At 62.5% G+C, this 55534-nt stretch carries 56 protein-coding genes, 1 tRNA gene and 1 pseudogene (1 of these 58 cut by a window edge); 29 read left to right on the top strand and 29 right to left on the bottom strand.

The window, feature by feature from the left end; genetic code table 11:
- The 4 genes from NKJ64_RS16240 to NKJ64_RS16225 form a co-directional block, all read right to left on the bottom strand.
- A protein-coding gene (locus NKJ64_RS16240) for a universal stress protein (RefSeq protein WP_352462925.1) crosses the window boundary here: on the bottom strand, window positions 1-357 show its 5' portion. 108 nt of this gene lie to the left of the window's left edge; only the first 357 of its 465 coding nucleotides appear in the window; its start codon is at window positions 355-357; its stop codon lies off the left edge, out of view.
- Between the two features lie 779 nt (window positions 358-1136).
- Window positions 1137-2066 carry a ribokinase gene (gene rbsK, locus NKJ64_RS16235; RefSeq protein ID WP_352462924.1) on the bottom strand — a complete coding sequence of 310 codons (930 nt, stop codon included), beginning with the start codon at window positions 2064-2066 and terminating at the stop codon, window positions 1137-1139.
- A gap of 4 nt (window positions 2067-2070) precedes the next feature.
- Window positions 2071-2523: an RbsD/FucU family protein gene (locus NKJ64_RS16230; RefSeq protein WP_023693301.1), complete on the bottom strand. Its 453-nt coding sequence runs from the start codon at window positions 2521-2523 to the stop codon at window positions 2071-2073.
- Between the two features lie 41 nt (window positions 2524-2564).
- The gene (locus tag NKJ64_RS16225; protein ID WP_023689461.1) at window positions 2565-3620 is read right to left on the bottom strand and encodes an ABC transporter ATP-binding protein; all 1056 of its coding nucleotides are present in this window, start codon (window positions 3618-3620) and stop codon (window positions 2565-2567) included.
- 272 nt (window positions 3621-3892) lie between these two features.
- On the opposite strand from NKJ64_RS16225, the gene NKJ64_RS16220 reads away from it, so the two are divergent.
- The 3 genes from NKJ64_RS16220 (at window position 3893) to NKJ64_RS16210 (ending at window position 7698) form a co-directional block, all read left to right on the top strand.
- Window positions 3893-5557, top strand: a complete 1665-nt coding sequence (locus NKJ64_RS16220; protein WP_023669429.1) for an ABC transporter substrate-binding protein — start codon at window positions 3893-3895, stop codon at window positions 5555-5557.
- A gap of 98 nt (window positions 5558-5655) precedes the next feature.
- Window positions 5656-6771 carry a carbohydrate ABC transporter permease gene (locus NKJ64_RS16215; RefSeq protein WP_023689462.1) on the top strand — a complete coding sequence of 372 codons (1116 nt, stop codon included), beginning with the start codon at window positions 5656-5658 and terminating at the stop codon, window positions 6769-6771.
- 9 nt (window positions 6772-6780) lie between these two features.
- Window positions 6781-7698, top strand: a complete 918-nt coding sequence (locus tag NKJ64_RS16210; protein WP_023669427.1) for a carbohydrate ABC transporter permease — start codon at window positions 6781-6783, stop codon at window positions 7696-7698.
- A 232-nt stretch (window positions 7699-7930) separates the two neighbouring features.
- Here the strand turns inward: NKJ64_RS16210 and NKJ64_RS16205 are convergent, their stop codons facing one another.
- Window positions 7931-8674, bottom strand: a complete 744-nt coding sequence (locus NKJ64_RS16205; RefSeq protein ID WP_023821098.1) for a creatininase family protein — start codon at window positions 8672-8674, stop codon at window positions 7931-7933.
- Window positions 8675-8677: 3 nt separating this feature from the next.
- Window positions 8678-9244: an SIS domain-containing protein gene (locus tag NKJ64_RS16200; RefSeq protein WP_023821099.1), complete on the bottom strand. Its 567-nt coding sequence runs from the start codon at window positions 9242-9244 to the stop codon at window positions 8678-8680.
- Between the two features lie 183 nt (window positions 9245-9427).
- On the opposite strand from NKJ64_RS16200, the gene NKJ64_RS16195 reads away from it, so the two are divergent.
- The gene (locus NKJ64_RS16195) at window positions 9428-10450 is read left to right on the top strand and encodes an aldo/keto reductase (protein WP_023669424.1); all 1023 of its coding nucleotides are present in this window, start codon (window positions 9428-9430) and stop codon (window positions 10448-10450) included.
- Window positions 10451-10541: 91 nt separating this feature from the next.
- On the opposite strand, the gene NKJ64_RS16190 is transcribed toward NKJ64_RS16195, so the two are convergent.
- From NKJ64_RS16190 to clpP, 4 genes are all read right to left on the bottom strand, one after another.
- A complete protein-coding gene (locus NKJ64_RS16190) occupies window positions 10542-10814 on the bottom strand; it encodes an HU family DNA-binding protein (RefSeq protein ID WP_023669423.1) in 273 nt (90 codons plus the stop codon).
- 196 nt (window positions 10815-11010) lie between these two features.
- Entirely contained in the window at window positions 11011-13422 is a 2412-nt protein-coding gene (gene lon, locus NKJ64_RS16185; RefSeq protein ID WP_023682304.1) for an endopeptidase La, read from the bottom strand.
- Window positions 13423-13695: 273 nt separating this feature from the next.
- Window positions 13696-14970 carry an ATP-dependent Clp protease ATP-binding subunit ClpX gene (gene clpX / locus NKJ64_RS16180; protein ID WP_023682305.1) on the bottom strand — a complete coding sequence of 425 codons (1275 nt, stop codon included), beginning with the start codon at window positions 14968-14970 and terminating at the stop codon, window positions 13696-13698.
- A 295-nt stretch (window positions 14971-15265) separates the two neighbouring features.
- Window positions 15266-15895: an ATP-dependent Clp endopeptidase proteolytic subunit ClpP gene (gene clpP, locus NKJ64_RS16175; protein ID WP_023682306.1), complete on the bottom strand. Its 630-nt coding sequence runs from the start codon at window positions 15893-15895 to the stop codon at window positions 15266-15268.
- Between the two features lie 310 nt (window positions 15896-16205).
- On the opposite strand from clpP, the gene NKJ64_RS16170 reads away from it, so the two are divergent.
- From NKJ64_RS16170 to NKJ64_RS16160, 3 genes are all read left to right on the top strand, one after another.
- Window positions 16206-16796: a hypothetical protein gene (locus NKJ64_RS16170; RefSeq protein ID WP_352462923.1), complete on the top strand. Its 591-nt coding sequence runs from the start codon at window positions 16206-16208 to the stop codon at window positions 16794-16796.
- A gap of 107 nt (window positions 16797-16903) precedes the next feature.
- Entirely contained in the window at window positions 16904-18151 is a 1248-nt protein-coding gene (locus NKJ64_RS16165) for a cytochrome P450 (RefSeq protein ID WP_352462922.1), read from the top strand.
- Complete coding sequence (locus tag NKJ64_RS16160; RefSeq protein ID WP_352462921.1) at window positions 18148-18885, top strand: transporter substrate-binding domain-containing protein; 738 nt, start codon at window positions 18148-18150, stop codon at window positions 18883-18885. The genes NKJ64_RS16165 and NKJ64_RS16160 overlap by 4 nt, the downstream gene beginning before the upstream one ends.
- 21 nt (window positions 18886-18906) lie before the next feature.
- On the opposite strand, the gene NKJ64_RS16155 is transcribed toward NKJ64_RS16160, so the two are convergent.
- The 6 genes from NKJ64_RS16155 to NKJ64_RS16130 form a co-directional block, all read right to left on the bottom strand.
- On the bottom strand, window positions 18907-19239 hold the full coding sequence (locus NKJ64_RS16155) for a cupin domain-containing protein (RefSeq protein ID WP_488505273.1): 333 nt from the start codon (window positions 19237-19239) through the stop codon (window positions 18907-18909).
- 193 nt (window positions 19240-19432) lie between these two features.
- Entirely contained in the window at window positions 19433-20713 is a 1281-nt protein-coding gene (locus tag NKJ64_RS16150; protein WP_352462920.1) for an O-acetylhomoserine aminocarboxypropyltransferase, read from the bottom strand.
- Between the two features lie 167 nt (window positions 20714-20880).
- Window positions 20881-21402 (bottom strand): CoA-binding protein, encoded by a 522-nt coding sequence (locus tag NKJ64_RS16145; RefSeq protein WP_023711525.1) that lies wholly within the window; start codon window positions 21400-21402, stop codon window positions 20881-20883.
- Window positions 21399-22181, bottom strand: a complete 783-nt coding sequence (locus NKJ64_RS16140) for an AAA family ATPase (protein ID WP_352462919.1) — start codon at window positions 22179-22181, stop codon at window positions 21399-21401. The genes NKJ64_RS16145 and NKJ64_RS16140 overlap by 4 nt, the downstream gene beginning before the upstream one ends.
- An 8-nt stretch (window positions 22182-22189) precedes the next feature.
- On the bottom strand, window positions 22190-22612 hold the full coding sequence (locus NKJ64_RS16135; protein ID WP_352462918.1) for a VOC family protein: 423 nt from the start codon (window positions 22610-22612) through the stop codon (window positions 22190-22192).
- 11 nt (window positions 22613-22623) lie between these two features.
- Window positions 22624-23445, bottom strand: a complete 822-nt coding sequence (locus tag NKJ64_RS16130; protein ID WP_023821102.1) for an enoyl-CoA hydratase — start codon at window positions 23443-23445, stop codon at window positions 22624-22626.
- A gap of 145 nt (window positions 23446-23590) precedes the next feature.
- On the opposite strand from NKJ64_RS16130, the gene NKJ64_RS16125 reads away from it, so the two are divergent.
- From NKJ64_RS16125 to rpsI, 3 genes are all read left to right on the top strand, one after another.
- Window positions 23591-24055 (top strand): PaaI family thioesterase, encoded by a 465-nt coding sequence (locus NKJ64_RS16125; RefSeq protein WP_023669410.1) that lies wholly within the window; start codon window positions 23591-23593, stop codon window positions 24053-24055.
- Window positions 24056-24270: 215 nt separating this feature from the next.
- The gene (gene rplM / locus NKJ64_RS16120; protein WP_023669409.1) at window positions 24271-24735 is read left to right on the top strand and encodes a 50S ribosomal protein L13; all 465 of its coding nucleotides are present in this window, start codon (window positions 24271-24273) and stop codon (window positions 24733-24735) included.
- A 1-nt stretch (window position 24736) separates the two neighbouring features.
- Window positions 24737-25219, top strand: a complete 483-nt coding sequence (rpsI, locus tag NKJ64_RS16115; protein ID WP_023669408.1) for a 30S ribosomal protein S9 — start codon at window positions 24737-24739, stop codon at window positions 25217-25219.
- Window positions 25220-25486: 267 nt separating this feature from the next.
- Here rpsI and NKJ64_RS16110 read toward each other — a convergent pair whose 3' ends face one another.
- Window positions 25487-26386: a LysR family transcriptional regulator gene (locus NKJ64_RS16110; protein ID WP_023693291.1), complete on the bottom strand. Its 900-nt coding sequence runs from the start codon at window positions 26384-26386 to the stop codon at window positions 25487-25489.
- 91 nt (window positions 26387-26477) lie between these two features.
- On the opposite strand from NKJ64_RS16110, the gene NKJ64_RS16105 reads away from it, so the two are divergent.
- Window positions 26478-27350 (top strand): aldo/keto reductase family oxidoreductase, encoded by an 873-nt coding sequence (locus NKJ64_RS16105; protein ID WP_352462917.1) that lies wholly within the window; start codon window positions 26478-26480, stop codon window positions 27348-27350.
- A 201-nt stretch (window positions 27351-27551) separates the two neighbouring features.
- Here the strand turns inward: NKJ64_RS16105 and NKJ64_RS16100 are convergent.
- Window positions 27552-27771: pseudogene (locus NKJ64_RS16100) on the bottom strand (glycerophosphodiester phosphodiesterase family protein); the annotation flags it as partial.
- A gap of 98 nt (window positions 27772-27869) precedes the next feature.
- Here NKJ64_RS16100 and speB point away from each other — a divergent pair.
- The 3 genes from speB to NKJ64_RS16085 all read left to right on the top strand — a co-directional run bounded on the left by speB (window position 27870) and on the right by NKJ64_RS16085 (window position 30728).
- The gene (speB, locus tag NKJ64_RS16095) at window positions 27870-28871 is read left to right on the top strand and encodes an agmatinase (protein WP_023669405.1); all 1002 of its coding nucleotides are present in this window, start codon (window positions 27870-27872) and stop codon (window positions 28869-28871) included.
- Between the two features lie 29 nt (window positions 28872-28900).
- Entirely contained in the window at window positions 28901-29827 is a 927-nt protein-coding gene (gene argC, locus NKJ64_RS16090) for an N-acetyl-gamma-glutamyl-phosphate reductase (RefSeq protein ID WP_023682318.1), read from the top strand.
- 61 nt (window positions 29828-29888) lie between these two features.
- Window positions 29889-30728: an aminoglycoside phosphotransferase family protein gene (locus tag NKJ64_RS16085; protein WP_023669403.1), complete on the top strand. Its 840-nt coding sequence runs from the start codon at window positions 29889-29891 to the stop codon at window positions 30726-30728.
- A gap of 53 nt (window positions 30729-30781) precedes the next feature.
- Here the strand turns inward: NKJ64_RS16085 and NKJ64_RS16080 are convergent, their stop codons facing one another.
- The gene (locus NKJ64_RS16080; RefSeq protein ID WP_023669402.1) at window positions 30782-31906 is read right to left on the bottom strand and encodes a COX15/CtaA family protein; all 1125 of its coding nucleotides are present in this window, start codon (window positions 31904-31906) and stop codon (window positions 30782-30784) included.
- A gap of 150 nt (window positions 31907-32056) precedes the next feature.
- Between NKJ64_RS16080 and NKJ64_RS16075 the strand changes: the two genes are divergently transcribed.
- Window positions 32057-32272, top strand: coding sequence for a DUF2842 domain-containing protein (locus NKJ64_RS16075; protein WP_023669401.1), 216 nt, complete (start codon window positions 32057-32059; stop codon window positions 32270-32272).
- 15 nt (window positions 32273-32287) lie between these two features.
- Here the strand turns inward: NKJ64_RS16075 and NKJ64_RS16070 are convergent, their stop codons facing one another.
- Window positions 32288-33346 carry a polysaccharide deacetylase family protein gene (locus NKJ64_RS16070; protein ID WP_352462916.1) on the bottom strand — a complete coding sequence of 353 codons (1059 nt, stop codon included), beginning with the start codon at window positions 33344-33346 and terminating at the stop codon, window positions 32288-32290.
- Window positions 33347-33437: 91 nt separating this feature from the next.
- Between NKJ64_RS16070 and NKJ64_RS16065 the strand changes: the two genes are divergently transcribed.
- The gene (locus tag NKJ64_RS16065; protein WP_352462915.1) at window positions 33438-34667 is read left to right on the top strand and encodes a GNAT family N-acetyltransferase; all 1230 of its coding nucleotides are present in this window, start codon (window positions 33438-33440) and stop codon (window positions 34665-34667) included.
- A 3-nt stretch (window positions 34668-34670) separates the two neighbouring features.
- Here NKJ64_RS16065 and NKJ64_RS16060 read toward each other — a convergent pair whose 3' ends face one another.
- On the bottom strand, window positions 34671-35381 hold the full coding sequence (locus NKJ64_RS16060) for a GntR family transcriptional regulator (RefSeq protein ID WP_023669398.1): 711 nt from the start codon (window positions 35379-35381) through the stop codon (window positions 34671-34673).
- Between the two features lie 263 nt (window positions 35382-35644).
- Here NKJ64_RS16060 and NKJ64_RS16055 point away from each other — a divergent pair, with 263 nt between their 5' ends.
- The 6 genes from NKJ64_RS16055 (at window position 35645) to NKJ64_RS16030 (ending at window position 41623) form a co-directional block, all read left to right on the top strand.
- Window positions 35645-36745 (top strand): ABC transporter ATP-binding protein, encoded by a 1101-nt coding sequence (locus NKJ64_RS16055; RefSeq protein WP_352462914.1) that lies wholly within the window; start codon window positions 35645-35647, stop codon window positions 36743-36745.
- Between the two features lie 28 nt (window positions 36746-36773).
- Window positions 36774-38063: an ABC transporter substrate-binding protein gene (locus NKJ64_RS16050; RefSeq protein ID WP_023682324.1), complete on the top strand. Its 1290-nt coding sequence runs from the start codon at window positions 36774-36776 to the stop codon at window positions 38061-38063.
- 237 nt (window positions 38064-38300) lie between these two features.
- A complete protein-coding gene (locus NKJ64_RS16045; protein WP_352462913.1) occupies window positions 38301-39212 on the top strand; it encodes an ABC transporter permease in 912 nt (303 codons plus the stop codon).
- A gap of 1 nt (window position 39213) precedes the next feature.
- The gene (locus tag NKJ64_RS16040) at window positions 39214-40032 is read left to right on the top strand and encodes an ABC transporter permease (RefSeq protein ID WP_352462912.1); all 819 of its coding nucleotides are present in this window, start codon (window positions 39214-39216) and stop codon (window positions 40030-40032) included.
- Window positions 40033-40034: 2 nt separating this feature from the next.
- The gene (locus NKJ64_RS16035; protein ID WP_352462911.1) at window positions 40035-40781 is read left to right on the top strand and encodes an aspartate/glutamate racemase family protein; all 747 of its coding nucleotides are present in this window, start codon (window positions 40035-40037) and stop codon (window positions 40779-40781) included.
- Window positions 40782-40786: 5 nt separating this feature from the next.
- Entirely contained in the window at window positions 40787-41623 is an 837-nt protein-coding gene (locus NKJ64_RS16030; protein WP_023669392.1) for a GNAT family N-acetyltransferase, read from the top strand.
- A gap of 98 nt (window positions 41624-41721) precedes the next feature.
- Here NKJ64_RS16030 and NKJ64_RS16025 read toward each other — a convergent pair whose 3' ends face one another.
- The gene (locus NKJ64_RS16025; RefSeq protein ID WP_352462910.1) at window positions 41722-43932 is read right to left on the bottom strand and encodes a GumC family protein; all 2211 of its coding nucleotides are present in this window, start codon (window positions 43930-43932) and stop codon (window positions 41722-41724) included.
- A 264-nt stretch (window positions 43933-44196) separates the two neighbouring features.
- On the opposite strand from NKJ64_RS16025, the gene NKJ64_RS16020 reads away from it, so the two are divergent.
- From NKJ64_RS16020 to NKJ64_RS16005, 4 genes are all read left to right on the top strand, one after another.
- Window positions 44197-44760 (top strand): polysaccharide biosynthesis/export family protein, encoded by a 564-nt coding sequence (locus NKJ64_RS16020; protein WP_023682330.1) that lies wholly within the window; start codon window positions 44197-44199, stop codon window positions 44758-44760.
- A 7-nt stretch (window positions 44761-44767) separates the two neighbouring features.
- Complete coding sequence (locus tag NKJ64_RS16015) at window positions 44768-45898, top strand: glycosyltransferase (protein WP_352462909.1); 1131 nt, start codon at window positions 44768-44770, stop codon at window positions 45896-45898.
- An 85-nt stretch (window positions 45899-45983) separates the two neighbouring features.
- Window positions 45984-47519, top strand: coding sequence for an undecaprenyl-phosphate glucose phosphotransferase (locus NKJ64_RS16010; protein ID WP_352462908.1), 1536 nt, complete (start codon window positions 45984-45986; stop codon window positions 47517-47519).
- Window positions 47516-48757, top strand: coding sequence for an O-antigen ligase family protein (locus NKJ64_RS16005; RefSeq protein WP_352462907.1), 1242 nt, complete (start codon window positions 47516-47518; stop codon window positions 48755-48757). The genes NKJ64_RS16010 and NKJ64_RS16005 overlap by 4 nt, the downstream gene beginning before the upstream one ends.
- A gap of 67 nt (window positions 48758-48824) precedes the next feature.
- Here NKJ64_RS16005 and NKJ64_RS16000 read toward each other — a convergent pair whose 3' ends face one another.
- Together NKJ64_RS16000 and NKJ64_RS15995 are read right to left on the bottom strand one after the other, a co-directional pair.
- The gene (locus tag NKJ64_RS16000) at window positions 48825-49853 is read right to left on the bottom strand and encodes a glycosyltransferase family 8 protein (protein WP_155923836.1); all 1029 of its coding nucleotides are present in this window, start codon (window positions 49851-49853) and stop codon (window positions 48825-48827) included.
- Window positions 49850-50815: a glycosyltransferase family 8 protein gene (locus NKJ64_RS15995; RefSeq protein ID WP_245270329.1), complete on the bottom strand. Its 966-nt coding sequence runs from the start codon at window positions 50813-50815 to the stop codon at window positions 49850-49852. The genes NKJ64_RS16000 and NKJ64_RS15995 overlap by 4 nt, the downstream gene beginning before the upstream one ends.
- Window positions 50816-51063: 248 nt before the next feature.
- Here NKJ64_RS15995 and NKJ64_RS15990 point away from each other — a divergent pair.
- A tRNA-Pro gene (locus tag NKJ64_RS15990) sits at window positions 51064-51140 on the top strand.
- A gap of 81 nt (window positions 51141-51221) precedes the next feature.
- Here the strand turns inward: NKJ64_RS15990 and NKJ64_RS15985 are convergent.
- The 3 genes from NKJ64_RS15985 to NKJ64_RS15975 all read right to left on the bottom strand — a co-directional run bounded on the left by NKJ64_RS15985 (window position 51222) and on the right by NKJ64_RS15975 (window position 53136).
- Entirely contained in the window at window positions 51222-51650 is a 429-nt protein-coding gene (locus NKJ64_RS15985) for a CatB-related O-acetyltransferase (protein ID WP_280799930.1), read from the bottom strand.
- 143 nt (window positions 51651-51793) lie between these two features.
- A complete protein-coding gene (locus NKJ64_RS15980; protein WP_352462906.1) occupies window positions 51794-52582 on the bottom strand; it encodes a hypothetical protein in 789 nt (262 codons plus the stop codon).
- A gap of 95 nt (window positions 52583-52677) precedes the next feature.
- Window positions 52678-53136, bottom strand: coding sequence for a YbaK/EbsC family protein (locus tag NKJ64_RS15975; RefSeq protein WP_023669382.1), 459 nt, complete (start codon window positions 53134-53136; stop codon window positions 52678-52680).
- Between the two features lie 244 nt (window positions 53137-53380).
- On the opposite strand from NKJ64_RS15975, the gene NKJ64_RS15970 reads away from it, so the two are divergent.
- Window positions 53381-53728, top strand: a complete 348-nt coding sequence (locus NKJ64_RS15970) for a cupin domain-containing protein (RefSeq protein ID WP_245270328.1) — start codon at window positions 53381-53383, stop codon at window positions 53726-53728.
- A gap of 181 nt (window positions 53729-53909) precedes the next feature.
- Here the strand turns inward: NKJ64_RS15970 and NKJ64_RS15965 are convergent, their stop codons facing one another.
- Window positions 53910-54191, bottom strand: coding sequence for a helix-turn-helix domain-containing protein (locus tag NKJ64_RS15965; protein ID WP_023715403.1), 282 nt, complete (start codon window positions 54189-54191; stop codon window positions 53910-53912).
- A gap of 296 nt (window positions 54192-54487) precedes the next feature.
- Between NKJ64_RS15965 and NKJ64_RS15960 the strand changes: the two genes are divergently transcribed.
- A complete protein-coding gene (locus NKJ64_RS15960; RefSeq protein WP_023829437.1) occupies window positions 54488-55102 on the top strand; it encodes a hypothetical protein in 615 nt (204 codons plus the stop codon).
- A gap of 41 nt (window positions 55103-55143) precedes the next feature.
- Here the strand turns inward: NKJ64_RS15960 and NKJ64_RS15955 are convergent.
- On the bottom strand, window positions 55144-55534 hold a 391-nt coding region (locus NKJ64_RS15955; RefSeq protein ID WP_352462905.1), incomplete at its 5' end, for a hypothetical protein.

Raw genomic sequence — 55534 nt, 5'->3', positions numbered from 1 at the left:
GCCCGCCTGGCGGGGAATGGCATCGGCGGCGGCGCGGCTGCGGATGGCGGTCTCGATTTCGACGCCATAGCGGTCGGCAAGTGCTACGATATCCTTCAGCACCGCCTCCCTGCGGCGATGCGATACGATATCGCGCCGTTCGTCGCGGCCAACGCGCGCGACATAGAGCATCTTGACCGGCGCACCGGTCACGGCGGCAATCGCCAGCGCCAGTTCGGCGCCCCGACGCGCGATTGCGGTGCCGTTGACCGGAACCAGGATCTTGCCGGTTCCTGGCCCCAGCCTTGGCATCTGCCGGCCGGCGCCGGCCAGCTTCAGCACCAGGCAGAGCGGACCCTCGAACGCCGGCGATCTCAAGAAGGCGACCTGCGCCCGCCCCGGCTACTGCCGCGCATTACAAACTCCAAGAGGTCCGCCCCTACGGCCTGATCCAACGCTAGCGACAAATTCCCAATAATCGGAGGCAGTTCGACGCCCGGCGGTTGTGTAGCTTCAGCCTGTCCAAAACTGAGGCGGCTTGCCACAAATAGGTGCGCGCAGTGCCTGCCCTCATCAAAAGGATCGTGCACGACCAGCGGCGTCGCCGATAAGCTGAAGATCGGAAGCCATCGGGAAGCCGGTCGTCCAGTCCCTCGACTTTACACTATTCAGCCCCGCTCGATGGCCAGACGCGACTTGGAAGAACCGGCGTCACCGATCAGGGCCTAAATCGAAATGTCGACGTCCGCCTTCTAGCCTGGACGTCAGTCGTCAAGCAGATCTTGCGTGAATAAGAGCAGTTTTCAAATTTTTATACTGTGTCTCTTGCCGGGAGCAGTCTGTCCCGGTCCAGCCGCTAGGGGCAGCAGCGGAGGCGCCGATCAAAGTGAATACCTCGCAAGTTTACGAGGAGTTCTGATAAGCAAGTTTCAATTTCGCGCTTTTTCCCGCAAATTCGAGAGCGTGAGGAATTGGAACCATTCGTTGATTAATCAGGCGTTTTCGCCGGCCTGTCACGCCGGAGGTCGCGGGTTCGAGCCCCGTCACTCGCGCCATTTCTCCTCAGGAGAAATGTGACATAATCGTCTAGAATCATGGTCTTGCATGAGGCAATTCAGATCCGGTCGGATCTGAACTCGATCTCTCCCGCAACGACCTCACCCCTCGGCCAGCAGCGCCTCGACCTCATGCAGCGTCGGCATGGATGGCGCCGTACCCGGCCGCGTCACCGAAATGCCGGCGACGGCGCAGGCGAAGCGGACGGCTTGCAGCGGCTCCACGCCTTTGGCGAGTGCGGCGGCCAGGCCGCCATTGAAGGCATCGCCCGCGCCGGTGGTTTCGACCACCGGACCGGCACTGACCACGGGAACATGGTCGGACCGAGCGGCCGTGTGCAGCAGCGCGCCTTTTTCGCCGAGCGTGATGATGACCGAGCCGACGCCCTTTTTGAGCAGGCTGTCGGCGGCGCGGCGAGCCTCGTCGATCGAAGAAACCTTGATGCCGGTCAGCTCTTCGGCCTCGGTTTCGTTGGGGGTCACATAGTCGCACAGCGTGTAGATGCGGTCCGGCAGCTTGGCCGCGGGCGCCGGATTGAGAATGGTGGTCACCCCTGCCCCGCGCGCGATCTCGAGTGCGCGCAGTGCCGCGTCGATCGGCTGTTCGAGCTGGGTGACGAAGACGCCGGCTCCACGGATCAGGCCGGCATTGGCCTCGATGTCTTCAGACGAGATCAGCATCGCCGCACCCGGGCTGACGATGATGGCGTTGTTGCCGGTCGTCTCCTCGATGAAGATGTAGGCCGCGCCGGTATAGCTTTGCGGCGTGTCGATGACGGCGGATTTCACGCCCGCCTCTGCCCAGGTCGCCTTGGCCATGTCGGCGAAAGCATCGACGCCAAGCCGGGTCAGGAAAGTGATGTCGGCGCCGAGCTTGCCTGCCGCCACTGCCTGGTTCGAGCCCTTGCCGCCAGGTCCCAGCTTGAAGGAATTACCAAGAATGGTCTCGCCCATGCGCGGCTGTCGATCGGCCCGGTAAGCGGTGTCGGCGACGAAAACGCCCAGAATGACGACAGGCTTGCCCGACGCCATGGCCCTACTCGGCGTCCGGCGGCACGACGCCCTTGCGAAAGGCGAAGCAGCCATAGAAGCGGCGCTCCCCGGTCTGGATGACGCAATAGGCTTTCTTGGCGCGCTCGTAGAAGGCATAGCGCTCGACCGAGATCATCGGCCAGGCCTTGCCCTCGGCCTTGTCGATCTCCTTTTGCACCTCTTTTTGCACCGGCGGAATCTCGTCCGGCTTGCCGACGATCTCCATGCGCGCGGCCGCGTCGTCGACGAAAGTGTCGAGCGGATAGAGCGACAGCACCGCCTTGGCGACATCGGCCGCCGGCGCATCGATGCGCAGCAGCTTGCCGAGCACGGTCTGCTTTGCCACCGAATCGGCGGGGAAATTGGTGTCGGCGATGATCAGATCGTCGCCGTGTCCCATTGCCCTGAGCGCTTGGAGCACATCGGCATTGAGCAATGGGTTGATCCCTTTGAGCATGGCAGTCCTCGTCAAACAGTTTGGTCAAAGTCGATTGGAAATCAGAGCCGGTTGCCGGTCTCGGCGTCGAAGAGATGGACCTGGTCGAGGCGCGGCTTGAGATTGAGCGTGTCGCCGGGCTTGAAGTCGTGGCGCTCGCGAAACAGCGCCACCATCTCGCCGCTGTCGCCGAAGCGCACGAAGACCAGCGTTTCGGAACCCGTGGGTTCGACCACCGAGATCTTTGCCGGCACGCCGTCGGGATGGATTTCGAGATGCTCGGGCCGCACGCCATAGACCACGGCCTGGCCCTCCTTGGCGGCGCTGCCGGCCGCGACCGGGAACAGCGTGCCTGCTATCTCGACCTTGTCGCCCTTGCGCACCACGCCTTTGAGCAGGTTCATCGACGGCGAGCCGATGAAGCCGGCGACAAACAGATTGGCCGGCCGGTCGAACAATTCCAATGGCGCGCCGACCTGCTCGATACGGCCATCGCGCATGACGACGATCTTGTCGGCCATGGTCATGGCCTCGATTTGGTCGTGGGTGACGTAGATGGTGGTGGTCTTCAGCCGCTGGTGCAGTTCCTTGATCTCGGTGCGCATTTGCACGCGCAGCTTGGCGTCGAGATTGGAGAGCGGCTCGTCGAACAGGAAGACTTGCGGATTGCGCACGATGGCGCGGCCCATGGCGACGCGCTGGCGCTGGCCGCCGGATAGCTGGCGCGGATAACGTTTCAGGTACGGATTGAGGTCGAGAATGTCGGCGGCGCGCTTGACCCGCTCGGCGACCACGGCTGGATCGGTCTTGCGCAGCTTCAGCGCAAACGCCATGTTCTGCTCCACCGTCTTGTGCGGATAGAGCGCGTAGTTCTGGAACACCATGGCGATGTCGCGCTTGGCCGGCGGCAGATTGTTGACGATGCGCTCGCCAATGGCGATCGTGCCGCCGGACACGGTCTCCAGCCCGGCCACCATCCTGAGCAGCGTGGACTTGCCGCAGCCCGACGGGCCGACCAGCACCACGAACTGGCCATCGGCGATATCGACGCTGACCTCGTGCAGGACCTTGACGGTTCCGAACGCCTTGGCCACATTGCTGATCGCGACTTGAGCCATCGTCCCCCCTTTTCTCGCGGTGAAGCTAGCCATTGCCAACGGCAAGGGCAAGTCGGTATGTTATCGATAAAAAGCCATCGTGTTGACAAGGTAATCGATTACGCAAATATTGGCTGTTGCCACTCCGGCAGTCGGATTTTTATCCGAAAATCGGAGCTCCAGGCGACGCAGGGTGGGGTCCCACGTCCCCGTATGATAAAGGAGAACCGCCGACGTTTCGGCGTCGGAGGGATTGGCATTTTAATTCACGACTGTTGTTCTGGGAGGAATAGATGAGAGTCGGTCTGTACGAAAAACTCGTCCGCGCGGGTGCCACCCGGCGTGACATACTCAAAGGCGCGGCCTCGATGGCCGCGATCGCCGCCGCATCGGGTGCTGGGCTCGGCGCTTTCACCCGCCCGGCTGAAGCCGCCAGCGAGCTACGCTCCAAAATTCTGCAGATCCCCGGCGTCGGCAAGGGTCAGCCGACGGATGCCGATTTCCAGAAGGTCGGCGAACTCTGCCTGGAAGCCACCAAGGCCAACGTCAAGGAAGGCGAATTCGCCGGCGTCGAGCTCACCTTCATGGGCCTCAACAACCAGAACCTGCACAATGTGCTGTTCCGCGGCTTCCTGAAGCCGTGGGAGGCCTATACCGGCGCCAAGATCAGCTGGATCGACCTGGCGCAGGCCGACTACAATGCCCGCCTGCAGCAGTCGATCGCCACCGGCACCGTCGACTTCGACATCATCGAGATGGGCGCGCCCTTCGAAGGCGATGTCTGCGGCAAGGGCCTGACGTCCGAGATGCCCGACTGGGTCAAAGAGCAGATCGACATGAAGGATGTCGTGGCCTATCTGCAGCCGCCGGTCGGCACCTGGGACGGCAAGCAGTACCGGATCACCGTCGATGGCGATGCGCACAACTTCAATTACCGCACCGACGTTTTTGCCGATGCCGACCTCGCCAAGGCGTGGAAGGACGGCGGCGCGGCCACCGAATGGGGTGTGCCGAAGACCTGGCAGGAAGTCCAGGCCGTCACAAAATTCCTCAAGGGCAAGAAGTTCAAGGACCAGGACGTCTTCGGCTATCTCGATGCGCCCAAGGCCTGGGGCGGTTTCGGCTTCTACTTCCTCGGCAGCCGCGCCACCGCCTATGCCAAGCATCCCGACGACAAGGCCTGGCTGTTCGATGCCGACACGATGAAGCCGCGCATCAACAATCCGGCCTGGGTGCGCGCCATCCAGGACGTCATCGACGCGCTGCCGTCGGAGCCCGCCGACCAGATCAACGCCGACCCGAACACGACAGCCTTCCAGCAGTTCCTGGCCGGCACCGGTTCGATGGTCACCTGGTGGGGCGACGTCGGCTCCAACGTCAAGACCAACGATAGCTCGGTCATCGGCGACGTCACCGGCTTCTCGATCCTGCCGGGGTCCGACGACGTCTACAATGCCAAGACCGGCGCCTGGGACAAACTCGCCAGCGGCCCGAACTATGCGCCGAACTGCGCCTATCTCGGCTGGGGCGTCTACGTCATGGCCCGCGTCGATACGGACGAAAAGAAGAAAAAAGCGGCATGGTCGGCCGCCGCTCATCTCGGCGGCAAGGACCTGTCAATCTGGACGGCGATGTATCCGTCCGGCTTCCAGCCCTACCGCAACTCGCATTTCGACATTCCCGAATGGGTGGCGGCAGGCTACGACGAGGCGTTCATCACCTCGTATCTGAAGTCGGAAGCCGACAGCTACAACCATCCGAACGCGGCGATCGAGCCGCGCATCCCCGGCATCTTCCAGTACTATTCGGCTGCCGAGGACATTCTGGCCAACACATTCGCCGGCAAGATGAAGGCGCAGGAAGGCGCCGACGCCATTGCCGCGGCCTGGGAGAAGCTGACCGACCAGATCGGCCGCGAAAACCAGATCAAGCTCTACAAGGCCTCGCTCGGCGTGTAGGCTGATCCTATCGTGACAACAGGTCCGGCGGTGCAAGCCGCCGGACCTGACCGGCTCGGGCCGGTCGCAGGCTTGATTTTTTAAACGGACGGGGACGCGTGGCTGACCAGACCACCAATGCATGGCCGGCCAACGCCGGCCCAGCCGATCTGATCTCGCCGGCCCGCAAGCGGGCGGGTTTTGCCCTGATGGCGGCCGCCACGCTTGGCCTGCTGGCGGTGATCGCGTTTGAGATCCTCTACAAGAACGAGATCACCACGCTCGGCTTCGAGACCTGGCGTCCCATCGTCTATGCCTATGTTCTGTGGGGGGTGGCGCTCGGCATCGGCCAGGTGCTGACGCGCGGCGAGGACGGCCAGCGCGCGCTGTTCCTGCTGCCGGCGCTGCTGTTCACCATCGCCATGGTGATCTTCCCGACGCTGTTCGGCTTCTATATCGCGCTGACCGACTGGAACCTGTCGTCCTTTTCCGGCCGCAAGTTCAACGGGCTCGACAATTTCTGGCAGATGCTGGCCGATCCCTACTACCGCAACGCGCTGTTCAACATGGTGCTTTATGTGCTCGCCGTGCTGGTTGAGTATGTGATTGCCTTCGGCCTGGCGCTGCTGCTCAACGCGCAGATCCGGGCGCGCAAATTCTTCCGAGTCGTCTTCCTGATGCCGCTGATGCTGTCGCCGGTCGCGGTATCCTGGATGATCGGCAAATCGCTGATGGAATACCGTTTCGGGCCGGCGGCGACGCTGGCGCGCCATCTCGGCTGGGAGAACCCCGCCTTCTTCTCCAACCCGATCACCGCCCGCATCTCGATCATGGTGCTCGACGCCTGGACCTTCATCCCGTTCATGATGATCATGCTGCTTGCCGGCCTGCAGGCGATGTCGCGCGACGTGCTGGAAGCGGCGCGCGTCGATGGCGCCACGCCCTGGCAGACTTTCTGGCAGGTCACCTTCCCGCTGATGCTGCCGGTGTCGGTCACCGCGGTGATCCTGCGCATCATCTTCAAGTTGAAGCTCGCCGACATCATCATCACCGTGACCTCCGGCGGGCCTGGCGGCGCCACCGATTCGGTGTCGAGCTTCATCTACCGCGAATACCGCGACCGCTCGAATGTCGGCTACGGCACCATGCTGGCGATGGCCTATCTCGTCATCATCGTCGTGTTCGTGACCTGGCTGTTGAAATTCGCCAATCGCTTCGTGCGCAACGTGAACTGACGAGGCACAATGAGCGTCCAGACCACCGACTATGCTGCCTCGGAAATCCGCTCACCGCTGGGTTTTCTGGCCAATCGCATCTTCATCTATGGCGCGCTGGCGTTCTGGGCCTTCATCTGCCTGTTCCCGATCTACTGGACCATCACCACCTCGTTCAAGACCGCGGTCGACGTCACGCAGGGCCACCTCATCCCGTTCGTCGACTTCCAGCCGGACTGGAAGGGCTGGCGCTCGCTCGGCCTGTCGCCGGATTCGATCTTCCAGACCTCGACGGTGCGCGAGGAGTTTTTCAAGCGCTTCATGAATTCGGTCATCACCTCGGTCGGCGCATCGAGCCTCGCCATCGTCATCGGCAGCCTCGCCGCCTATGGGCTGACCCGGTACCGCTATCAGTTCGCCTGGTTCAAGAACGAGGACATCTCCTTTTTCTTCCTGTCGCAGCTGATCCTGCCGCCGGTGGTGCTCGCCCTGCCCTTCCTGGTGCTTTACCGGGAAGTCGGCCTGCTCGACACACGCATCGGCCTGATCCTGCTCTACACGCTGATGGTGCTGCCGATCGTCATCTGGATCATGCGCGACCAGTTCAATTCGATCCCTGTCGAACTGGAGGAGGCAGCGCTGGTCGACGGCCTGTCGATCTGGGGCGCCTTTTTCCGCATCGTCATGCCGATTGCGCTGCCGGGCATGGTCGCCGCCTTCATCCTGGCGATGGTGCTGTGCTGGAACGAGTACTTTTTTGCGGCACTCCTGACGTCGACCGACGCCAAGACCATTCCGGTGATGGTGGCGAGCCAGACCGGCTCGCAAGGCATCAACTGGTGGTCGATGGCGGCGCTTGCCACCGCCGCGATCGCACCGCTGGCGGTCATCGGGATTGCGCTTGAACGCTATCTGATCATGGGCATGACGGCGGGGGCGGTGAAGTAGGCGAGAGGCGGCGTGCCCCTCTACTGTTGACCTCGGCGGGACAGCACCCCCCTCTGGCCTGCCGGCCATCTCCCCCGCAAGGAGGGAGATCGGCAGCTTTGGCTGCATCGCTTTTCTTGCGACGTAGGTGATTGGCGAAAGCGGAAATGACATCTGATCTCCCCCCTTGCGGGGGAGATGTCCGGCAGGACAGAGGGGGGTGTGAAGGATCGCTACAGAGCGACTTTGTCTGCTAGCGCCCCAATATCGCCCTCAGGTGATCCATGATCATCGCCACACCCTTTCGCCCCAGCTCCGCCGAGGCCTCCGGCGCACTGGCCGTATACCACGCGGTATTCTCGCCAAAACGCCCGGCATCGACCGCTTCCGGACACAGTGCCAGCATCAATGATGTCTCGCCAACACCGGCGTGATCGAACGGATACTTCCCGTTCATGGCAGCCGACATTAGCGGGTGCACCTGCACCCAGTTGAAGAAATTCTCGCCGGCGGCGTGCCCGGAATAATAATCGGCCATCTCGTCTGAGCCCCACCAGCCCTCGCCGCGCTGCTTCTCGAGGAAGCGGAAGATCGCCTGGCGGCCGGCGGCCTTGAAGGCGAGATCGGTCGGCATGCCGGCGGCAAAGTTCTCGGTCTGGTGGTGGATGATGGCGTTGATGTTACGAAAGCCGATGCGCAGCAGGCTGTAGAACAATTCTTCGGCGAACGGCGCCAGCTGGTTGCCGCCGACCTGCACCGAGCCGTTGCCTTCGGGTGCTGCCACCACATAGCTCGCCGCACCGTAGTAGAAAGCCGGCAGGATGACGACGTCGGCCTCCTTCTCGTAGAGCTCCAGCGTCTTGACGACGGCCAGCGTGTCCATGCCGACGGCCATGTGCTCGCCGTGATATTCGAGCACGCCGAGCGGGAGAGCGACCGGCCAGTTCTCGGCGATCGCCTTGCGGATCTGGTGCGGCAGCATCAGTTCGTAGCGCATGATCTATTCCATGTTGGTGTGGCGGGCGCGCATGGCCTCGGACGACTGGCCGGTCAGCGCCTTGAGCTTCAGCACCATGACCTCGAACAGCAGGAACAGCGCCCCTTCGAAGACTGAGCCCATCGGCAGCAGCGATGTCTTTTGCGGCCCTTGGTCACGCGCCATGGTCTGCGCCGGGATCAGCAAGGTGAAGTCGGCAAGCGCGACCGCACTGCTGCCTGCCTCGGCGGTGAGCAAAAGCACGGTGGCGCCGGCCTGGCGGGCGACTTGCATCAAGGTGAGCACCGTCGTCGTCTCGCCCGGGCCGGAACTGACCAGGAAGACATCGGCTGCGCCAAGCGGTGGCGTGTTCATGTCGCCGACCACCGACACCTCAAGCCCAAGGTGATAGAGGCGCATGGCGAAACCCTTGAGCTGCAACGCTTCGCGGCCGCAGCCATAGACGCCGATCTTTTGCGCGCGGGCCAGGGTTTCGCAGGCGATGTCGATGCCGGCTTCGTCGACGCGCGCCAGTACGGCGCCCAGCTCTTGCAGGGCGGTCGAAAACATATCCGAGCCGGCATTCGCCATGAGAGTCCCATCTGTCGGGCCGGGTTTGTGGCCGGTGATTTCCGGTTGCGCGCTTTCGGAAAAGGCTTGTTTTTGTTCATGCTATCATCGGGAAAATGCCTGTCCAACGGCCATGGCGGCTTTTGCTGAGCCAGCGGCGTGATAGTGTCATGTCAGACAATCAATCCAGGAAATCAGCACGACATGAAGACACGGCATTTCGACCGCATCGGCAATGGCGGCCTCGACTTCACCGAGCTTGGCTTCGGCAGCGCGCCGCTCGGCAACCTTTACCGCGCCGTCCCCGACGCGGATGCCAACGCGACGCTGGAGGCGGCGTGGGCGACCGGCTGCCGTTACTACGACACCGCGCCGCTCTATGGCCTGGGCCTTGCCGAAACACGGCTCAATGCCTTCCTGCGCGGCAGGAAGCGCGACGATTATGTGCTGTCGAGCAAGGTCGGTCGCCTGTTGCGCGCCTGCCCGCCGGAGGAACGAACCGGCATCGGCAAGTTCTTCGACACACCGACGCGCAAGGAGGTCTACGACTACAGCTATGACGGCGTCATGCGCTCGTTCGAGGCGTCGCTGGAACGGCTTGGCGTCGACCGCATCGACATCCTTTTCGTCCATGACCTCGACATCTTCACCCATGGCAGCAAGGAGGCGTCAGACCAGCGCATCGAGGAATTCATGGCCTCGGGCTACAACGGACTGGTTGCGCTGCGCGACCAGGGCGTGATCAAGGCCTTCGGCGGCGGCATCAACGAATGGGAGGTTTGCCAGACGCTGGCGGAGCGTGGCGACTTCGACCTGTTCCTGCTGGCCGGGCGCTACACGCTGCTGGAACAGGAAGCGCTTGCCACCTTCCTGCCGCTCTGCGAGCAACGCGGCATCGGCATCGTTCTCGGCGGTCCTTACAATTCCGGCATCCTGGCGACCGGGCCGAAGCCAGGCGCCTATTACAATTACTCCGAGGCGCCAAGGGACATCATGGATCGCGTCGGGCGCATCGAGGCCGTCTGCCAGCGCCATGGCGTCAGGCTGATCGAGGCGGCGCTGCAGTTTCCGCTGCTGCACCCCTCCGTGGTGTCGGTCATCCCCGGCGGCCAACGGCCGAGCGAAGTCGAAAGCAACCGCGCCCTGCTCGATGCCAAGCTGCCCGCGGCGCTGTGGGCGGACCTCAAGCAGGAAGGCCTGATGCGCGCGGATGCGCCGGTGGGCTGAAGGCTCGCCTCAGCGGGCTGACGGCTTGCCGCGATCGAGGCAAAAGAAAAGCCGGGCGAACCCGGCTTTCCAACATTCTCTGAAAAAATTTTTAGTTGACCGCGTCCTTGAGGCCTTTGCCGGCCGAGAACTTCGGCACGGTACGCGCCGGAATCTTCACTTCCGCGCCAGTCTGCGGGTTGCGGCCAGTCGATGCCGCACGCTTGGAGACGGTGAAATTTCCGAAGCCGACGAGCCGTACATCGCCGCCCTTCTTCAGTTCGCCAGTGATGACGGAGAACACCGCCTCAACCGCCGACTGTGCGTCACCCTTCGAAATGCTCGCGGATTCAGCGACAGCGGAAACCAGTTCGTTCTTGTTCATAAAAATTCCCTTCCATGAGAAAACCGGAACTTTCGACTCATCCGGCAGGAGAGGGACTTTAGAAAGAAGCGCTCGCAAACCCAAGTCAAAAAGCCGGAAATAAGTTGAAAAAAGCCCGGAAAAGGTGGGTTTTTCACATGAAAAAGCCGGGCTCAAGGCCCGGCTCTCTCTTTGTGCACTGCAACTTTAGTAGTTTCTAATGTGCAAGCGACTTTCCAGCATCGTCAACGGTATCGGTGGAAGCCGGCGGATTGACCGGCTCGACCCACTCGATCGGCTCCGGCATGCGCACCAGCGCGTGCCTCAGAACCTCGCCGACACGTGAGACCGGAATGATCTCCATACCGTTCTTCACATTGTCCGGTATCTCCGCCAGATCCTTGGCGTTGTCTTCCGGGATCAGCACCTTCTTGATGCCGCCGCGCAATGCGGCGAGCAGCTTCTCCTTGAGGCCGCCGATCGGCAAGATGCGGCCGCGAAGCGTTATCTCGCCAGTCATCGCCACATCGGCCCGGACCGGAATACCAGTCATGACAGACACGATGGCTGTCGCCATGGCAGCACCTGCAGACGGACCGTCCTTCGGCGTGGCGCCTTCGGGCAAGTGGACGTGGATGTCACGCTTGTCGAACAGCGGCGGCTCGATGCCGAAATCGATGGCCCGCGAGCGGACATAAGAGGCCGCCGCCGAGATCGATTCCTTCATCACGTCGCGCAGATTGCCGGTCACCGTCATGCGGCCCTTGCCGGGCATCATGACGCCTTCGACCGTCAGCAGCTCGCCGCCGACTTCCGTCCAGGCAAGACCGGTGACGACACCGACCTGATCGTCAGCCTCGACCTGGCCGAAGCGGAAGCGCGGAACACCGAGGTAATCGGCGAGGTTCGCCGCCGTGATGCTCACCGTCTTCTTCTTCGTCTTCAGGATCTCGGTCACCGCCTTGCGCCCGAGTTTCATCAGCTCGCGCTCCAGGCTTCTGACGCCCGCTTCACGGGTGTAGGTCTGGATGATGCCGCGGATCGCGTCCTCGCCGACGGAGAATTCCTTCGGCTGCAGGGCATGGTCGCGGATCACCTTGGGCATCAGGTGACGCTTGGCGATCTCGATCTTCTCGTCCTCGGTGTAGCCGGCGATACGGATGATCTCCATGCGGTCCATCAGGGGCGCAGGGATGTTCAGCGTGTTCGCCGTCGTCACGAACATCACGCTCGACAGGTCGTATTCGACCTCGAGGTAATGGTCCATGAACGTCGAGTTCTGCTCGGGATCGAGCACCTCGAGCAAGGCCGATGACGGATCGCCACGGAAGTCCTGGCCCATCTTGTCGATCTCGTCGAGCAGGAAGAGCGGGTTGGACTTCTTGGCCTTCTTCATCGACTGGATGACCTTGCCGGGCATCGAACCGATATAGGTGCGGCGGTGGCCACGGATCTCGGCCTCGTCACGCACGCCGCCAAGCGCCATGCGGATAAATTCGCGGCCGGTCGCCTTGGCGATCGATTTGCCGAGCGAGGTCTTGCCGACGCCGGGAGGGCCGACGAGGCACAGGATCGGCCCCTTCAGCTTCTTCTGGCGGCTTTGCACGGCGAGATACTCGACGATGCGGTCCTTGACCTTGTCGAGGCCGAAATGATCGGTGTCGAGCACGTTCTGCGCAAACGCCAGGTCCTGCTTGACCTTGGAGTTCTTGCCCCACGGGATCGACAGGATCCAGTCGAGGTAGTTGCGCACGACGGTCGATTCCGCCGACATCGGCGACATCGTCCGCAGCTTCTTCAACTCGGCTTCCGCCTTTTCGCGGGCCTCCTTGGAGAGCTTGGTCTTCTTGATGCGCGCCTCGATCTCGGCGGCCTCGTCGCGGCCGTCCTCGCCTTCGCCGAGCTCCTTCTGGATCGCCTTCATCTGCTCGTTGAGGTAATATTCGCGCTGCGTCTTCTCCATCTGGCGCTTGACGCGCGAGCGGATGCGCTTCTCCACCTGCAGGACGGAGATTTCGGCTTCCATGAAACCCATCGCCTTTTCCAGCCGTTCCTTGACGGACAGCGTGGCCAGCATCTCCTGCTTCTCGGGGATCTTGATGGCGAGGTGCGAGGCAACCGTATCGGCGAGCTTGGAATAGTCGTCGATCTGGCTGGCGGCGCCCACCACTTCAGGCGAGATCTTCTTGTTCAGCTTGACGTAGTTTTCGAAGTCGGTGACGACCGAACGGGCGAGCGCCTCGACCTCGACCTCTTCCTCCTCCGGCTCGACCAGCGCCGTGGCGGTAGCTTCGTGGAAGTCCGGACGGTCGGTGAACGAGACGATCTTGGCACGCGAAGCGCCTTCGACCAGCACCTTGACGGTGCCGTCGGGCAGCTTCAGCAATTGCAGCACATTGGCGAGCGTGCCGATGTCGAAGATCGCATCGGGCTCGGGATCGTCATCGGCGGCATTCATCTGGGTGGCAAGCAGGATCTGCTTTTCCTGACCCATAACCTCTTCCAGCGCCTTGATCGACTTTTCACGCCCGACAAAGAGCGGAACGATCATGTGCGGGAACACCACGATGTCGCGCAGTGGGAGGACTGCGAAGACGCCGTCGCTGGGAGCCTTGGATATTTTGGCCATTGTCCAACCTTTCATGTCGCGGCCGCTAATTGAGCCAACCGCGAATCTCATATTAACGACCGGGGATCGTTCCGCCTACCACCGTTTGTGACGGGAGTTTTACAGCACAGAATTCGGCACCTCGGCCTTCCAGTGTTAGTTGGATGCACAGTGGGCAAAGATCAAGGGTCGACACGTTCGTTCATCCACTCCGTCACAAGGATCGGTACCTCACCACAGCAAAACGGCGCCCCGCGGGCGCCGTTCCATAAAAAGGTTAGGCCAGATGCCAGATCAGGCGCTGACGTTGCCCTTCTTTTCCTTCTGCTCGGAATAGATGTAGAGCGGCCGGGCGCTGCCGGTTACCACTTCTTCCGAAATCACCACTTCGCGCACGCCTTCCAGGGCGGGCAGTTCGAACATGGTGTCGAGCAGGATCGCTTCCATGATCGAGCGGAGGCCACGGGCGCCGGTCTTGCGCTCGATGGCGCGCTTGGCGATCGCCGACAACGCATTCTCATGGAAGGTCAGGTCGACACTCTCCATCTCGAACAGCCGTTGATACTGTTTGACCAGCGCGTTTTTCGGCTCGGTCAGGATCTGGATCAGCGCCGGCTCGTCGAGGTCTTCCAGCGTCGCCAGGACCGGCAGACGGCCGACAAACTCGGGGATGAGGCCGAACTTCAAGAGATCCTCGGGCTCGACCAGGCGGAACACGTCGCCGGTGCGACGATCCTCGGGCGAAGCCACGATGGCGCCGAAGCCGATGGAAGTCTTCCTGCCGCGATCCGAGATGATCTTGTCCAGCCCGGCGAAGGCGCCGCCGCAGATGAACAGGATATTGGCGGTGTCGACCTGCAGGAATTCCTGCTGCGGATGCTTGCGGCCGCCCTGCGGCGGCACGGAGGCAACGGTGCCTTCCATGATCTTCAGAAGCGCCTGCTGCACGCCCTCGCCCGACACGTCGCGGGTGATCGATGGGTTGTCGGACTTGCGCGAGATCTTGTCGATTTCATCGATGTAGACGATGCCGCGCTGGGCGCGCTCGACATTGTAGTCGGCCGACTGCAGCAGCTTCAGGATGATGTTTTCGACGTCCTCGCCGACGTAACCGGCTTCGGTCAGCGTCGTCGCGTCGGCCATGGTGAAGGGCACGTCGATGATGCGGGCCAGCGTCTGGGCAAGCAGCGTCTTGCCGCAGCCGGTCGGGCCGATCAGCAGGATGTTGGACTTCGCCAATTCGACGTCGTTGTTCTTGCCGGCATGCGCCAGGCGCTTGTAGTGGTTGTGGACAGCCACCGACAGCACGCGCTTGGCGTAGGGCTGGCCGATGACATAGTCGTCGAGAACCTTCAGGATCTCCTGCGGGGTCGGCACGCCCTCGCGCGACTTCACCATCGAGGTCTTGTTCTCCTCGCGGATGATGTCCATGCACAGCTCCACGCACTCGTCGCAGATGAACACCGTTGGGCCGGCGATCAGCTTGCGCACCTCGTGCTGGCTTTTGCCGCAAAACGAGCAATAAAGCGTGTTCTTCGAATCACCGCTGTTGTTGCCGACTTTGCTCATTTTCCTGTCCTTTCATGGCCGCCCGCCGATGGTCTGGCTGAAAGGGCGCATATTCTATCTATCGCGGGAATTCGCCGCCGCCAGTGTCCCGGCTCCCGCAACGCATTCCGTACGAAACACAAATCAGAAAACGTCGCAATGATTCGCGCCAACCCTGCACAAAGCTAAGCCGTCGAAAATCAACATAGCCTTAACGTAGGCAATCCCATCCACCGAGGGAACAGCCAATTGTGGCCGAAATGCCGCAAATCCCAGCAAAAGCGCGTTATCCAGCCACGCAACTGCCATGCAGCGCTTATGCCGCAGCGCCTTCGACCGGCTCGCGCGACGAAATGACCTTGTCGATGAGGCCGAAATCCTTGGCTTCGTCGGCTGTCATGAAATGGTCGCGGTCAAGCGTCTTTTCAATGTCTTCGTAGCTCTTACCGGTGTGTTTGACGTAGACCTCGTTGAGGCGGCGCTTCAGCTTGATGATGTCCTGCGCGTGCCGCTCGATGTCGGAGGCCTGGCCCTGGAAACCGCCGGAAGGCTGGTGAACCATGATACGGGCGTTCGGCGTGGCAAAACGCATGTCCTTGTGGCCGGCGGTCAGAAGCAGCGAGCCCATCGACGCCGCCTGGCCGATGCACAGCGTCGACACCGCCGGCTTGATGAACTGCATGGTGTCGTAGATCGCCATGCCCGAGGTCACCACGCCGCCCGGCGAGTTGATGTAGAGATTGATCTCTTTCTTCGGGTTCTCGGCCTCGAGGAACAAAAGCTGTGCACAAACCAGCGTCGCCATACCGTCTTCGACCGGGCCGGTGATGAAAATGATGCGCTCTTTCAGCAGGCGCGAGAAAATGTCGTAGGCCCGCTCGCCGCGATTGGTCTGCTCGACCACCATCGGAACGAGGTTCATGTAGGTTTCGACGGGGTTCTTCATGGACTACCCTTTTTGGAGATGGGGATTCCGGCGCCGGGAAATCGGGCAGAATCGGTTCTTGATGGTTAGAATGTAAATAGGATGCCGGCTCACCCTAGCGCAAGGCCGCCTCTCCTAGCCATCTGGTTAAGTCGAATCAAGGTTTCCGCGCAAGGGAAGCCCGAAGGCGGCCAACGGCTTTTTTTTCGGTGTAGCAATTCCTTAACCCCGTCGCTTAACGAAACGCGGCGAAACCGCTTTCCCCCGGAGAACCATCCCCTACAGTTCAACGTTGAACCTCACCTTCTCGCGTTCAAACAGGGGGAGTGCCATGATCAGGAAAACTGTTTGCCTCGCCATTTCCGGCCTTGCCGGTCTCGGCATGGTGTCCGATGCGGTTGCCGACGGCCGGGCCGCCGAATGCTATGAGCCGGTGCACAGGCCGGCGCTCTATGACACCGTCTATGAAGACGTCATGGTCAGTCCCGGCGGGCAGTTGGTCGACTATGATCCGCCGATCTATGGCACCATGGAGCGCGTCGAGCAGATCGCGCCGCCCCGAGTCACCTATAACATCGTACCGGCGAGAACCCGCACCGTTTACCGCACGGTCCAGGTCGACGATGGCGGCTATGCCTGGGAATGGCGCGTCATCCACGGCCGCAAGGTGCTGTGCAAGGTGTGGCGCAAGGCCCGCTACGCGCGTGTGGCCGAAACGGTGGTGGTTGAACCGGAGCGCACCCGCCGGGTTGTGCTGCCGGCCGAATATGAGAGCGTCGCCCATGAAGTGCTGGTGCGGCCCGAGCGGCGGCACGTCACCCAGATAGCGCCGTCATACCAGAGGATGGCGCGCCGGGTGGTGGTGCAGGAAGGCTCGACCAGCTGGCGCCGCGTGCATATTGCCAGGCATTGCGAGGATTAGACTTCGGTACTTCGCCGAGGTCCGCCTCGGTTGGCTCAATCCATAGGGCCGTCGGGTGCCAACATCCGGTCTGGCACCAAGCCGGCAAGCCGCGGTAATGGTCTGGCATGACCACATCCATGCCGCCCTACCTCGCCTTTGATCCAGCCACGCGCCGCCTGCGGCTCGATCCGCACGAACCGGCGTTTTTCCAGAACCCCTACGACGCCTATGCCGTCCTGCATGGCGCATCGAATGCCTTCTTCTGGGAGGAATTCGGCTTTTGGTGCTTTGGCGGCTTCGACGACGTCAACCGGCTGTTGCGCGACCGCCGCTTCGGTCGCCAGAACCCGGCCGGCATTCCCGACAGCCGCGGCATCGGCGAGGATCGCTCGCATTTGGCCGCTTTCGACGGCATCGAGAGCAATTCGATGCTGGAGCTGGAGCCGCCGGTGCACACCAGGCTCAGAACCCTGGTCAACCGCGCCTTCGTCTCGCGCCAGGTCGAGCGGCTGCGGCCGCGCGTGGAGGCGCTGGCCAATGAGCTGATCGACCGTTTCGAACCGCGCCAGGTCGATCTATTGCCCAGCTTCGCCGCACCTTTGCCGATCACCATCATTGCCGAAATGCTCGGTGTGCCGGTCGAAATGGGGCCGCAACTGCTCGACTGGTCGCACCGGATGGTGGCCATGTACATGCATGGCCGGACGCGCGAGACCGAGGAAGCGGCCAATCGCGCCGCGCACGATTTTTCCGACTTTTTGCGCGGCTATGTCACCGAGCGGCGGAAGAAGCCTGGCGACGACCTGCTATCGCTGCTGATCGCGGCACAAGAGGATGGCCAGAAGCTGTCGGAAGACGAGTTGGTCTCGTCTGCCATCCTGTTGCTCAATGCCGGCCACGAGGCGACCGTCCATCAAACCGGCAACGCCGTGCGCACGTTGCTGGCCCAAGGCGGCGACCCCGGCCGTTTCTTCACCTCGCCGGAAGCAACCGCTGCAACGGTCGAGGAGTGCCTGCGCTTCGACGCGCCGCTGCACATGTTCACCCGCTACGCCTATCAGGAGGTCGAGGTGACATCAGGGGTTGTCGTACAACCGGGCGAGACGGTCGGCCTGCTGCTCGGCATGGCCAATCATGATCCGCTTGCCCTTGCCGAACCCGGCGCCTTCCGGCCCGGCCGACTGGACCAGAAGAATGTCTCGTTCGGCGCCGGTATCCATTTCTGCATCGGTGCACCGCTGGCGCGGCTGGAATTGCAGGTGTCGCTGAAAACCCTGTTCGAGCGGCAGCCGCAACTCCATCTTGCGGAGCAGCCGCGCTTCCGCGACACCTATCATTTCCATGGGCTGGAAAAGCTCATTGTGAGCTTGTGAGGACGGCGGAGCCGACGCATGCCCGAGAAAATGAGATTCGCCTTTCTACAGGAACCACCCTTCTGCTTTATCGACGGATCGGGACGTCTGGGCGGCAGCGATGCCCACTGGCCAAGAGGGTCTGCCTGACGCTCGGGCTGGAACTTTTGCCCATCGAGACCGAGTTTGCCGAGCTGCTGCCTGGGTTTGCCGAAGATCGGTGGGACATAACCACCGGCCTGTTCATTTCCGACGACCGCCGGAAGCTGGTCGACTTCACAAGGCCGATCTGGATGCTGGCGAATGGATTGCTGGTCGCGAAAGACAATCCCCGCGCCTTCGATGGCTATCGGTCCGTCGCCAATGATCGGACGGCGCTGATCGGCGTCATATCGGGCCAGATCCAGCACCGGACGGCCCTGCAAAACGCTATTCAGCCCGAACGGCTAAGGATATTTGCCACTCAGGCCGAAGCAGCTAACGCCGTCGCGGCCGGCGTGGTGCATGCCTATGCGAGTGCAGCGCTCGCGCATCGCGGCTATCTGAGCCGGCGACCCGACGCGCCTCTCGACGTCGTCGACGTCCCGGCAGTCGAAAAACAGCCAGCGCCCGGCGCTTTCGCTCTCGCCAAAGGCAGTGCCACCCTGCTCCAGCGCGTCGATTTATGTCTCAGTGATTTGCTTGGAAGTCCCTGGCACAGGGAGATGATGAGCGGATACGGCTTTTCCGACACTGACATCGATCGGCTTTTGTGAAGTCCAAGCGCGACCGAGCGGTCAGAGCTTGATCACATACTCCTTGCGGGTCGTTTCAAGCACTTCCCAGCTGCCCCTGAAGCCTGGCCTGAGCACGAAGCTGTCGCCGGCCCGGACCGTGCGCGCCTCGCCGCCATCCTCGGCAACCACCGAGACGCCGGACAGGATGTGGCAGAACTCCCATTCGTCATATTCGATGCGCCATTTGCCCGGCGTCGCTTCCCAGATGCCGGCATAGAGGCGGCCATCGCGCTCCTCGACATTCCAGGTGCGGAACTTCGGATCGCCCGCAATCAGACGATCCGGCGCCGGGGCGCCATGTTCGGCGTCGACGCTGTCGGTCGATATTGCCAAGTAATGCGCGGACAGGGTTTGCCTCCAACAGATTAGTGAGTAGTGAGTAGTGCAGTGAGTAGTGCAGTGAGTAGTGACTAGTGAGTAGTGAGCGGAAAGCGCTCCCTCGAGCGGGTGGCTGATCACTAATCACTGCTAACTAGTGAATACCGACTACTACTCACTACTCACTACTCACTACTCACTCAAAAAATCAAACCTTGGTCAAAGCCTGTTCCAGATCGGCGACGATGTCGTTGACATCCTCGATGCCGACGGAAAGCCGGACCGTGTCTGGTCCCGCGCCCGCCTTGACCTTCTGCTCGTCGGAAAGCTGGCGATGCGTGGTCGATGCCGGATGGATGACCAGCGACTTGGTGTCGCCGACATTGGCGAGGTGCGAGAACAGTTCGAGCGCCTCGACGAACTTGATGCCGGCCTCGTAGCCGCCCTTCAGGCCGAAGGTGAAGACAGCACCGGCGCCTTGCGGCGAGTATTTCTTCTGCAGCGCGTTGTTCTTGTCGCTGGGCAGGCCGGGATAGTTGACCCAGGCGACCTTGGGGTGGTTGGACAGCCAGCCGGCTACGGTGATCGCATTGTCGCAATGGCGCTGCATCCTGAGCGGCAGGGTCTCCAGCCCGGTCAGGATCAGGAAGGCATTGAACGGCGAAATGGCCGGGCCGATGTCACGCAGGCCAAGCACGCGCGCGGCGATGGCGAAGGCGAAATTGCCGAAGGTTTCGTGCAGGACAAGGCCGCCATATTCGGGGCGCGGCTCCGACAGCATCGGATATTTGCCGGATTTCGACCAGTCGAACGTGCCGCCATCGACGATGGCGCCGCCGATCGAATTGCCGTGGCCGCCGATGAACTTGGTCAGCGAATGGACGACGATGTCGGCGCCATGCTCGATCGGCCGCACCAGATAGGGCGAGGCCAGCGTGTTGTCGACGATGAGCGGCAAGCCGTGCTTGCGGGCGATGTCGCCGATCTTCTCGATGTCGACGAAGGTGCCGCCGGGATTGGCCAGGCTCTCGATGAAGATCGCCTTGGTCTTGTCGTCTATCTGGCTTTCGAAAGTGGAGATGTCGTTGGTGTCGGCCCAACGCACCTCCCAGCCGAAATTCTTGAAGGCATGGCCGAACTGATTGATCGAACCACCGTAAAGCCTTGTGGCGGCGACGAAATTATCGCCAGGCCGCATGAGATTGTGGAACACGATCACCTGTGCGGCATGGCCGGAAGCAACGGCAAGTGCAGCCGTGCCGCCTTCGAGCGCCGCGATCCGCTCTTCCAGCACCGCCTGGGTCGGGTTCATGATGCGGGTGTAGATGTTGCCGAAGGCCTTCAGCCCGAACAGCGAGGCGGCATGGTCGGCATCGTCGAACACAAAGGAGGTCGTCTGGTAGATCGGCGTGGCGCGTGCGCCCGTCGCCGGGTCGGGCTTGGCGCCGGCATGGACGGCGAGCGTGTTGAAACCGGGCGTGCGGGTCATCGAAAACCTCCGTGAGCGGTAAACGTGTGAATGATGAAATGGTCAATGGTGAGCGATGAATGGTGGTCGCAAAGTCGGCCAGTCCCACCTTGATTGCAAGCCGCTCATATGCGGCTTTACCCGGCTTCCAGGAAAATCCTTCTATTCACCATTCACCATTCACTGCCTTACTTCTGGCGCACACCGAAACTCTGGAATCCCGACCGCATCAGCGGCTTCTTCGACGAAAGCACACCGGAGTTGACGCCGGTCCAGCCGATCTCGCCCGACAGCTTGCCATATTCGATCTTCGGGCAGCGGTTCATCACCACCTTGATACCGGCCGCCTCGGCGCGCGCGGCCGCCTCGTCGTCGCGCACGCCAAGCTGCATCCAGATCACCTTCGGCAAGGGGTCGAGCTTCAGCACCTCATCGACAATGCCGGGCACCGATGCAGAGGCGCGAAAGATGTCGACCATGTCGACCGGCTCCGGCAGATCGGCAAGGCTGGCATAGGTCATGCGGCCGAGGATTTCCTTGCCGGCCTGCCCAGGATTAATCGGAAACACCGAAAAGCCCTTGGCCAACAGATATTTCAGCACGAAAAAGCTCGGCCTGACATCGTTGGCCGACGCGCCGACCATGGCGATGGTCTTCACAGAATTGAGGATGCCGCCGATATAGGCATTGTCGTAGCTATCGTGATTCACTCGTCGGTCTCCCTCAGTGCTTCCTCCATAAAGGACTGCGGGTCCGTGCAGAAGTCGCGCATCATGCGAAAATGATCGGTATCGGTGAAATCGGTCGGATCGAGGCCGAAACGGCTGATTCGGAAGAGCCGCGCGCCGGGACAAGCCATCAGCAGCGGCGAATGCGTCGCCATGATCACTTGCGCCGTGCCTGACTGGTCCATGCGCCGCAGCATCTTCAACAATTCGATCTGCCGCGACGGCGACAGCGCGCTTTCGGGCTCGTCGAGGATGTAGATGCCTTGCCGGCGGCAGCGCTCCTCGAAAAAGCGAATGAACCCTTCGCCATGCGACCACGATAGAAAGTCCGGCGGCGGCGGTCCGAACGGGTCTTCGAGTGCCGCCTGGTCGAGATAGCGCGCGACCGAGTAAAAAGATTCGGCACGAAAGAACCAGCCGGCGGTGACTTTTGGCAGCCAGTGGCCGCGGAATGTATTCGCCAGTGCCGCACCGCTCTTGTCGATGGCGATGGAATGATCGACCGGACGATAACCCTTGCCGCCGCCGGCCTCGTCGTAACCGGCCAGCGCGCCGATGGCTTCCAGCAGTGTCGATTTGCCGGTGCCGTTTTCACCGACAATGATGGTGATCGGCGTGGTGAATTCGATCTCGAATTCACGGCCGCGAAACAGCGGCAGGTTCCATGGATATTTTTCCCAATCTTCCACGCGCTCGGGGTCAATCAGGATGCGTTTGAGATAAGGCGCCTTAAGCCGGGTCAGTTGCTTGCGATAGCCCATGCGGACGCTCAGTCCGGCAGCGAGATGGTGCCGTCATCCGCGATCGGGAAGGCCGGATTGTGTGCGACTTCCCAGACATGGCCGTCGGCATCGGCGAAATATCCATACCAGCCGCCCCAGAAGGCGCGGCCTGCCGGCTTGACGATCCTGCCGCCGGCCTTCTCGGCGGCCGCCAGCACGTCGTCGACTTCGGCATCGGAGCGGGTGTTGTAGGCGAGGTAGACCGCCGACGGTGCTGCGGCGAAGGCAATGCCTGAATCCTCCTCGGCGCTTGGCCTCGGGAACAGGCCGAGAATGGCGCCGCCCATCTGGAAGAAGGCGACGCCATCGGTGATGCCGGCGTGGCGCTTCAAGCCCATGCCTTCGTAAAAGCGCACGGCGCGCTCGAGATAGTCGGTGGCGATGGTGATGATGGAGATGCGCGGTTCCATGGATCGAAAACCTATTCGTCCGTCCATTCCGGTTTGCGCTTGCCGATGAAGGCGCCGATGCCTTCCTCGGCGTCGCGGGCCAGCATGTTCTCGACCATGACGCGGCCGGTATAGGCATACGCGTCCGCCAACCCCATCTCGGCCTGCGCGTAAAAGGCTTCCTTGCCGGTCTTGACCACCAGAGATGATTTGGAGGCAATGGTTTGCGCGTATTTGGTGACGATCTGATTCAGGTATTCGCGCGGCACGACGCGGTTGACCAGGCCGAATTCCTTGGCGGTTGCGGCATCGATGGTCTCGCCGGTGAGCAGCATTTCCATGGCGTGCTTGTGAGACACGTTGCGTGACAGCGCCACCATCGGCGTCGAACAAAACAGGCCGATATTGACGCCCGGCGTGCAGAAGGTCGCTTCATGCGAGGCAATGGCGAGGTCGCAACTGCCAACCAGTTGCAGCCCCGCAGCGGTGGCTAGGCCATCGAGTTCGGCGATGATCGGGAGCGGATGGCGCACGATCTGCTGCATCAACGCCGCGCAAGCCGAAAATGTCTGCTCGAAAAACCCCTTGCCCTTGTCGGCGTCGGCGCGGCGCGCGGTCATTTCCTTGAGATCGTGACCGGCGCAGAAGACTTTCCCGGCGGCCGCCAAGACGATGACGCGGACCGATTTGTTGGCCTTGGCACGGTCGAGCTCGGCGCTCAATGCCGCCATGACGGAAAGCGACAAGGCATTGGCGGGCGGATTGGCGAGCGTCAGGCGCAGCACGCCCTTGTCCAGCCCGGCGATGACCGGCCCGTCTATGGCAACAGGTTTGATCGAAAGGATTTCGGCCATGACAAGGTCTCCGCGATTCCGCCGGGCGCCGCCAGACTATCTAATATCGGATCGAGTTTCATCAACACCCATCGCTTGCGCCAGAGGTGTTGCCAGAAGCGCATCATTGCGTTCATACAGGCCCGGCATAGAACGAGAGACCGACATGCCCGCCCAGGACAATCTCAAGCCGGTGCTGACGGCGGCTGAAGTCAATGCGCTGATGGCCAGCGTCTACCCGCAGCTCAACGACGAGTTCACGTCGTATGAGGCGCTCGATGTGTTTCCGGGCGGCTGCACGGTGCGGCTCAATGCCGACGAGCGGCATTTGCGGCCCGGCGGCACGGTGTCCGGGCCCTCGCTGTTCACGCTGGCCGACATTGGCGGCTATGTCTGCGTGCTCAGCCATGCCGGGCCGGATGCGCTTTCGGTTACCGTCAACCTCAACATCAATTTCGTCCGCAAGGCCGAGGCCGGCCCGATCGACGGCCATTGCCGCATCCTGAAGCTGGGCAAGAGCCTGATGGTGTTCGATATCGACATCGTCGGCGGACCGAGGGAACACACGGTAGCGCATGCGACCGGCACCTATTCGATCCCGCCGAAGCGCGCCGCCGATGTGGTAAAATAATACCTTTTGGTCAAACCTTTGTTTTTATTACACTTTGCGAGCAGACGTGCGTTTCCTGCGCCTTGACGTGCCCACTCCCCTCGCCTATAAGCCGTCACGAAGCAGCGGCCCGCAAAGGCCGCCGTTTTGTTATTGGCGGCGGGCAAGTGCCTTGTCGCCAATCCAAGCAACAAGAAACGCCTTCTTCGGAAGGTCAAAATCGAAAGCAGAAATCCATGGCAACCTTTTCGCAGAAGCCTGCGGATGTGGTGAAGAAGTGGGTGCTGATCGACGCCGAGGGTCTCGTCGTCGGCCGTCTCGCCACTGTCATCGCCAATCATCTTCGCGGCAAGCACAAGCCCACCTTCACCCCGCATGTCGACGACGGCGATAACGTCATCGTCATCAATGCGGACAAGGTGGTGTTCACCGGCAAGAAGTTCACCGACAAGGTCTATTACTGGCACACCGGTCACCCCGGCGGCATCAAGGAGCGCACCGCGCGCCAGCTGCTCGAGGGCCGTTTCCCCGAGCGTGTCGTCGAGAAGGCCGTCGAACGCATGATCCCGCGCGGGCCGCTCGGCCGTCGCCAGATGAAGAACCTCCGCGTCTATGCAGGCACGGAACATCCGCATGTCGCCCAGCAGCCCGTCACCCTCGACGTCGGCGCGCTGAACGCCAAGAACAAGAAGGTTGCATAAGATGGCTGAGCTTTCCTCGCTCGCAGAATTGGGCGCCGCCACCGGCAACACCAACACCCAGCCGGCAGCACCCGTGCATGTCCAGAAGCTCGACAAGTCGGGCCGCGCCTATGCCACCGGCAAGCGCAAGAACGCCATCGCCCGCGTCTGGGTGAAGCCGGGTTCGGGCAAGATCGTCGTCAACGACAAGGAATTCGCGACCTATTTCGCGCGTCCGGTCCTGCAGATGATCCTCAACCAGCCGATCATCGCTTCCAACCGCGCCGGCCAGTACGACATCGTCGCCACCGTCATCGGCGGCGGCCTGTCCGGCCAGGCCGGTGCCGTTCGTCACGGCATCTCCAAGGCGCTGACCTACTATGAGCCGGCACTGCGCGCCGTGCTCAAGAAGGGCGGCTTCCTGACCCGCGACAGCCGCGTCGTCGAGCGCAAGAAGTACGGCAAGGCGAAGGCCCGTCGTTCCTTCCAGTTCTCGAAGCGCTAAGCGCTGCGACGTTCCAGACATCGAAAGGCCGCCTCCGGGCGGCCTTTTCTTTTGGGTCTCGGCAGTCACCCCACCCGGCGCGTCGCGCCGACCTCCCCATCGAGGGGAGGTAGGAGGTCGCGGCAGTTTTGCCGCCCGGACAATCCACGATGGTCCAGCGGCTAGCAAACCAGTTCGACCATAAAAGCGCGGCACCCTACCTCCCCTCGATGGGGAGGTCGGCGCGAAGCGCCGGGTGGGGTGATGGCGCCGGCCTCGGTTCAAGTCTCAGAACTTGCCGGCCTTGATGTAATCGATAAACGCCCGTAGCGGCGCTGGAACCAGACGCCGTCCGGGATAGTACAGAAATGGTCCGGGAAAACTCTGCCACCAAGGTTCGAGCACGGGCTCCAGGGCGCCGCTTTCGAAGTGAGGGCGAAGCCAGCCCTCGAAGAGAGCGACGATGCCGCTGCCGGCAATGGCCGCATGGACGGCAAGATCGCTCGCCCCGCCGATCCGCACGATCAACGGCCCCGTCGTGTCGACCCGCACCACCTCGCCGTCGCGCTCGAATTCCCACGGCAGCATCGCACCGCTGGCAAAACGACCGCGCAGACAAGCATGGCCAAGCAGGTCGCTCGGGTGCTGCGGCCGCCCATGGCGCTCGAGATAGGCGGGGCTGGCGCCAGTGGCGAAGCGCTGGACGCGCGGTCCGATCGGCACCGCGATCATATCCTGCTCCAGTCGCTCGTCATAGCGGATGCCGGCGTCGCAGCCGGCCGCCAACACGTCGACGAAGTTCTCATCGGCGATGACCTCCAGCCGAATGCCGGGATAGGCGGCGAGGAAGCCCGGAACGATGTCGGGCAATATCAGCCGCGCGGCGCTGACCGGGACGTTGAGGCGCAGCGAACCGGCCGGCCTGTCGCGAAAGCCATTGACCACGTCGAGGGCCGCCTCCACCTCCGACAGCGCCGGGCCAAGCCTTCCCAAGAGGCTGAGGCCTGCGTCGGTTGGAACAACGCTGCGTGTGGTGCGGTTGAACAGCCTGACGCCGAGCTGCGTCTCCAGGCGGCGCACCGCTTCGCTCAGGCCCGACGCGCTGCCGCCGCCGGCGCGAGCCCCTTCGCGAAAACCGCCGGCACGCGCCACCGTCACGAAAGCATTCAGATCGCCAAGATCCATCATTGTTCGCCATTCCGCACAAGCTGTACGGATTGTACCTTATTATCCCAAGGTTGAGCAGCGTCTATCTTCGCCTCCTCAAAGGAGATCGACCATGTCCACCATCCAAAAATCCGGCACATTCACCCTCGGCAGCCACACCGTGAAACGGCTCGGCTACGGCGCCATGCAACTTGCCGGCCCGCACGTTTTCGGTCCGCCGAAAGATCGGGACGCGGCCATTGCTGTGCTGCGCGAAGCGGTGGCGTCCGGGGTCAACCACATCGACACCAGCGACTATTATGGCCCGCATGTCACCAACCAGCTGATCCGCGAAGCGCTGGCGCCCTATCCGCAAGACCTCGTCATCGTCACCAAGATCGGGGCGCGGCGCGGCAGCGACGGCTCCTGGCTGCCTGCCTATTCCGCCAAGGAACTAGAGCAGGCCGTGCACGACAATCTCAGGAATCTCGGCCTTGAGGTGCTGGATGTCGTCAATCTGCGCATCATGTTCGGGGTGATGGGTCCGGCCGAGGGCTCGATCGAGGCGCAGTTGACCGCGCTTGCCGAACTGCAGCGCAAGGGCCTGGTGCGCCATATCGGCCTGAGCAACGTCACCCCAGCGCAGGTCGAGGAAGGCCGTGGGATCGCCGAGATCGTCTGCGTGCAGAACCAGTACAATCTGGCGCATCGCGACGACGACGCGTTGATCGATGAACTGGCGCGCGCCGGTATCGCCTACACGCCGTTCTTCCCGCTCGGCGGTTTCAGCCCGCTGCAGTCGTCGACCTTGTCGGATGTGGCCGCGCGGCTCGGCGCCACACCCTTGCAGGTCGCGCTCGCCTGGCTGCTGCGCCGCTCGCCGAACATCCTGCTGATCCCGGGGACGTCGTCGGTCGGGCATTTGAGAGAGAACCTGGCGGCGGCGGAACTGGAGCTGTCGGCTGATGTGCTGAGGGAATTGGATGGGGTGGCGAAAGCGGCGTGAAGATTTTGCGGGCGGCGCTGTCACCCCACCCGCGCCTTCGGCGCGACCTCCCCATCGAGGGGAGGTAGGAGGTCGCGGCAGCCTTGCATGCCTCGCAATCGCTACGACTGTCGGAAATCTAAAGCGCCAACGCCCTACCTCCCCTCGATGGGGAGGTCGGCGCGCAGCGCCGGGTGATGTGATGGCGCCGACGTACGATTTCTAATTGATACTCGCCGTATTCGCGGCTCGGCCGGCTTCGCCTCATCCACATAAGGCACCCGAAACCCATTGGCCCCCAGCCAGCCAATCGCAGCCTTCGGTTCGTCGGTCTGGATGATGGTGGCGCCGCGTTCGGCCCAGAAACCGTGATCTCGGCCGAAATGCCGGCCTGCACCGCCAGTTCATCGCCGCAGCCGCCGGAGAGGAAGCCGCCGGGCCTTGCGCCTTGGCTATACAAGTCCTTCGCCAAGCTGTGACTGGCATCTTGCGTGCCGGTTCTGTAGTTGTGGCAGCCCGATGAACAAAGAAGGACCCGTAATGGCGAACCAGACCATCGACAACGCGTTCACCGCCCGCTCCAAGACGGGGCCTTCCTTCGAGCCGACCTATGCCGGCGCGCTGTCGTTCATGCGGCGCAAATACACCAAGGATGCAAAGGGCGCGGACGCCGTCGTGTGGGGCATTCCGTTCGATGCCGCCGTCACCAACCGGCCGGGCGCGCGCTTCGGGCCGCAGGCGATCCGCCGCGCCTCGGCGATCCTCGACAACGACCCGCAATATCCGTTCTCGCGCGACCTGTTCGAGCATCTCGCCGTCATCGACTATGGCGATTGCCTGCTCGATTCGGGCAATCACCAGAAGACACCAGGCACGATCGAGCGCGAGGCGGCGAAGATCCTGAAATCGGGTGCCTTCCTGTTGTCGCTCGGCGGCGATCATTTCGTCACCTGGCCGCTGCTCAAGGCACATGCCGCCATCCACGGGCCGCTGGCGCTGGTGCAGTTCGATGCGCACCAGGACACCTGGCCTGACGATGGCAAGCGCATCGACCATGGTTCGTTCGTCGGCCGCGCCGTCAATGAAGGCATCATCGACCCCGACCGCTCGATCCAGATCGGCATCCGCACGCATGCCCCCGATACGTTCGGCATCAAGATCCTTTACGGTCACGAGATCGAGGAGATGCGGGCTTCCGACATCGCCTATGCGATCGTCGACCGCACCGGCGGCAGGAAGACCTATCTCACCTTCGACATCGACTGCCTCGACCCGGCCTTTGCGCCCGGCACCGGCACGCCGGTTGCCGGCGGACCGTCCTCGGCGAAAATCCTGTCGACGCTGCGCCAGCTCGGCCAGGTCGATATTGTCGGCGCCGACGTCGTCGAGGTTGCGCCGGCCTATGATCACGCCGATATAACGGCGATCGCCGGCTCGATGGTGGCCATGCACTATCTCGGCCTGGTGGCCGAGCGAAAAGCGCGGGCGGAAGAGCTGAACAGCGGCAACCATGGCGCGGCAAACCATGGCCAGGGCATATAAGCCTGAATTAGCAGGGAATTGACGGGCACATGAAACCGAAAATCTTCATCGATGGCGAACACGGCACCACCGGCCTGCAGATCCGGGCGCTGCTGGCCGAGCGCGGCGACCTCGAGATCATCTCGATCCCGGCCGAGCGCCGCAAGGAAACGGCGGCGCGCGCCGAGTTCCTCAATGCCGCCGATGTCGCCATCCTGTGCCTGCCGGATGCGGCTGCCAAGGAAAGCGTGTCGCTGATTGCCAACGACACCACCAAGGTGATCGACGCCTCCACGGCGCATCGCGTCGCCGAGGGCTGGGAATACGGTTTTGCCGAGCTGGACAAGGATCAGGCCAGGATCATCGCCAATGCGAAACGCGTCGCCAATCCCGGCTGCTGGCCGCAAGGGCCGATCGCGACGCTGCGGCCGCTGGTCGCTGCCGGTCTGCTGCCGGCGGATTTCCCGATCACCGTCAATGGCATTTCGGGCTATTCGGGCGGCGGCCGGCCGATGATCGAGGACTATGTCGCCAAGGGCGAGGATGCCTCTGAATTCCAGGTCTATGGGCTGACCCTGCAGCACAAGCATGTGCCGGAGCTGCGCACCTATGCGAAGCTGTCGCACGATCCGATCATGCAGCCGGCGGTCGGCAATTTCGCCCAAGGCATGATCACAGTGGTGCCGCTGCAGCTCGGCGGGCTCGACCATGTGCCGGCCGGCGCCGAACTGCACGCGGCAATCGCCGACCATTTTGCCGCCATCAAGGGCGGCGTGGTCGAGGTAGCTCCTTACGAGCACGTGGAGCGCCTGCCCGAGATCAATCCCGAGGTCTATAACGGCACCAATCGGATGAAGGTCTATGTCTTTGCCAATGACGACCGGGCGCAGGCGCTGCTGATTGCGGTCTATGACAATCTCGGAAAGGGCGCCTCGGGTGCTGCCGTTCAGAACATGGATCTGATGCTCGGCCTTTAATTCAGTTGGAGAGAGCATGTTGCCCGAAAACCGCTTAACACTTTTCGGCATCACGCTCTGAATGGACGCGCCTGCATTTCCAAAGCGCTGGAAGATCAGCGCGCCCGAGCTCATTGCGGAGACGTTTTCGAGCCGCATCTGGAAGGTGCGGCGTGAGGACGGCTCGCCGGCCATCGTCAAGGCGCTCAAACCATTCGACGATGTCGAGGACGAGTTGCGCGGCGAGCACTATCTCGCATGGCGGCGCGGCGAAGGCGCGGTGCGGCTGCTTGGCCGGGACGGCCACCGCATGCTGCTCGAATATGCCGGCGACACCCTGCTTTCCGACGTTCTGGCCAAAGAAGGCGACAACGCCGCGACCGCAATCGCGGCCGAGTTGATGGGGAGACTGTTCTCGCCCTCAAGACACCCTGCCCCGCCGGACCTGCAGCCGCTGCGGACACGGTTTGCCAGCCTGTTCAAAAAGGCCGGAGCCGATCGCGACGCCGGAGAGCACAGCCTCTATATCGAGGCCGCCGAAATCGCGGACCGGCTGCTCGATGCCCCGCATGCGGTCAAGCCGCTGCATGGCGACCTGCATCACGACAACATTTTGCACGGTGCGCGCGGCTGGCTGGCGATCGACCCGAAGGGCGTGCTCGGCGATCCCGGCTTCGACGCCGCCAATCTGTTCTACAACCCACTGGGGCGCGACGACCTCTGCCTCGATCCCGAGCGCATCGCGCATATGGCTGAGATCTTCGCCAGGACACTCGGCCAGACGCCGGCTGCCATTCTCGACCATGCCATCGCCTATGGCTGCCTGTCGGCCGCATGGCATCATGAGGACGAGAATGCGGTCGACGAGAACCGCGAGCTGTCGGTTGCGGGAGTGATCCGAAAGGTGCGGCTCAGCTTCTGACCGGCGCAGCCTCGCGCTTTAGACGTAGCGAGGCAGTTCGTTCGCGAAATAGATTATTGCGACGGCCAAGACACCGTAGACGATGTACCTGCGTTCATGGGCGGCCGCGTTGGCAGTGGATAGGCGCCCTTGTTGCCGCGCCAGTGGGCGGCGGCAAATCCCAGCAGGACCAGCGCGAAGGCCTGATGGGTCAGCGCCATGTGCAGCGGCACCTGCATCAGCAGCGTGCCGATGCCGATCGAGGCCTGCACCAGCACCAGCAGAAACAGCAGCGTTGCGCGGCGTGCGTGTGTCGTGCCCGGCAGCCGCCGGCGCGTCGCTATCATATGCCAGAGCGCGATGGCAAAGACCGTATAGGCGCCGAGCCGGTGGACGAACTGCACCGTCTTCGGGTTCTCGAAGAAATTGCGCCAGGCCGGTTCGAGCAGCAGCAGCTCGCCGGGGATGATCTTGCCGTCCATCAGCGGCCAGGTGTTGTAGCTCAGGCCGGCGTCGAGCCCTGCGACCAGCCCGCCGAGATAGATCTGGACCAGCGCCAGCAGCACGATGAAACCGGCCAGTCTTTGCGTCGACCGGCCGGCGGCAGGCTCCGAATGCGGCGCCAGCCCGCGCGCGACCACCATGGTGGCAGTGAAGATCAGGGCGGCAAGCGTCAAATGCGTCGCCAGCCGGTACTGGCTGACGGAGACGCGGTCGACCAGGCCGGAGGCCACCATCCACCAGCCGATGGCGCCTTGCAGGCCACCAAGCAGCAGAATACCGACCAGCTTTGGCCCAAGGCCGCGCTCGATGCGGCGCGTCGCCCACAAGACCAGCAACGGCAGGCCGAAGACCAGGCCGACACTGCGCGCCAGGATGCGGTGCGCCCATTCCCACCAGAAGATCGATTTGAAGGCGTCCAGGCTCATGCCCTTGTTGAGCTCGGCATATTGCGGAATCTTTTGATAAAGCTGGAATTCCTCCTGCCACTCCGCGTCATTGAGCGGCGGTATCACACCGTGGATCGGCTTCCACTCGGTGATCGACAGGCCGGAATTGGTGAGCCTGGTGGCGCCGCCGACCAGCACCAGCGCAAACAGCACCAGAAGCACGACATACAGCCAGCCGCGCACCAGCGCCCGATTTTTCAAGTCGCGATCGCGGTCAATGTAAGGCGCGGCGGCTGATATGGCGGCCATGGTTGGTCCCGGCAGGTTGACGTGGCGGATTGGTGAACCATCGCAACCCGGCTGACAAGACCGGACGGCGCGGCACGCCGTCGCGCCGCATCTCCCGGGTTGCACAGGCGCGCGGTTGGGCCTAAGCGGAGGCGATCAACGAGAACGCTCATGCCCATCCGCCTGAAAAAGCTGATCGGAACTTTCCTGCTGGTGGCGCTGGTCATCATCTATGCGCTGGTCGCGTCGATCATAGCGGTCGCGCAGCTGTCGCAATCCAGCCCGCTGGTGCACTTCCTGTTCTTCCTGTTCAGCGGCCTGTTCTGGGTGCTGCCTGCGATGGGCATCATCAAATGGCTGATCCTGGAGCCGCCGCCGAAAGGCTGAAGAGCCCGCCCCAGGTTAGATGGTGACCACCATTTTGCCGGCATTGGCCAGCGGCGTCGTTAAGCCCGACAACATGGTGCGGATATGGGCGACGCTCTGGTAGCGGCCGTTGATCGAAATGCGCGGCAGCGCGTGCAGGAAGCCGGCGTGCTCGGCGTGCAGCACGCCGTGGCGAGTGGTCACCGCCGAGGCGTAGCCGGCGTCGCGGGCAAAGCCCACTTCGCGGCAGCCGACAGCGCTGGCGTAACCATAGGGGTAAGCGAGATGACGGGGGTCTTCGCCGAGCTGCGCCTGCAGTTGGCGCCTGACGTCGACGATCTCATGGCGCGCATCGGCTTCGTCGAGCCGCTTCAGATTGCGGTGGTTGACCGTATGCGCGCCGATCGTCACCAGCCTGTGCCCGGCCACGGCGCGGATATCGTCCCAAGTCATCAGCGTGCTTGGGCGCAAGCCATCGAGGTCGATGCCGTTCGAGTGCGCCAGATCGCGCAGCACGGCGCGCTGATCCTCCTCGCGCACCTCGAGCGTCAGATAGGCATGCAGACGCGCATTGGCGTGGAGTTTCTTGCCGTAGGTCGAGCAGTCTATGGTCACCGGCCCCTTCGGCGTCGCCAGCGTCAAACGCTCCCGCGCGTTGACGATATCCTCGACCACGTCCCACCATAAATCGGCGCTGCCGTCGATCAGACCCGGCGCGACATAGATGGTGATCGGCGCGCCATGCTTTTCGAGCACTGGCAGCGCTTCGGTCATGTTGTCGCGATAGGCGTCGTCGGCGGTGATGGTGGCGAACTGGCCGTCCTTGCCGCCGGCCTTGATGCGCTCGATCGCCTCGTCGAGGGTGACGAAGGCATAGCCCCTCGACTTCATGTCGGCGACGAGAGCGTCGAGGAATCGCGGGGCGATGTTGAGGTGGCGGTTGACGCCGTCCGGCTTCTCCGGCGTGGCGGTGACCCGATGCAACATGAGGATTGCGCCAATGCCGCCGACGAACGGCTTGGCCAGCGGTGCAAGGCCGGTAAAGCGGGCGATATTAAGCGCCAGTTTCCGAACTGCCTCACCACCGTCGATCATTCATTCACCTTTTGCGCCTAGGCTCGATCCAAGCACGGAACGCGCCGACGCGAACTCCTGATCGCGACGAATACGCCTTAAGGATTGAGGTATGGTTGACGCCACCGCGTCATTTGACGGCAATCGGCTCGCCGCAAGCAAGGCGTCTGCGCGCACGCCGGCTGCCGACCAGACCAGTCTGTCGGTGTCGATCGCAGATGCTGCCGCGCTCGCCTCTTACGGCGAATTCTGCCGTTCGGCGCTGTTTGCGCCGGCGCAAAGCGCGGCCTGGGTTCGTGCCTGGACGGCGCAGGCCAATCCCGATGCGGTCGTCGCCACGCTGACAATCGAGGACAGGCCGGTCTTTGCACTGGCACTGGAAATCACGCGAACTGGTCCATTCCGCGTCGCCCGCTTCATGGGCGGGCGCCATGCCAACGGCAATTTCGCCGCCGCCGATCCGGCATGGCTGGCAAAGGCAGATGCTGGGGGGATCCGCAGGCTGGTGACGGCGATCGGCAAGGCGCGTCCCGACATCGATCTCGTTGCCTTGGAAAGGCTGCTGCCCGACCTCGATGGCGTTGCCAATCCGCTGGCGGCGTTCTCCAACTTTCCGAGCCCAAACCTGTCGCTCGCCGTCAATCTCGACGGTGGTTTCGATGCGCTGCTGTCGCGTGTGGGCGGCAAGCGCAAGCGCAAGAAGCACCGTTCGCAGACACGCAAGTTCGAGGCGGTCGGCGTTCATCGCCGCATCGAGGCGCAGACACCCGAAGAGGTGAACCGGCTGCTCGACGCTTTCTTCGAGATGAAGGAGTTCCGCTTCGCCAAGATGGGCATCGCCAATGTCTTCGGCGAGCCGGAGGTGCGGGCTTTCTTCCGTGCCCTCTTCGCCGGCGCGCTGGCCGAGGAGAAACCGGCCTTTGTGCTGCATGGGCTCGAAGTGGCCGGCAAGCTGCGCGCAATCACCGGCTCGAGCCGCTCGGGCAAACGCCTGATCTGCGAATTCGGCGCCATCGCCGAGGACGATCTCGGCCACACCAGCCCCGGCGATTTCCTTTTCTTCGACATCATCGAGGAAGCCTGCCAAACAGGCTTCGATGTCTATGATTTCTCGGTCGGCGACGAGCCCTACAAGCGGCTCTGGTGCGATATCGAGTCCCAGCATTTCGAGGTGCTGGCGCCCCTGACGCTGAAGGGACGCGCCCTGGCGTCGGCGCTGCGGCAGGGCGCACGGGCGAAAGCCTTCATCAAGAACAACCCGACGGTCTGGAAGCTGACCAAGATGCTGCGCCGCAAGGCCGCCGGACAGGCAGCGCCCGCTCCCACGGACGACGAAAACTAGCGTTCAGAAATTCAGCGCTTCGCGGAGCGCCGGGCCGGCCCTGACCCGCAGGTCGAGATCCGCCTCGATGTGGTCGATATGGTGCAGCATCAGCCGGCTCACCAACCCGCAATCGCCGCTCTCCAGCGCGCCGACCATTTCCGTGTGCTCACTGTGCCCGCAGGCCGACACGCCGGATCGTCCGTAAAGGGCGATGACCAGCGACGAACGCGCCACCAGCTCCTCCATGAAGCGCTGCAGGATGGCATTGCCGGCGACGGAGGCGAGCAGCAGATGGAAATCGCCTGATGCCTTGATTTCGGAGCGCCGGGCGGTTGGGCCGCGCTCGGCGATGAAGCGCCCTTCCTCGTCGAGCTGCGCTCGGAACGCAGCGATATCGGTGGCTGTGACCCGCCCGCAGGCGGCAATGGCGATGCCCGGCTCGATCAGCCGGCGCGATGCGAACACCTGGCGCGCTTCCTCGGGCGAAGGGTTGGCGACGAAGGCGCCACGGTTGCGTTCGGTACGCACCAGCCCCTCGAAGGACAGCATCTGCAGCGCCGCGCGCGCGACCGTGCGCGAGACGTCGAACAGCGTGCCGACCTCGCCTTCCGACAGCTTGGTGCCGGGCGTCAGCCGACGGTCAACGATGGCGTCCCGCAGATTGTCGCGGATCGCCTGGGCGCGATCCTGGTTGGCGCTGTCGGCGGAATGGATCTGATCGGCAATGTTCATGGCGATGATGGTTCCCAGCCTCTTCTAGCGCAACTGGTCGCTTGCGTACGAGAGGCAAAGTGGACACCAAGCGAAAAAAGATTGCATACGATTCTTGCGCGGATCGCGCACAATCGCCCATAATTTGTGCAATGCACAAGATAGCCCACCGGCTAGGCAGTGGGCACGAATCCCGATTTTGCTGATGATTCAAACGCTTGGCCGAATCTCGCCGATTGGCACGCATAATGCATTGGTTAATGCGACCAAACGGGGAAGCCTGAATGTCCAAAGCCGCCGAGATCGACATCATCTCCGTTTCGAAAGTGTACGGAACGACGACTGCTGTCGAGGCCATCAGCCTGAAAATACCGGCAGGCACCTATTGCTGCCTGCTTGGCCCCTCCGGCTGCGGCAAGACCTCGACGCTGCGCATGATCGCCGGCCACGAAAGCATTTCGTCGGGCGATGTCCGCCTCGGCAACATTGTCGTCACCGACCTGCCGCCGGCAAAGCGCGGCACGGCGATGATGTTCCAGTCCTATGCGCTGTTTCCGCATCTCGACCTTGTCGACAATGTCGCCTTCAGCCTGAAGATGAAGGGCGTCGACAAGGAGCAGCGCCGTGCCAAGGCGCTCGACATGCTCAAGCTGATGCAGATGGAGGCCTATGCGACGCGCAGGCCGGCGCAGCTTTCCGGCGGCCAGCAGCAGCGTGTTGCACTCGCCCGCGCTCTGATCACCGATCCCGAGGCGCTGCTGCTCGACGAGCCGCTGTCGGCACTCGACCCGTTCCTAAAGATACGCATGCGCGCCGAGCTGAAGAAATTGCAGACCTCGCTTGGCATCACTTTCGTCCACGTCACCCACAGCCAGGAAGAAGCCATGGCCTTGGCGGACCTGATCGTGGTGATGAATGACGGCCGCATCGAACAGGCGGCGCCGCCGCGAGATGTGTTCGAGAGGCCGGCCACCGCCTTCGTCGCGCGCTTCATGGGCGACCACAATGTGATCTCCGGCCGGGTCACCGGCGAGCGCGACGGCATGGTCGTCTTCGACGTCAATGGTGGCGCCTCGCTCGCCGCCCGCGGGCAAGGCCGGGAGGCGGGCCAGGAGGTTGGCACGCCGATCGACATCGCCATCCGCACCGACCATGTGCGCATCGGCGAAGCGCCCTCGCCCGGCCTCGGCTTCACCGGCATCGTCTCCAACATCGAGTATCGCGGCGCCACGGTGAAGCTGTCGGTCACCGGTGCCGGCATCGACGATTTCACGGTCATCATCGACGATTCCGACTTCTTCGCCAAACCCGTCGCCCTTGGCGGCGCCGTACCGCTCGCCTGGGATTCCGAGGACGCCATCGTCCTCGGGCGCCTTCATTCATGAGTTCGCAAAACAAAACAGGGGAATAGGAATGACAAAAACAGTAGAAACAAAGACCGGAATTTCGCGCCGTTCGTTGCTCAAGACAGGTGCGGCCGCCGTCGGCCTCGCCGCAGGCTCGGGCGCCATTACAGGCTTCCCGACCATCTGGGCGCAGTCCAACATCACGCTGCGCCAGTTCGGCACCGGCGTGTCGAACCTGAACGCGATCGCCGACAAGTGCAAGGCCGACCTCGGCATCACGCTGGAAATGACGGCGACCGATTCGGACGCGGCCGCCCAGCGCGCCGTGACCCAGCCCGACAGCTATGACATCGCCGACATCGAATACTGGATCTGCAAGAAGGTGTTCCCGAGCGGCGTGCTGCAGCCGATGGATGTCAGTAAGCTGAAATACTACGACGAGCTGGTGCCATTGTTCAAAACCGGCAAGCTGACGCCCGACAGCATCATTGCCCAGGGCACCGCGCCGCACACGGTCGGCTATGTCGAAGCGCAGGACTCAAAGACCTTCGCCAAGGCGCCGACCAAGTGGTTCACCATGGTGCCGACGATCTACAACGCCGATACGCTAGGCATCCGGCCCGACCTCGTCGGCCGCGACATCACCACCTGGGCCGACATCATGGACCCGGCCTTCAAGGGCAAGACCGCGATCCTCAACATCCCGTCCATCGGTATCATGGATGCGGCCATGATCATGGAGGCCACAGGCAGCATCAAATATGCCGACAAGGGCAACATGACCAAGGAAGAGATCGACAAGACGATCGACTTCCTCATCAAGGCCAAGCAGGCCGGCCAGTTCCGCGCCTTCTGGAAGTCGTTCGACGAGAGCGTCAACCTGATGGCATCGGGCGAAGTGGTCATCCAGTCGATGTGGTCGCCGGCCGTCGCCGCCGTGCGCTCCAAAGGCATCGCCTGCCGCTTCCAGCCGCTCAAGGAGGGCTACCGCTCATGGGGCGGCGGCCTTGGCCTTGCCGCCCATCTCAAGGGCGCCGAACTCGACGCGGCCTACGAATACATCAACTGGTATACGTCGGGCTGGGTCGGCGGCTATCTCAACCGCCAGGGCTACTATTCCGCCAATATGGTCTCGGCCAAGAAGTTCATGTCCGAGGACGAATGGGGCTACTGGATCGAAGGCAAGCCGGCCAAGGGCGAGATCAAGGCGCCGGACGGCACCGTCATGGAAAAGGCCGGCGCCGTGCGCGACGGCGGCTCGTTCGAAGAGCGTATGGGCAAGGTCGCCTGCTGGAACTCGGTCATGGACGAGGACCGCTACATGGTGAAGCGCTGGAACGAATTCATCGCGGCGTAGAGCGGACGCGTTCACTGTGATGTTGCGATCCTTCGCGCCCCCCTCTGTCCTGCCGGACATCTCCCCCACTTGGGGGGAGATTGGCAGCGTCATGGCCGGCTCTTCGTTAGCAACGTTGGAGTTTGGCGAAGGCCGTTATGAGAGTTCGATCTCCCCGCTCGTTGGGGAGATGTCCGGCAGGACAGAGGGGGGCGCGAAGGATCGCAAGTCATCGCGATCACGCGGAGGATTTTCCCAATGACAGTCGCGCTCGAACGCCCCGCCATCGCAGCAGCCAAGCCCGCCAGACGCCGCCGCGTCTCCCTTGGCGCCGTCACGCCCTATTTGCAATCGGCGCCGCTGGCGCTCATCCTCGGTGCGTTCCTGCTCTTGCCAATCATCATGATCGTCGTCGTCTCCTTCTGGGATTATGACTTCGCCGCCATGTATCCGGATTTCCTGACGACGAACTATTCCGACGTGCTGGGATCATGGGTCACCTGGAAGACCTATCTCAACACCATCAAATTCGCTGCCGTCGTCTGGGCTCTGACCTTGTTCATCGGCTTCTGGGTCGCCTATTTCCTCGCCTTCCATATCCGCACCACCGCCATGCAGATGGTGCTGTTCCTTGTCTGCACGGTGCCGTTCCTGACCTCCAACATCATCCGCATGATCTCGTGGATCCCGGTGCTTGGCCGCAACGGGTTGATCAACTCGACGCTGGTGCAATTGGGGCTGGTGCCAAAACCCATCGAATGGCTGCTCTATTCGGAATTCGCCGTGGTGCTGGCCATGGTGCATCTCTACACGCTGTTCATGGTAACGCCGATCTTCAACACGTTGATGCGCATCGACCGCTCGCTGGTCGAGGCCGCGCGCGATGCCGGCGCGTCCGGCTGGCAGGTCTTGTGGAACGTCGTCATCCCGCTGGCCAAGCCCGGCATGGCGATCGGCACCATCTTCGTCGTCACGCTGGTGATGGCCGATTTCTCCACTGTGCAGGTGATGTCGGGCGGCCAGAGCGCGTCGGTCGCACTGATGATGAAGAACCAGATGTCGCTGCTGCAGTATCCCGCAGCCGCCGCCAATGCCGTAGTGTTGCTGGTGTTGGTACTGTTGATGGTCGCGGGCATCCTGCGCATCGTCGACATCCGCAAGGAGCTTTGAGGTGAGCCACGAAAAACGCACCCTCGAATTCTATGTGCTTGCGGTCTTCTTCACTCTGTTCGTGCTGTTCCTCTACGGCCCGCTGTCGGCGATCCTGATCCTTTCTTTCCAAGGCGAGACCGGCGGCCTCACCTTCCCGCTCAATGGCGTGTCGCTGCACTGGTTCGCCAATCTGTTCGAGCGCCAGGCGGTCGGCGATTTCGGCGGCAGCTTCAAGCGCTCGCTCGTGCTCGGCCTTATGGTGATGATCGTCACCGTCGTCGTGTCGCTGCTGGCAGGGCTCGCTTTCCGGCAAAAATTTCGTGGCGCCACCGCTTTGTTCTACCTGGCGGTCGCCAGCCTCGTAGTACCCTCGATCATCATTTCGCTCGGCATCGGCGTCGTCTTCCAGCAGGTCGGCTTCCGCCCAGCCTGGTACACATCGGCCTTCGGCGCGCACCTGACCTGGACCTTGCCCTTCGGCGTGCTCATCATGTTCGCCGTCTTCAACCGCTTCTCGCCCGCCTATGAGGAAGCCGCGCGTGACCTGGGCGCCAACTCCTGGCAGACCTTCGCCCATGTCGTGCTGCCGATGATCGCGCCAAGCCTGATCGGCGTCGGCCTGTTCGGCTTCACGCTGTCCTATGACGAGTTCGCCCGCACGCTGATGACGTCGGGCACCTTCAACACGCTGCCGCTCGAGATCTACGGCATGACCACCAATGTCACGACGCCGGTGCTCTACGCGCTGGGCACGGTGACCACCGTGTTCTCCTTCCTGGTGATCCTGGCCACACTGGGCGCCATCCTCTATGTCGGCCGCAAGCGGGCCAGGGTTTGATTGTGCAGATACTGGTGGTGAACCCCAACACGACGGCGAGCATGACCGAGACGATCGCGGCGGCGGCGCGCGCCGTTGCCGGCGCCGGGACCGAGGTGATCGCGGTCACCTCCTCGATGGGTCCGGCCTCGATCGAGGGCTATTATGACGAGGCATTGGCCGTGCCCGGCCTTTTGATGGAGATCGCCGCCGGCGAACGTGCCGGGGCTCAGGCCGCCATCATCGCCTGCTTCGACGATACCGGCCTGGATGCGGCACGCGCCATGGCCTCCATTCCGGTCATCGGCATCTGCGAGGCCGCACTCGGTGTCGCCTCCTACATTGCCCAGCGATTCACAGTGGTGACGACCACCGAACGCTCGCGTGTCCCTGTCGAGGGGCTGGTGCAGCGCTATGGCATGGCCGGGCGTGCCCGCGTGCGCGCCGCCGACATTCCCGTACTCTCGCTTGAAGACGCTGCTTCCGGCGCTGTCGAGAAACTGCGCGCCGAGATCGCCCGCGCCATAGCGGAAGACCGCGCCGAGGCCATCGTGCTCGGCTGCGCCGGCATGGCCGACCTGGCACACCGGTTGCAGCAAGAGTTCGACCTGCCCGTCATCGACGGCGTCGGCGCCGCCCTCAAACAGGCCGAGGCGCTGATCGCATTGGGCCTGTCGACCTCGAAGCGCGGCTCCTATGCCAGTCCGCTGGCCAAGCCCTATCGCGGCGGGCTGAAATCCTTCTCGCCGGGGGTGGTCGCCGCGGAGTGAACGCTATGAAGCCTACCGTCCGCGCATTGTCTCCGCCGGAACTGACCGTTCTCATCGACTGGGCGGCGGCTGAAGGCTGGAACCCTGGCCTTGATGATGCCGCCGCGTTCCGGCCAACCGATCCTGAAGGGTTCATCGGCGCTTTTGTCGACAACGAGATGACCGCCGCCATCTCGGCTGTCGCCTATGGCGGCAACTTCGGTTTCATCGGTCTCTACATCTGCCGACCAGACATGCGCGGCAAAGGCCATGGCAAAGCAGTCTGGAATGCGGGCATGGCCAGGCTGGCCGGCCGAACGGTCGGCCTCGACGGGGTCGCCGCGCAGCTGGCGAATTATCGCCGCACGGGATTCAGCTCGGCGTACGAAACCATCCGCTTCAGCGGCCGTATCGCGACCCCGCCCGTCCGAAGCGAAGGGGTGCGCATGATAACCACGCAACTCGTGCCCGACATCATCGTCTATGACGCCCGCTGTTTCCCCGCGCCTCGACGAGCCTTCCTGCACCGCTGGGCGCAGCCGCCGCATTGCGGGTTCGCCGCGATCAGTTCACTCGGCACCATAGGCTACGCCGTGGCTCGTCCCTGCCGTTCGGGTTACAAGATCGGCCCGCTGTTTGCCGACGACACCGAGACGGCGATGCAGCTCATGGGCAGTCTGGCTGCCGCATGCGAAGGTGGCGACCTGCATATCGACGTTCCTGCCGAAAATTTCGATTTCACCACGGCGCTTTCAGCAATTGGTTTCAGGCCGACCTTCACCACCACGCGCATGTACAAGGGCCCGCCTCCGAAGGTCGACTCGCGCCGAATATTTGGCGTGACGACCCTGGAGTTGGGGTAGATCCCGGCGCCGACTGACAGGCTTGGTTTTTCGGGAGCCGGCGGGCGATGGACGAGCCGATCCGTAGTAGCGCCGCCTAAGTCGAATTGTCTGATGTCTCAGGCGGCGCTACGTCGTCCCGGCACGGGGTTACCCGGCGTCTCGTGGCCGATCGGCGTCACCAGAGTGAGGTCGGGATAGCCGCTTTCGATCAGCTCGACGGCGGCCTGCGCCACCTCATCGTCCGCCTGCAGCATGGACATGAAGACCTCGGTGCTGTCGCCGACCAGTCGGCTGATGCCTTGCGCATCGGCCGGTCCGCATTCGACGATGACCAGATCATAGGCGGTGGTCAGCGACTGCATGATGATCGGCAGCCGGTCGGCGGCGCGCATGGCGCGCACCGGATCGGCGGTGCCGACGGGAACGACATGGCAGTCCGAATAGAGGTCGGCGTGGATGACGTCGCTGAACTGCGCTTCCGAAGCCAGCAGATTGGTGATGCCGGGGAAAAGTCCGCTGTCCAGCATCGGCCGCGAGGCGGCACCTGACGCCGTGAGATCGAGCAGCAGCACGCGCAGGCCAGCGTCGGAGACTTCGCGCGCTACCAGCACTGCCGATGCAGCCGCCTCATCGCCTTCGGGCGACACAAAGATGGCGCGCGCAGCACCGCTGGCGATCAGCTTTTCCGCCGCCTTCTCGACATCGATCTCGCCAAGGCTGGAGCGGACAGGTTCGGCTTGCGGTTCGGAACCGGCAGCCGCTGCTCCTTCCAGCACTGAAGGAGCCGGCTCGGGCTCTGGCACCAGTTCAGACTCCACGGTCGTCGGCTGATCGTCCACTTCCACGACCTCAGGAGCCGGTTCCGGGTGGACGACCGGCGCCGACATTGCCGACATCGCAACCTGCTCGATACGCTCGAAGCGCGCCCCTGGGGCCGGACGCATGGCGCGGCCGGAAAACAGCTCCTGCAGCAGCGTGATGACCGACATCAGCAGCAGCGAGCCGACTAAGGCGGCGCCGACGATCGGCACGAGCTTGGGGAAATAGGGTTCCGACGGCACGCGCGCCTCGGAAAACACGCTGGCATCGACCGGCAGGTAATTCTTGCGCGAGGACACTTCGCGGAAGCTCGCCATATAGGATTCAAGCTGCTGGCGCCGGACGTTCGCCTCACGCTGCAGCGCATCCAGCTGGACTTGTTCCTCGCCGGCGCGCGACGACGCCGCTTTCAGCTTGTTGACGTCCGACATCAGCTGGTTTTCGCGCGCCTGGGCGGTCTGCGCCTGCGTCAGCAACCCGCGCATGATCTTTTGCGCCTCGTTGCGGATCTGACCGTCGAGATCGGCTAGCTGCGACCTCATCGCCCGCAGGCGCGGATGGTTGTCGAGCAAAGTGGTGGAAAGATCGGCGATGTTGGTTCTGAGCTCGATCTGACGCTCGCGCAGCCGCTGGATCAGATCGGAAGACAGCACTTCGGGTACAGCGTCCAGCGAACCGCCATTCTGCAGGGCCTGGCGCACCCTTTCGGCCGTTGCCTCAGCCGAGGCGCGGCTGGCGCGCACACGCGACAGCTCGCTCGATAGTTCGGACAATTGCTGTGTCGCCAGCACCGAATTGTTGCCAGCCATCAACAGGTCCGACTGAGCGGAGCGGAAGGCCGCGACCTTGGCCTCTGCATCCCTGACCTGCTTCTGCAGATCGTCGATTTCCGGCCCGAGGAAGGCGGTCGCGGCGGCGTTCGACTTGGTCTTGGCATCCGCCTGGTAGGCCAGGTAGGCCTTGGCGATGGCGTTCGGAATGTCGGCGGCAAGCTGGGGATCTTCAGAGGAAAATTCGACGGCGATGACGCGGGTCTTTTCCACGCCATAAACATTGAGCTTGTCGCGCATCTTCGTCAGCACGCGCTCTTCGAGCGGAATTTCTTCCGGATCGCTCTTCAGCCCGGCAATGACCAGGAGCCGGGTGACCGGCGACATGCCGAGCGCATCGTTGAACTCGGGCTTGTCGCCCAGCTTAAGGTCGGCAGCCACCTGCTTGAGAATGTCGGACGAGGAAATGACCTGAACCTCGGTTGCTACACCTTCCGCATCGAGCACAGGTTTGTCGTCTTCATTGGTGCCGGCAGGCCGCGTATAGGCCGATTCGCTCAACTGGATTTTCAGCTGCGTCGTGGCCTTATAATGCGGCGTGGCAAGCCACGCGAACGCGAAGGCGAGACCAGTGACGAGAAGCGTGATCACAAGAATGCGCAGCCAGTTCCGCGCCAGGCTGGCGAAGAGCTGTCTCAGGTCGACATCGACATCTGCGGCCGCGGACTGGTCGGACATGCATTCCTGCTCCGGACATGAGGCTAGATGGTAGCGTAAACAACTATGGTAACTCAGCCGTTAAGATCGCGGTAAGCAGCTGTTAGGGTTTGCTGACATCCGGTAAACAAAGCCAGCAAAACTATACGGCTTTTTGTCGATTGCCGCCAAATCGGCCGCGTCCCTTTACCGGCCATTAACCCTAACAGGATGATAACGAACCCAGATCCTTAAGGTTTGCCGCCGTGTCCTGGCGGCCATAGCGACGAAGGTGTGTGTCCGATCATGAAAAGCGCTGCTGGTCTGTTTCGCGCTCTGCTGGCCGTGTCGATCCTCGCCGGCTGCTCCAGCTACCGGCCGACGCCGGCGGCCTTCCACGAGGTACTCGACCAGCCCTATCGGCTCGGCGCCGGCGACCGTGTCCGCGTCACCGTGTTCGAACAGGACGGTCTGACCAACACCTACAGTGTCGATCAGTCCGGCTACATGTCCTTCCCGCTGGTCGGCGCGGTGCCGGCGCGCGGCCACACGGCCCAGCAGCTGGAAAAAGCGCTCGCCGACAAACTGCGCCAAGGCTATCTGCGCGACCCCGACGTGTCGGTCGAGATCGATCGCTACCGGCCGATCTTCGTCATGGGCGAAGTGGGCGCCGCCGGCCAGTATTCCTACGTGCCGGGCCTCACCGTGCAGAAGGCCATCGCGATTGCCGGCGGTTTCTCGCCGCGCGCCAACCAGGAAAGCGTCGACATCACCCGCGACATCAACGGCAAGGTGATGACAGGCCGGGTGGTTACCTCCGATCCGCTGCTGCCGGGCGACACGGTCTACGTTCGCGAACGCCTGTTCTGACATCAACGTGGCGGACCAGCTCAGGATCGTCCACTGCTTTCGCTCACCCGTCGGCGGAATCTTCCGGCATGTGCGCGACCTGACGGAGGCCCAGCTCGCCGCCGGACATGTTGTCGGCATCGTCTGCGATTCGACCACCGGCGGCGAATACGAGGAACGCCTGTTCGACCAGATGAAGGACAGCCTGGCGCTCGGCATCCATCGCACGCCGATGCAGCGCCATGTCGGGCCGGGCGACTTCGCCTCGGCCTGGCGCACTTACAGGATCATCAAGGAATTGCAGCCGGACGTGTTGCACGGACATGGCGCCAAAGGTGGCGCCTATGCCCGTCTGTTCGGCTCATTGTTGCGGGTATCTAGGTCTCGCGTAGCCCGCCTCTATTCGCCGCATGGCGGCTCCCTCCACTATGACGAAACGACGACCACCGGAAAGCTGTTCTTCGCGCTGGAGCGCTTCATGGCGCGCTTCACCGATTGCCTGCTGTTCGTCTCCGACTATGAGCGGCGCACCTATCGCAGGAAGGTCGGCGAGCCGCCGGTCCCGAACACGCTGGTCTATAACGGCCTGCGCGCCGCCGAATTCGAGCCGGTGGTCACACAGCCCGACGCAGCCGACCTGCTCTACATCGGCATGATGCGCGACCTCAAAGGGCCTGACATTTTCATCGACGCGCTGGTGCTGGCCGGGTCCCACCTTGAGCGCCGCTTGACCGCGGTCATGGTCGGCGATGGCGACGACCTGCCGCGCTACCATGCGCAGGTGAAACGGCTGGGCCTCGGAAAACAGGTCCGCTTCTTGCCGCCTATGCCAGCCAGGGAGGCCTTTGCACTGGCCGACCTCGTGGTTGTGCCGTCGCGCGCGGAAGCCATGCCCTATATCGTGCTGGAGACGCTGGCCGCAGGCAGGCCGATGATCGCCACGGCCGTCGGCGGCATTCCCGAAATCTTCGGTGAGGGATCCCCTGCCCTGATCCGTCCCGATCCGCGCCAACTCGGCGACAAGGTGGGTGAAGCGCTGCGCGATCTCGACGCCTACCGGCGCGTCATGCCCGACACCGCCAGGCTCAGGGCGCGATTCGGCGCCGATGTGATGGCCGCCGAAATCGAAAAGGCCTATTTCGCCGCGCTCAACAGATAGACGACCCTCCAAAACCACAAGTTGTCTCAAGGCTTTTTTAGCTCTCTTTCTGCTATCGTCATCGCGGAAGCTTGTGGGAAACCCGATGAACGAGACCGACCCCACGCGCCGCTTTTCGGCCGATGCGGTGCGCAAATTCGACAATCCTGCCGAGAGCCCCACGCCCGGCGGCATGAACAGTGTTGCCCGCCAGGTCGCCTCGCAATACCGGCGCGATACGATGTCGCCGGTCATGGTCAGCGGCGTATTGCGCATCGTCGAATTCGGCTTGCTGTTCCTGTCGGGGCTCGCGCTCTACTTCCACTTTGTCGGCTTCTTCAACTATCTCGCCTGGCAATATCCGCTGACCATTGCCGCGGCGTCATTCGTGGCCGTGGTGCTGCTCGACGTCAGCGATTGCTACCAGATCTCCGCCTTGATGCGACCGATCTCCAATCTCGGCCGCGTGCTGATGGTCTGGGCCGGCACCTTCGCGCTGATGTCGCTGACGGCCTTCATCATGAAAATGTCGGAGGATTATTCGCGTCTGCTGTTCGGCACCTGGTTTGTCGTCGGCCTGCTTCTGCTGTTCGGCCTCAGGCTGGTGATGTCGAAGCTGATCCGGCGCTGGGCGCGCAACGGCCGCATGGAACGCCGCGCCGTCATCGTCGGCGGCGGCAAGGCGGCCGAGATGCTGATCCGCTCGGTCGAGAAGCAGCCAGACAACGACATCCGCATCTGCGGCATCTTCGATGACCGCGGCGACAAGCGCTCGCCGCCGATCGTGGCCGGCTATCCCAAGCTCGGCACCATTTCGGAGCTGATGGAATTCGCCCGCATCGCGCGCATCGACATGCTGATCGTGTCGCTGCCGCTGACTGCCGAAACGCGCGTGCTGCAACTGCTGAAGAAGCTGTGGGTGCTGCCGGTCGACATCCGGCTCTCGGCGCATTCCAACGCGCTGCAGTTTCGCCCGCGCGCCTATTCCTACATCGGCTCGGTGCCGATGCTCGACATCTTCGACAGGCCGATCAACGACTGGGATTCGGTCGCCAAGCGCGCCTTCGACATCGTCTTCTCGCTGATCGGCATCATCCTGTTTTCACCGGTGATGCTGGCGACTGCCATCGCCATCAAGCTCGACAGCAAGGGTCCGGTGCTGTTCAAGCAGAAGCGGCACGGCTTCAACAATGAGATCGTCGAAGTCTACAAATTCCGCTCCATGTATACCGACCGCTCCGACCCGACCGCCAAGCAGACGGTGACCAAGAACGATCCGCGCGTCACCCGCGTCGGCCGCTTCATCCGCAAGAGCTCGATCGACGAGCTGCCGCAGTTCTTCAACTCGCTGTTCGGCACGCTGTCACTGGTCGGTCCGCGCCCGCATGCGATTGCCGCGCAGTCGCACAACCTTCTCTACAATGAGGTGGTCGACGGCTATTTCGCCCGCCACAAGGTCAAGCCCGGCGTTACCGGCTGGGCGCAGATCAATGGCTGGCGCGGCGAGATGGACACCAATGAGAAGATCCGCATGCGCACGGAATACGACCTCTATTACATCGAGAACTGGTCGATGCTGTTCGATCTGCGCATCCTGCTCATGACGCCGCTGCGGCTGCTCAACACGGAAAACGCCTATTGAGCGCGATTTCCCATGATGTGCCGCAGGCTGCGGTCAATGCCAAGCTGATCGGGCTGATATCCTCTGGCGCGGTGTTTTTCGGCGTCTTCCTGTCAGGCTTCGTCATCGACGAACCGGCGCCCTACGATCTTTTCATGCTCGGGCTGATCGGGGTGTGGGTGCTGTTTGGCCTGCGCATATCGCGCGCCGCCGTGCCGCTGCTCGTGCTGCTGATCACGATGAACATCGGCGGCATGATTGCCATGACGCAGATGGCCGATCTCGCCAACACACCGCTCTATCTCGCCGTCTCCCTGTTTCTCGCGTTCACCGCGGTGTTCTTCTCGTCGGTGACGGCGGTGCAGCCCGGCCTCTACCGGCTGATCTTCATCGCCTATGTCGTCTCCGCGGTGGTGACCTCGCTGCTCGGCATTGCCGGCTATTTCCACGCTTTCCCGGGCGCTGAAATCTTCACCAGATACGACCGCGCCCAGGGCGCCTTCCAGGATCCGAACGTGTTCGGGCCGTTCCTGGTGCTGCCCGGCATCTATCTGCTCTATCTGCTGTTGACCGGCTCAATCGCGCGCATGCCGCTTCTGGCGGTGCCGCTGCTGATCATCACCGCGGGCATCTTCTTTTCGTTCTCGCGCGGCGCCTGGGGCATGTTCGCCGTCTCGGCCATCCTGCTCACCGGCGCCCTGTTCCTGCAAAGCAACAGCGGCAAGTTCCGGCTGCGCGTCATCATCATGACCATTGCCGCCGTCACCCTGCTGGTGGTCGCCATGATCGTCATTCTGCAGCTGCCCGGCGTCGGCGAGATGTTTTCCAGCCGCGCCCAGCTGGAACAGAGCTACGACACGGCGCGCCTTGGCCGCTTCGCCCGCTACACGATCGGCTTCGAGATGGCGCTCGAATATCCGCTCGGCATCGGCCCGCTGGTGTTCGGCACCATTTTTGGCGAAGACACGCACGACATCTGGCTGAAGACGTTGATGGATTATGGCTGGCTCGGCTTCGTCTCGTTCCTGTCGCTGACGCTGTGGACGATCGCCGCCGGCTTCCGCATCCTTTTGCGCGACCGGCCATGGCAGCCCTATCTGCTCTGCGCCTACGTCGCTTTCATCGGCAATATCGGGCTCGGCACCTTCATCGACATCGACCACTGGCGCCATGTCTACCTGCTGCTCGGCCTGATCTGGGGCGCGATCGCGCTGGAATACAGGCATCAGCGCGGGTTGCGGGCGGTGGCGCAACGCTAAACCGATGGGAAAGCCGCCGAGTTCGGATGACTTCGCCTTCGGAACGAATTGCGACCGACGATTTCGTCTATCTCGCGATACCGGTCACCCGCTCGGGATACCGCACTGCCAGCATCGATTTGGTGGCGTGATCGGCAAAGATGGCGCTGACCTTTTCGGCGTCGAACCGCGCCCTGCGTTTGCGCTTCTCGTCGTCCAACAAGATGCCGCTGATGGCATCGAACTTGCGGCCAAAATTCTTCATCAACCCTCTCTTGACCGGCCAGCTGCGGCTGAAGCGTCCGGCCCAGGGGGTGCCTTTCGCCAGGTCGCGATAGACAGCCATGGCGTCGACCTCGACACCGACTGGCCGAGGCTCCCAAGGTTTGCCCCACGCGAAGTGCCGCGCATAGCACCTGCTGAAAGGGATCTGGCTGCTGTAGTTGGTCATCACGTTCCAGAACGGGTGCATCGTCTGCCATCGGCCTTCGAAGGCCACGTTCAATGCGCCCTGATCCATTCCGTAGACATGCTCGGACGCCAGCTGCCGCGTGCGCTCCAGAAGCCCCTCAGCCCTGAGCAGGGGCATGTTGAAGAGAAGAACGCCGGCGTTGAATTTCGGCGCTCCAGGCTGCATCGGCAGATGTTGCCTGTACTTTGCATCGAAGTAACTCTGCTCGTCGTGAGCGGCCAGCAACGGTGCATTGAGCGGGGTGTTGCAGAGATCGGCTATCGATCGGTTGAAAAGCACGTCGGCGTCTGAATAGGCGATGCGGTCGTATGGCTCGAATTCAGGCAATTGATCGGCAAACAGCCTGATGTAGGTCGCAAGGGTGGGATGCGTTCCACGGTTGAAGTTCGTCGCCTCCATGAATTTCGTTACGTCGATGATGCCGATCCTCCCATCGAACAAACGCTCACCGGCAGACCGGTCTTCGGCGGAGATCATGCCAGTGTGCAGGATAAAGCCGTCGACCGGTGCCGAAACATCCAGGACGCGGCGAGCCGCCAGACAGGCAAAGGGGAAGAATTTTTGGTCGGCAGCAAAAAAGAAACATGATCTCTGTTGCATGCTACAATGCCCGCCCGTTGACTGTGGCCCGTCGTAGCGGCTCAAGCGAACCCTCCCAGTACTTCTGGGAAACTGACGGCCAGGGCCCCGGAATCAGCTTGCTCCGCATAGATCTTGTGGGTCTTGCGGCCATCATAGTAAGCCCGCCGTTTCTTTCTCTTATCGTTGAGCAGAAGCCCCCGAGCGGCATCGATCCGGCGCCCCAGCCTCTTCAGCACGCCTCGCTCGAATGGAATGCGTTGCCGAAAGCGTTGAAGCCAAGGCGTGTCCTTCGCAAGGTCGCGATAGACCGCCAAGGCGTCGAGCTCTACGCCGACCTGGCCTCCCCATGGCTTGCTGCCTGAAAAATGCCGGGCGTATGCCTGAGAGAATCGATACTCTTTCGTGTAGTTGGACATCAAATTCCAGTTCGGATGCATCGTCTGCCACTTGCCTTCGAAAGCGATGTTTAGCGCGTTCTGGTCGTTCAGCTTTTTCTCGATGGCGACTTGACGGGTATGCTCCAAAAGCGATTGCGCACGCACAGATATCATGTCAAACAGCAGCACGCCCGAATTGAAGTACGGAGCTCCCGGCTGCATCGAGAGCTTCTGCCGATAGGTCGGCAGGAAATACATATAATCATCATGGGCCGCCAGCAGCGGGGCCTGAAGCTTCTGGCCTGTCAGGTCGCCAATGTCTCGGTTGAACAACACGTCGCAGTCCGTGTACGCGATACGATCATAAGCTTCGAATTCAGGTATCTGGTCCGCAAACAGTCGAATGAACGCGGCAATGCCGCTGTCGCGAAATCCGGATCTCACCTTCTCCATGAACGACGAAACGTCGACCAGTTCGACTTGACCCTTGAGCAGGCGCCGCGCCACCCGCATGTCATCGTCGCCTGCGTCAACGTAAAGAATGAAGCCTGGCGTCGTCGCCGCCGAGACGTCCAATATTCTGCGCGCTGTCAAGCATGCATACGGAAAATAGCCCCCGTCAGCCGCAAGAAAAAAGCAGGAGTTCACGTCCAATCCTTCTCGTCGCTCGAGCGCGAGCCATATCCCCTTGGTGTTTCATCGACAAGTTGGATGTTGGTGCTCACTATTGAACGTTTGCCTGGATATTTGGGTGCGTCCCACTTTCTCAGCTATCCGCAGAGCCGCCGCGATTCCGCACGCTGTCGCCAAGCGAGGTGATATTCGTTCGGCTCGTTCACATGCACCGTTTTAGCCCTTGCACCACAACTCTCGAAAATATAAGGCTTTGCGCGGTCCGGAGTGTAGCGCAGCCCGGTAGCGCACTTGACTGGGGGTCAAGGGGTCGTCGGTTCGAATCCGGCCACTCCGACCAAACAACACAGGCGACTAGCTGCTTCCCCCAAGTGGCCATGCAATTTCTCAGCCCCACTGCAGCGACCAGCAAGATGCGTTCTTACGGTGTCGCACCGGCATGTCGCTCCAAGAAAAATTCGATCGGGCCGGTAAGAAAAGCAGCCTCCTGCTTGATCTTCTCGTCGCTCCATTCCCACCACCGGATCGCCAGCAACCTCCCAATGACATCATCTGAAAAGCGATAGCGGATGAGCTTGGCCGGGACCCCGCCGACGATGGCGTATGGCGGCACATCCCTGGTGACGACGGCCCCGGCCGCGACAATGGCGCCATCGGCGATGTGAATGCCTGGCATGATCAGCGCATCGCGGCCGATCCAAACATCATTGGCAATGGTGATGCCCACGGGTTCGCCACCGTGTTCAGTGGGATCAACTGATTCCATCAAGCGGCTATGGATCGGGAATGTGGTTGCAGCCCAGGGCGTGTGACTTCCTCCCGAACACTCAAAGCTGACATTGCCGGCCACCGAACAAAACGCCCCTATGGTCAACGGAGTGGCGGCAGACGTTCCAAACACCTTCCTCCGGCTCACCCCATAGGTGTGACGTCCGAGGATCACGGTTGAGGGCAGCCTGGATCGAAACGGATTCCTCATGCATAGCCATCCCGTCACAGTGACTTCCTATGCTTCTGATGCCATAAATCCAAGGGCGTCCGCCACAGACGATATCTACCGGCCTTTGCAACCTGCTGGCCGACTGGCACCGAGCCGTAAGCATTAAAGAACGCATGTACGCGCGGCTCAGCGAACTGCTTTTTGCCTCGGGTGTTGTAGTGCCGAATCGGCAGGCGATGCGGGCTGATGGTTCGGCCGTTTTGAGAAAGGGCTACCCCGAGGCCAAACTGCTCCGGCGCCCATGTGTCGGTCACCTCATGAACCACCTTGATAGCGGCGAAAGCGTCAACCATAGCACTGAGGCTTTCTCGGTGAATTCCAACGATGCCGCTGTTCCACATCGGCTCCTGGCCGGTCAAAACCTGGCCGCCGATGCTGATGTTCTTGCCCGGCAGCGCACGTTGATAGATGCGGTGCTTCCCTTCGCACAGGCGCATGATGGAGTGGATCGCAGAAATCGAGTGGAAGCCCTTCGACGGGTCACCCACCGGGTACATGTCGGTGTCCATGAAAAGCAGCCGATCAGCTCGCCGCAAAAGCTCACGCATCGTCCCGGCCTTGATGCCGAAATGATATCTTCCACCGAAAGACCACTGCTCTTTCTGTTCGGTCGTTATAAGCATTGTCTCAATGGGATAACCGCGAAAGAGTTCAGACCTGTCCGTTGCGACAGTTATTCTGGCGGTCGGGCAATGGTGCAAAAGCTTGAGGGCGCTGAGCAGCGCGCCGCGATGGTAAAGCTCGTTCTCACCATAGGCGATGTAACCAAAAACGTCGTTCATTCCGCCACGTATAATGGGTCGTTCAATCTTCTACTAGCTGCGCTCGCAGTCGTTTTGCTCCCAGAAATCTCCTGCTGAAATCAGCCGACGATTCGCTACTGGCACACATCGACCCATTCGGCGCCGACGATCTGTGCCATGCGCTGCGGGCTGAGCCTTACAGCGGCGTTGGTGGCGCCGGCCGCGGGCACGACTTCATCGAAGGCGCGCAGCGAGACGTCGCAATAGACCGGCAGCGGCGCCGGCAAGCCGAATGGGCAGACGCCGCCGACGGGATGGCTGGTAATCGCGACAACCTCGTCGGCGTCAAGCATGCGCGGCTTGCCGCCGAAACGGTCCTTGAATTTGCGGTTGTCGAGCCTCGACATGCCGCCGGCCACGATCAGCATGGTCTCACCGCCGACGCGCAGGCAGATGGTCTTGGCGATCTGCGCCGGCTCCACGCCATGCGCCTCAGCCGCCAGCGCCACCGTCGCGGAACTCGCTTCGGTGACGAGCACTTCGACATCGGGCGCATGGGCAGCCAGGAAGGCGCGCACGGATTCAAGGCTCATCTCGGCATTGTCCCATTCGAAAACGGTTAGCGTTCACACTGGATAGCTTCACGCTCGGTCGGCGGCAACCTCCCCGCCCCTCGACGGCTGCAGCGGTACCAGGCCGGGCGGGTCGCGCCGCATGTCAGCAACACAAGGCGCATCCCCCGTGCGGGAGATGTGTTCGGGCTGCTGCATTGGTAGGTCGCAATGGATCAGGGCCGGCGCTGATGCTGTGCTCCCACGACCAACCGGAGAGATCATCATGCTCAAGCTCGCCTCGGCTCTGGCGCTGCTGCTTATCGGGACGGCACCGCTGCTTGCCGACGACATGCCGATGAACGCGGACGCCATCAAATGGGGCCCTGCTCCTGCTGTGCTGCCCGCCGGCGCGGACATGGCTGTCATCGCCGGGGACCCCTCGAAGGATGGCATCTACGTGCTGCGGTTGAAGCTGCCGGCCGGCTACAGGATTGCCGCGCACAACCATCCCACCTCGGAATATGTGACGGTGATTTCCGGCAATTTTCATATCGGCATGGGCGACAAGCTCGACGAGACCAAGGGCATCGAACTGACCGCCGGCGGCTTCGGCGTAGCCCACAGGGAATGAACCATTACGCCTGGACGACAAGCGCTACGATCGTCCAGGTTCATGGCGAGGGGCCGTTCGCGATCACCTACGTCAACCCGGCGGACGATCCGAGCAAGAAGTGACATTCGCCGTTGGGCGAATGCAACAAGCCCGCCAGGGCAAACCATGGCGGGCTTGTTGAACGACGCTTGGCCGTTGTTTATGAAACGGACCGGTTTTCCACAGGCGCCGTGGGCGCCGGGGCATCGATCAGGGCCGTTTCCGGCAATTGCAATGCTGCGGCGATCCGGCGAAGTTTCGTCGGATCGGTGTCCTTGCCGCTCTCTATGTCGGCAATCTCGCTGGTCGACAGACCGCAGGTCAGGGAAAGCTCTTCAATACTGTATCCCTTTGTCTCCCGGATGGCTTTGAGGCCGGGGTGCTCGAGCGCAACGTCGGCCGCCAGCCTGGAGAAGGGTTCGTGTTTTGCAGTTTGGGCCATTGGCAACTCCATGGGGCTAAAGAGTTTTGGATCAAATGATAGGGTGTTGCCTGAGAGCCGGGACAATGCCCGCTTGACGGCGATTTGCCAAGGCCCAAACCGACCGTCACAGCATCGTGAACCGGCGTCAAAACCGCAGGCGCCAGGGCACATATAGGATCTCCGCCCCGATCTCCCAATCAAGTTCTTTTGAAGGGCCGCAGGCCGAAGTGTTCAGCGGTTTTGCGCCGCTCGCGCGTTAGCCTGATGTTGCTGGCAGCCGCATCGGGCCAGCTTTTCCCAAGAGGATCAGATCCATGACATTCAAGACATCAGCCATCGTGCTCGCCACGATTTCAGGCCTCGCTGGCGCGAGCATGGTCGCGGCGCAAGCCGCCGAGGCCGTGCGCATTCGCGGCACGGTGACCGCCTTTGCCGGAGCGACGCTGACGGTGAAGACCCGCGAAGGCGCTACCGACGCCATCGCGCTGGCTGAAGGGTGGAAGATTTCCGGCGTCGCCAAGGCGGATGCCGGGGATATCAAGCAAGGCGATTTCCTCGGCATTGCCTCTGTTTCGAAGGCCGATGGCGGCAGCGGCGCGCTCGAGGTGGTGATCTTCCCGGCCGCGCTGAAGGGCGCCGGCGAAGGCGACCGCCCGTGGGATCTCGAGCCCAACAGCCGGATGACCAACGGCACGGTCGCCGATGTCACCGAGATTGCAGGTCGCACGGTGACGCTGACCTACGACAATGGCCAGAAAAAGCAGATCGCGATCCAGCAGACGACGCCGGTGGTGACCTTCGCGCCGGCGACGCCCGCCGACCTCAAGCCTGGCGCTGTGGTGTTCGTCAACGCCGAGCGCGGCAGTGACGGCAAGCTGACCGCGGGCCGGGTCGTTGTCGGCACAAACGGCGTCATTCCGCCGATGTAAGTTGCCGACGAAGCCGCCAGACACAATCCAGAAACAAAATTCTACAGTCCGGAAAAACTGTCGAAAAGTTCGGAGGCGATAGTCATGACTGCGGGGTTCACCGGCACCGATCTTGCTCGGTGACGGCCAAATTCAGCCCGCGCAGAAAAGGAAACGAAGTCATGAAGAAGTCCCTCCTGTCGGCTCTCGGGCTGGCTTTTGCCCTGGCTGTCTCTCTGCCGCTCATCGGCGCCAGCAGCGCCGACGCAGCACCGCTGCACAAGAAGCATCACCACCATCATCATCATCACAACAAGCATCACCGCCATCACCATCACCACCCACACCACCCCCACCACCCCCACAAGAAGGTGGAGGCCAAGGCGGGCCGGCCCGGGCGACGTGCCCAACGGGGCCGCTGGGCCCGGAGGCCTCGACAAGGCCGCCGGAGCG

It is taken from the genome of Mesorhizobium sp. M0062, assembly GCF_040323125.1.
GTDB lineage: Bacteria > Pseudomonadota > Alphaproteobacteria > Rhizobiales > Rhizobiaceae > Mesorhizobium.
The sequence above is the reverse complement of the archived record's forward strand: the minus strand, read 5'-3'. Positions and strand labels throughout refer to the sequence as shown.

What these genes read in the sequence shown, in the direction of transcription:
- rbsK (WP_352462924.1), bottom strand. Translation starts at nt 2,066, where the DNA reads ATGGCGTCGGGCAAGCCTGTCGTCATTCTGGGCGTTTTCGTCGCCGAC.
- NKJ64_RS16230 (WP_023693301.1), bottom strand. Translation starts at nt 2,523, where the DNA reads ATGCTCAAAGGGATCAACCCATTGCTCAATGCCGATGTGCTCCAAGCG.
- NKJ64_RS16225 (WP_023689461.1), bottom strand. Translation starts at nt 3,620, where the DNA reads ATGGCTCAAGTCGCGATCAGCAATGTGGCCAAGGCGTTCGGAACCGTC.
- NKJ64_RS16220 (WP_023669429.1), top strand. Translation starts at nt 3,893, where the DNA reads ATGAGAGTCGGTCTGTACGAAAAACTCGTCCGCGCGGGTGCCACCCGG.
- NKJ64_RS16210 (WP_023669427.1), top strand. Translation starts at nt 6,781, where the DNA reads ATGAGCGTCCAGACCACCGACTATGCTGCCTCGGAAATCCGCTCACCG.
- NKJ64_RS16205 (WP_023821098.1), bottom strand. Translation starts at nt 8,674, where the DNA reads ATGCGCTACGAACTGATGCTGCCGCACCAGATCCGCAAGGCGATCGCC.
- NKJ64_RS16200 (WP_023821099.1), bottom strand. Translation starts at nt 9,244, where the DNA reads ATGGCGAATGCCGGCTCGGATATGTTTTCGACCGCCCTGCAAGAGCTG.
- NKJ64_RS16195 (WP_023669424.1), top strand. Translation starts at nt 9,428, where the DNA reads ATGAAGACACGGCATTTCGACCGCATCGGCAATGGCGGCCTCGACTTC.
- NKJ64_RS16190 (WP_023669423.1), bottom strand. Translation starts at nt 10,814, where the DNA reads ATGAACAAGAACGAACTGGTTTCCGCTGTCGCTGAATCCGCGAGCATT.
- lon (WP_023682304.1), bottom strand. Translation starts at nt 13,422, where the DNA reads ATGGCCAAAATATCCAAGGCTCCCAGCGACGGCGTCTTCGCAGTCCTC.
- clpX (WP_023682305.1), bottom strand. Translation starts at nt 14,970, where the DNA reads ATGAGCAAAGTCGGCAACAACAGCGGTGATTCGAAGAACACGCTTTAT.
- clpP (WP_023682306.1), bottom strand. Translation starts at nt 15,895, where the DNA reads ATGAAGAACCCCGTCGAAACCTACATGAACCTCGTTCCGATGGTGGTC.
- NKJ64_RS16170 (WP_352462923.1), top strand. Translation starts at nt 16,206, where the DNA reads ATGATCAGGAAAACTGTTTGCCTCGCCATTTCCGGCCTTGCCGGTCTC.
- NKJ64_RS16165 (WP_352462922.1), top strand. Translation starts at nt 16,904, where the DNA reads ATGACCACATCCATGCCGCCCTACCTCGCCTTTGATCCAGCCACGCGC.
- NKJ64_RS16150 (WP_352462920.1), bottom strand. Translation starts at nt 20,713, where the DNA reads ATGACCCGCACGCCCGGTTTCAACACGCTCGCCGTCCATGCCGGCGCC.
- NKJ64_RS16140 (WP_352462919.1), bottom strand. Translation starts at nt 22,181, where the DNA reads ATGGGCTATCGCAAGCAACTGACCCGGCTTAAGGCGCCTTATCTCAAA.
- NKJ64_RS16135 (WP_352462918.1), bottom strand. Translation starts at nt 22,612, where the DNA reads ATGGAACCGCGCATCTCCATCATCACCATCGCCACCGACTATCTCGAG.
- NKJ64_RS16130 (WP_023821102.1), bottom strand. Translation starts at nt 23,445, where the DNA reads ATGGCCGAAATCCTTTCGATCAAACCTGTTGCCATAGACGGGCCGGTC.
- NKJ64_RS16125 (WP_023669410.1), top strand. Translation starts at nt 23,591, where the DNA reads ATGCCCGCCCAGGACAATCTCAAGCCGGTGCTGACGGCGGCTGAAGTC.
- rplM (WP_023669409.1), top strand. Translation starts at nt 24,271, where the DNA reads ATGGCAACCTTTTCGCAGAAGCCTGCGGATGTGGTGAAGAAGTGGGTG.
- rpsI (WP_023669408.1), top strand. Translation starts at nt 24,737, where the DNA reads ATGGCTGAGCTTTCCTCGCTCGCAGAATTGGGCGCCGCCACCGGCAAC.
- NKJ64_RS16110 (WP_023693291.1), bottom strand. Translation starts at nt 26,386, where the DNA reads ATGATGGATCTTGGCGATCTGAATGCTTTCGTGACGGTGGCGCGTGCC.
- NKJ64_RS16105 (WP_352462917.1), top strand. Translation starts at nt 26,478, where the DNA reads ATGTCCACCATCCAAAAATCCGGCACATTCACCCTCGGCAGCCACACC.
- speB (WP_023669405.1), top strand. Translation starts at nt 27,870, where the DNA reads ATGGCGAACCAGACCATCGACAACGCGTTCACCGCCCGCTCCAAGACG.
- argC (WP_023682318.1), top strand. Translation starts at nt 28,901, where the DNA reads ATGAAACCGAAAATCTTCATCGATGGCGAACACGGCACCACCGGCCTG.
- NKJ64_RS16085 (WP_023669403.1), top strand. Translation starts at nt 29,889, where the DNA reads ATGGACGCGCCTGCATTTCCAAAGCGCTGGAAGATCAGCGCGCCCGAG.
- NKJ64_RS16080 (WP_023669402.1), bottom strand. Translation starts at nt 31,906, where the DNA reads ATGGCCGCCATATCAGCCGCCGCGCCTTACATTGACCGCGATCGCGAC.
- NKJ64_RS16075 (WP_023669401.1), top strand. Translation starts at nt 32,057, where the DNA reads ATGCCCATCCGCCTGAAAAAGCTGATCGGAACTTTCCTGCTGGTGGCG.
- NKJ64_RS16070 (WP_352462916.1), bottom strand. Translation starts at nt 33,346, where the DNA reads ATGATCGACGGTGGTGAGGCAGTTCGGAAACTGGCGCTTAATATCGCC.
- NKJ64_RS16065 (WP_352462915.1), top strand. Translation starts at nt 33,438, where the DNA reads ATGGTTGACGCCACCGCGTCATTTGACGGCAATCGGCTCGCCGCAAGC.
- NKJ64_RS16060 (WP_023669398.1), bottom strand. Translation starts at nt 35,381, where the DNA reads ATGAACATTGCCGATCAGATCCATTCCGCCGACAGCGCCAACCAGGAT.
- NKJ64_RS16055 (WP_352462914.1), top strand. Translation starts at nt 35,645, where the DNA reads ATGTCCAAAGCCGCCGAGATCGACATCATCTCCGTTTCGAAAGTGTAC.
- NKJ64_RS16050 (WP_023682324.1), top strand. Translation starts at nt 36,774, where the DNA reads ATGACAAAAACAGTAGAAACAAAGACCGGAATTTCGCGCCGTTCGTTG.
- NKJ64_RS16045 (WP_352462913.1), top strand. Translation starts at nt 38,301, where the DNA reads ATGACAGTCGCGCTCGAACGCCCCGCCATCGCAGCAGCCAAGCCCGCC.
- NKJ64_RS16030 (WP_023669392.1), top strand. Translation starts at nt 40,787, where the DNA reads ATGAAGCCTACCGTCCGCGCATTGTCTCCGCCGGAACTGACCGTTCTC.
- NKJ64_RS16025 (WP_352462910.1), bottom strand. Translation starts at nt 43,932, where the DNA reads ATGTCCGACCAGTCCGCGGCCGCAGATGTCGATGTCGACCTGAGACAG.
- NKJ64_RS16020 (WP_023682330.1), top strand. Translation starts at nt 44,197, where the DNA reads ATGAAAAGCGCTGCTGGTCTGTTTCGCGCTCTGCTGGCCGTGTCGATC.
- NKJ64_RS16010 (WP_352462908.1), top strand. Translation starts at nt 45,984, where the DNA reads ATGAACGAGACCGACCCCACGCGCCGCTTTTCGGCCGATGCGGTGCGC.
- NKJ64_RS15980 (WP_352462906.1), bottom strand. Translation starts at nt 52,582, where the DNA reads ATGAACGACGTTTTTGGTTACATCGCCTATGGTGAGAACGAGCTTTAC.
- NKJ64_RS15975 (WP_023669382.1), bottom strand. Translation starts at nt 53,136, where the DNA reads ATGAGCCTTGAATCCGTGCGCGCCTTCCTGGCTGCCCATGCGCCCGAT.
- NKJ64_RS15970 (WP_245270328.1), top strand. Translation starts at nt 53,381, where the DNA reads ATGCTCAAGCTCGCCTCGGCTCTGGCGCTGCTGCTTATCGGGACGGCA.
- NKJ64_RS15965 (WP_023715403.1), bottom strand. Translation starts at nt 54,191, where the DNA reads ATGGCCCAAACTGCAAAACACGAACCCTTCTCCAGGCTGGCGGCCGAC.
- NKJ64_RS15960 (WP_023829437.1), top strand. Translation starts at nt 54,488, where the DNA reads ATGACATTCAAGACATCAGCCATCGTGCTCGCCACGATTTCAGGCCTC.